Annotated in this window: 70 protein-coding genes, 2 tRNA genes and 1 other RNA gene; 18 read left to right on the forward strand and 55 right to left on the reverse strand. The window is 63.3% G+C overall.

Translation table 11 applies throughout. The features are described 5' to 3' along the window. Positions 1-1,366, reverse strand: a 1,366-nt coding sequence (locus IEW19_RS07370; RefSeq protein ID WP_373283573.1) for a GH25 family lysozyme, incomplete at its 3' end; no start/stop codon positions are given. A 330-nt stretch (positions 1,367-1,696) separates the two neighbouring features. Between IEW19_RS07370 and IEW19_RS07375 the strand changes: the two genes are divergently transcribed. The 14 genes from IEW19_RS07375 (at position 1,697) to IEW19_RS07440 (ending at position 13,301) form a co-directional block, all read left to right on the forward strand. After that, positions 1,697-2,920 (forward strand): TadA family conjugal transfer-associated ATPase, encoded by a 1,224-nt coding sequence (locus tag IEW19_RS07375; protein WP_188571007.1) that lies wholly within the window; start codon positions 1,697-1,699, stop codon positions 2,918-2,920. Next, positions 2,917-3,774, forward strand: a complete 858-nt coding sequence (locus IEW19_RS07380; protein ID WP_188571008.1) for a type II secretion system F family protein — start codon at positions 2,917-2,919, stop codon at positions 3,772-3,774. Before IEW19_RS07375 ends, IEW19_RS07380 begins: the two co-directional genes overlap by 4 nt. Next, positions 3,771-4,712: a type II secretion system F family protein gene (locus IEW19_RS07385; protein WP_188571009.1), complete on the forward strand. Its 942-nt coding sequence runs from the start codon at positions 3,771-3,773 to the stop codon at positions 4,710-4,712. Before IEW19_RS07380 ends, IEW19_RS07385 begins: the two co-directional genes overlap by 4 nt. Before the next feature lie 76 nt (positions 4,713-4,788). Beyond that, positions 4,789-5,088: a hypothetical protein gene (locus IEW19_RS07390; RefSeq protein WP_188571010.1), complete on the forward strand. Its 300-nt coding sequence runs from the start codon at positions 4,789-4,791 to the stop codon at positions 5,086-5,088. 3 nt (positions 5,089-5,091) lie between these two features. Continuing rightward, positions 5,092-5,508 carry a TadE/TadG family type IV pilus assembly protein gene (locus IEW19_RS07395; protein ID WP_188571011.1) on the forward strand — a complete coding sequence of 139 codons (417 nt, stop codon included), beginning with the start codon at positions 5,092-5,094 and terminating at the stop codon, positions 5,506-5,508. A gap of 145 nt (positions 5,509-5,653) precedes the next feature. After that, positions 5,654-6,040, forward strand: coding sequence for a hypothetical protein (locus tag IEW19_RS07400; protein WP_188571012.1), 387 nt, complete (start codon positions 5,654-5,656; stop codon positions 6,038-6,040). Beyond that, positions 6,037-6,483 (forward strand): pilus assembly protein TadG-related protein, encoded by a 447-nt coding sequence (locus tag IEW19_RS07405; protein ID WP_229748377.1) that lies wholly within the window; start codon positions 6,037-6,039, stop codon positions 6,481-6,483. The genes IEW19_RS07400 and IEW19_RS07405 overlap by 4 nt, the downstream gene beginning before the upstream one ends. Before the next feature lie 48 nt (positions 6,484-6,531). Beyond that, positions 6,532-7,647, forward strand: coding sequence for a peptide chain release factor 2 (gene prfB / locus IEW19_RS07410; protein WP_188571013.1), 1,116 nt, complete (start codon positions 6,532-6,534; stop codon positions 7,645-7,647). Between the two features lie 204 nt (positions 7,648-7,851). Then, positions 7,852-8,640 (forward strand): cell division ATP-binding protein FtsE, encoded by a 789-nt coding sequence (gene ftsE, locus IEW19_RS07415; RefSeq protein ID WP_188571014.1) that lies wholly within the window; start codon positions 7,852-7,854, stop codon positions 8,638-8,640. After that, positions 8,637-9,551 carry a permease-like cell division protein FtsX gene (ftsX, locus tag IEW19_RS07420; protein ID WP_188571015.1) on the forward strand — a complete coding sequence of 305 codons (915 nt, stop codon included), beginning with the start codon at positions 8,637-8,639 and terminating at the stop codon, positions 9,549-9,551. The genes ftsE and ftsX overlap by 4 nt, the downstream gene beginning before the upstream one ends. Before the next feature lie 27 nt (positions 9,552-9,578). Then, complete coding sequence (locus IEW19_RS07425) at positions 9,579-11,009, forward strand: M23 family metallopeptidase (RefSeq protein WP_188571016.1); 1,431 nt, start codon at positions 9,579-9,581, stop codon at positions 11,007-11,009. Between the two features lie 82 nt (positions 11,010-11,091). Next, the gene (smpB, locus tag IEW19_RS07430; protein WP_188571017.1) at positions 11,092-11,565 is read left to right on the forward strand and encodes an SsrA-binding protein SmpB; all 474 of its coding nucleotides are present in this window, start codon (positions 11,092-11,094) and stop codon (positions 11,563-11,565) included. Positions 11,566-11,638: 73 nt separating this feature from the next. Continuing rightward, positions 11,639-12,007: a transfer-messenger RNA gene (ssrA, locus tag IEW19_RS07435) on the forward strand. Positions 12,008-12,125: 118 nt separating this feature from the next. Further along, positions 12,126-13,301 (forward strand): tyrosine-type recombinase/integrase, encoded by a 1,176-nt coding sequence (locus IEW19_RS07440; protein ID WP_188571018.1) that lies wholly within the window; start codon positions 12,126-12,128, stop codon positions 13,299-13,301. Between the two features lie 68 nt (positions 13,302-13,369). On the opposite strand, the gene IEW19_RS07445 is transcribed toward IEW19_RS07440, so the two are convergent. The 4 genes from IEW19_RS07445 to IEW19_RS07460 are packed head-to-tail and all read right to left on the reverse strand — an operon-like array spanning position 13,370 to position 16,219. Beyond that, the gene (locus IEW19_RS07445) at positions 13,370-13,744 is read right to left on the reverse strand and encodes a hypothetical protein (RefSeq protein ID WP_188571019.1); all 375 of its coding nucleotides are present in this window, start codon (positions 13,742-13,744) and stop codon (positions 13,370-13,372) included. Between the two features lie 10 nt (positions 13,745-13,754). Further along, positions 13,755-14,801, reverse strand: coding sequence for a M23 family metallopeptidase (locus tag IEW19_RS07450; RefSeq protein WP_188571020.1), 1,047 nt, complete (start codon positions 14,799-14,801; stop codon positions 13,755-13,757). Continuing rightward, entirely contained in the window at positions 14,785-15,273 is a 489-nt protein-coding gene (locus IEW19_RS07455; protein WP_188571021.1) for a hypothetical protein, read from the reverse strand. Before IEW19_RS07455 ends, IEW19_RS07450 begins: the two co-directional genes overlap by 17 nt. Positions 15,274-15,277: 4 nt before the next feature. Beyond that, positions 15,278-16,219 (reverse strand): hypothetical protein, encoded by a 942-nt coding sequence (locus IEW19_RS07460; RefSeq protein ID WP_188571022.1) that lies wholly within the window; start codon positions 16,217-16,219, stop codon positions 15,278-15,280. Between the two features lie 105 nt (positions 16,220-16,324). Here IEW19_RS07460 and IEW19_RS07465 point away from each other — a divergent pair, with 105 nt between their 5' ends. Then, entirely contained in the window at positions 16,325-16,831 is a 507-nt protein-coding gene (locus IEW19_RS07465; protein ID WP_188571023.1) for a hypothetical protein, read from the forward strand. Here the strand turns inward: IEW19_RS07465 and IEW19_RS07470 are convergent. From IEW19_RS07470 to IEW19_RS07480, 3 genes are read right to left on the reverse strand one after another with little or no spacing between them, the layout of a single operon-like run. Continuing rightward, the gene (locus IEW19_RS07470) at positions 16,828-17,523 is read right to left on the reverse strand and encodes a hypothetical protein (RefSeq protein ID WP_188571024.1); all 696 of its coding nucleotides are present in this window, start codon (positions 17,521-17,523) and stop codon (positions 16,828-16,830) included. The two genes, IEW19_RS07465 and IEW19_RS07470, sit on opposite strands and share 4 nt — an antisense overlap. An 8-nt stretch (positions 17,524-17,531) precedes the next feature. Beyond that, positions 17,532-18,641, reverse strand: a complete 1,110-nt coding sequence (locus IEW19_RS07475; RefSeq protein WP_188571025.1) for a hypothetical protein — start codon at positions 18,639-18,641, stop codon at positions 17,532-17,534. A 12-nt stretch (positions 18,642-18,653) separates the two neighbouring features. Next, positions 18,654-19,604, reverse strand: a complete 951-nt coding sequence (locus IEW19_RS07480) for a phage distal tail protein (protein WP_188571026.1) — start codon at positions 19,602-19,604, stop codon at positions 18,654-18,656. 241 nt (positions 19,605-19,845) lie between these two features. Between IEW19_RS07480 and IEW19_RS07485 the strand changes: the two genes are divergently transcribed. Further along, entirely contained in the window at positions 19,846-20,526 is a 681-nt protein-coding gene (locus IEW19_RS07485; protein WP_188571027.1) for an SGNH/GDSL hydrolase family protein, read from the forward strand. Between the two features lie 120 nt (positions 20,527-20,646). Here IEW19_RS07485 and IEW19_RS07490 read toward each other — a convergent pair whose 3' ends face one another. From IEW19_RS07490 to IEW19_RS07500, 3 genes are all read right to left on the reverse strand, one after another. Further along, a complete protein-coding gene (locus tag IEW19_RS07490) occupies positions 20,647-21,486 on the reverse strand; it encodes a hypothetical protein (RefSeq protein WP_188571028.1) in 840 nt (279 codons plus the stop codon). A 203-nt stretch (positions 21,487-21,689) separates the two neighbouring features. Next, positions 21,690-22,691, reverse strand: a complete 1,002-nt coding sequence (locus IEW19_RS07495) for a hypothetical protein (RefSeq protein WP_188571029.1) — start codon at positions 22,689-22,691, stop codon at positions 21,690-21,692. After that, positions 22,692-23,063, reverse strand: a complete 372-nt coding sequence (locus tag IEW19_RS07500; protein ID WP_188571030.1) for a hypothetical protein — start codon at positions 23,061-23,063, stop codon at positions 22,692-22,694. It abuts the gene before it with no gap. A gap of 68 nt (positions 23,064-23,131) precedes the next feature. Here IEW19_RS07500 and IEW19_RS07505 point away from each other — a divergent pair, with 68 nt between their 5' ends. Next, complete coding sequence (locus IEW19_RS07505) at positions 23,132-23,473, forward strand: hypothetical protein (protein WP_188571031.1); 342 nt, start codon at positions 23,132-23,134, stop codon at positions 23,471-23,473. On the opposite strand, the gene IEW19_RS07510 is transcribed toward IEW19_RS07505, so the two are convergent. The 17 genes from IEW19_RS07510 to IEW19_RS07590 form a co-directional block, all read right to left on the reverse strand. Then, positions 23,470-26,751, reverse strand: coding sequence for a phage tail tape measure protein (locus IEW19_RS07510; RefSeq protein ID WP_188571032.1), 3,282 nt, complete (start codon positions 26,749-26,751; stop codon positions 23,470-23,472). The genes IEW19_RS07505 and IEW19_RS07510 overlap by 4 nt on opposite strands. A gap of 17 nt (positions 26,752-26,768) precedes the next feature. Beyond that, positions 26,769-27,194: an HK97 gp10 family phage protein gene (locus IEW19_RS07515; RefSeq protein WP_188571033.1), complete on the reverse strand. Its 426-nt coding sequence runs from the start codon at positions 27,192-27,194 to the stop codon at positions 26,769-26,771. Between the two features lie 8 nt (positions 27,195-27,202). Beyond that, a complete protein-coding gene (locus IEW19_RS07520; RefSeq protein ID WP_188571034.1) occupies positions 27,203-27,376 on the reverse strand; it encodes a hypothetical protein in 174 nt (57 codons plus the stop codon). Positions 27,377-27,408: 32 nt separating this feature from the next. Further along, a complete protein-coding gene (locus IEW19_RS07525; protein ID WP_188571035.1) occupies positions 27,409-27,873 on the reverse strand; it encodes a hypothetical protein in 465 nt (154 codons plus the stop codon). Between the two features lie 235 nt (positions 27,874-28,108). Further along, positions 28,109-29,395 (reverse strand): phage tail tube protein, encoded by a 1,287-nt coding sequence (locus tag IEW19_RS07530; RefSeq protein ID WP_188571036.1) that lies wholly within the window; start codon positions 29,393-29,395, stop codon positions 28,109-28,111. 12 nt (positions 29,396-29,407) lie between these two features. Then, the gene (locus tag IEW19_RS07535; protein WP_188571037.1) at positions 29,408-29,764 is read right to left on the reverse strand and encodes a hypothetical protein; all 357 of its coding nucleotides are present in this window, start codon (positions 29,762-29,764) and stop codon (positions 29,408-29,410) included. A gap of 11 nt (positions 29,765-29,775) precedes the next feature. Next, the gene (locus IEW19_RS07540) at positions 29,776-30,291 is read right to left on the reverse strand and encodes a hypothetical protein (protein WP_188571038.1); all 516 of its coding nucleotides are present in this window, start codon (positions 30,289-30,291) and stop codon (positions 29,776-29,778) included. A 20-nt stretch (positions 30,292-30,311) separates the two neighbouring features. Further along, positions 30,312-30,806, reverse strand: a complete 495-nt coding sequence (locus IEW19_RS07545) for a hypothetical protein (RefSeq protein ID WP_188571039.1) — start codon at positions 30,804-30,806, stop codon at positions 30,312-30,314. A gap of 72 nt (positions 30,807-30,878) precedes the next feature. After that, positions 30,879-31,805 carry a hypothetical protein gene (locus tag IEW19_RS07550; RefSeq protein ID WP_188571040.1) on the reverse strand — a complete coding sequence of 309 codons (927 nt, stop codon included), beginning with the start codon at positions 31,803-31,805 and terminating at the stop codon, positions 30,879-30,881. A 73-nt stretch (positions 31,806-31,878) separates the two neighbouring features. Then, positions 31,879-33,336, reverse strand: a complete 1,458-nt coding sequence (locus IEW19_RS07555) for a hypothetical protein (RefSeq protein ID WP_188571041.1) — start codon at positions 33,334-33,336, stop codon at positions 31,879-31,881. A 76-nt stretch (positions 33,337-33,412) separates the two neighbouring features. After that, positions 33,413-34,525 (reverse strand): hypothetical protein, encoded by a 1,113-nt coding sequence (locus IEW19_RS07560; RefSeq protein WP_188571042.1) that lies wholly within the window; start codon positions 34,523-34,525, stop codon positions 33,413-33,415. A gap of 6 nt (positions 34,526-34,531) precedes the next feature. Beyond that, positions 34,532-34,918: an XkdF-like putative serine protease domain-containing protein gene (locus IEW19_RS07565; RefSeq protein WP_188571043.1), complete on the reverse strand. Its 387-nt coding sequence runs from the start codon at positions 34,916-34,918 to the stop codon at positions 34,532-34,534. 4 nt (positions 34,919-34,922) lie between these two features. After that, on the reverse strand, positions 34,923-35,285 hold the full coding sequence (locus IEW19_RS07570) for a hypothetical protein (RefSeq protein WP_188571044.1): 363 nt from the start codon (positions 35,283-35,285) through the stop codon (positions 34,923-34,925). A gap of 3 nt (positions 35,286-35,288) precedes the next feature. After that, positions 35,289-37,925, reverse strand: a complete 2,637-nt coding sequence (locus IEW19_RS07575) for a phage portal protein (RefSeq protein WP_188571045.1) — start codon at positions 37,923-37,925, stop codon at positions 35,289-35,291. Positions 37,926-37,938: 13 nt separating this feature from the next. Next, on the reverse strand, positions 37,939-39,309 hold the full coding sequence (locus IEW19_RS07580; protein ID WP_188571046.1) for a DNA-packaging protein: 1,371 nt from the start codon (positions 39,307-39,309) through the stop codon (positions 37,939-37,941). A 165-nt stretch (positions 39,310-39,474) separates the two neighbouring features. Continuing rightward, positions 39,475-39,786, reverse strand: coding sequence for a hypothetical protein (locus tag IEW19_RS07585; RefSeq protein WP_188571047.1), 312 nt, complete (start codon positions 39,784-39,786; stop codon positions 39,475-39,477). Then, positions 39,779-40,072, reverse strand: a complete 294-nt coding sequence (locus IEW19_RS07590; protein WP_188571048.1) for a hypothetical protein — start codon at positions 40,070-40,072, stop codon at positions 39,779-39,781. Before IEW19_RS07590 ends, IEW19_RS07585 begins: the two co-directional genes overlap by 8 nt. Positions 40,073-40,108: 36 nt before the next feature. On the opposite strand from IEW19_RS07590, the gene IEW19_RS07595 reads away from it, so the two are divergent. Then, positions 40,109-40,181: transfer RNA gene (locus IEW19_RS07595), tRNA-Arg, on the forward strand. Here IEW19_RS07595 and IEW19_RS07600 read toward each other — a convergent pair. The 27 genes from IEW19_RS07600 to IEW19_RS07730 form a co-directional block, all read right to left on the reverse strand. Beyond that, complete coding sequence (locus IEW19_RS07600) at positions 40,182-40,658, reverse strand: hypothetical protein (protein WP_188571049.1); 477 nt, start codon at positions 40,656-40,658, stop codon at positions 40,182-40,184. Between the two features lie 638 nt (positions 40,659-41,296). Next, positions 41,297-41,369, reverse strand: a tRNA-Asn gene (locus IEW19_RS07605). A gap of 306 nt (positions 41,370-41,675) precedes the next feature. Next, positions 41,676-42,065, reverse strand: a complete 390-nt coding sequence (locus tag IEW19_RS07610) for a hypothetical protein (RefSeq protein ID WP_188571050.1) — start codon at positions 42,063-42,065, stop codon at positions 41,676-41,678. Between the two features lie 84 nt (positions 42,066-42,149). Beyond that, on the reverse strand, positions 42,150-43,499 hold the full coding sequence (locus IEW19_RS07615) for a hypothetical protein (RefSeq protein ID WP_188571051.1): 1,350 nt from the start codon (positions 43,497-43,499) through the stop codon (positions 42,150-42,152). A 301-nt stretch (positions 43,500-43,800) separates the two neighbouring features. Further along, the gene (locus IEW19_RS07620; protein WP_188571052.1) at positions 43,801-44,100 is read right to left on the reverse strand and encodes a DUF6221 family protein; all 300 of its coding nucleotides are present in this window, start codon (positions 44,098-44,100) and stop codon (positions 43,801-43,803) included. Further along, entirely contained in the window at positions 44,094-44,357 is a 264-nt protein-coding gene (locus IEW19_RS07625; RefSeq protein ID WP_188571053.1) for a hypothetical protein, read from the reverse strand. The genes IEW19_RS07620 and IEW19_RS07625 overlap by 7 nt, the downstream gene beginning before the upstream one ends. Positions 44,358-44,400: 43 nt before the next feature. Then, positions 44,401-44,568 (reverse strand): hypothetical protein, encoded by a 168-nt coding sequence (locus IEW19_RS07630; protein ID WP_188571054.1) that lies wholly within the window; start codon positions 44,566-44,568, stop codon positions 44,401-44,403. Next, positions 44,565-44,708 (reverse strand): hypothetical protein, encoded by a 144-nt coding sequence (locus tag IEW19_RS07635; protein WP_188571055.1) that lies wholly within the window; start codon positions 44,706-44,708, stop codon positions 44,565-44,567. Before IEW19_RS07635 ends, IEW19_RS07630 begins: the two co-directional genes overlap by 4 nt. Beyond that, positions 44,705-44,956: a hypothetical protein gene (locus IEW19_RS07640; RefSeq protein ID WP_188571056.1), complete on the reverse strand. Its 252-nt coding sequence runs from the start codon at positions 44,954-44,956 to the stop codon at positions 44,705-44,707. Before IEW19_RS07640 ends, IEW19_RS07635 begins: the two co-directional genes overlap by 4 nt. Continuing rightward, entirely contained in the window at positions 44,953-45,099 is a 147-nt protein-coding gene (locus IEW19_RS07645) for a hypothetical protein (RefSeq protein WP_188571057.1), read from the reverse strand. Before IEW19_RS07645 ends, IEW19_RS07640 begins: the two co-directional genes overlap by 4 nt. Then, positions 45,096-45,278: a hypothetical protein gene (locus tag IEW19_RS07650; RefSeq protein ID WP_188571058.1), complete on the reverse strand. Its 183-nt coding sequence runs from the start codon at positions 45,276-45,278 to the stop codon at positions 45,096-45,098. The genes IEW19_RS07645 and IEW19_RS07650 overlap by 4 nt, the downstream gene beginning before the upstream one ends. Positions 45,279-45,404: 126 nt before the next feature. After that, a complete protein-coding gene (locus IEW19_RS07655) occupies positions 45,405-45,638 on the reverse strand; it encodes a hypothetical protein (protein ID WP_188571059.1) in 234 nt (77 codons plus the stop codon). Further along, complete coding sequence (locus IEW19_RS07660; protein WP_188571060.1) at positions 45,628-46,233, reverse strand: hypothetical protein; 606 nt, start codon at positions 46,231-46,233, stop codon at positions 45,628-45,630. Before IEW19_RS07660 ends, IEW19_RS07655 begins: the two co-directional genes overlap by 11 nt. Then, entirely contained in the window at positions 46,230-46,463 is a 234-nt protein-coding gene (locus IEW19_RS07665) for a hypothetical protein (RefSeq protein WP_188571061.1), read from the reverse strand. Before IEW19_RS07665 ends, IEW19_RS07660 begins: the two co-directional genes overlap by 4 nt. Continuing rightward, on the reverse strand, positions 46,460-46,717 hold the full coding sequence (locus tag IEW19_RS07670; protein WP_188571062.1) for a hypothetical protein: 258 nt from the start codon (positions 46,715-46,717) through the stop codon (positions 46,460-46,462). Before IEW19_RS07670 ends, IEW19_RS07665 begins: the two co-directional genes overlap by 4 nt. After that, positions 46,714-47,526 carry a dATP/dGTP diphosphohydrolase domain-containing protein gene (locus IEW19_RS07675; protein ID WP_188571063.1) on the reverse strand — a complete coding sequence of 271 codons (813 nt, stop codon included), beginning with the start codon at positions 47,524-47,526 and terminating at the stop codon, positions 46,714-46,716. The genes IEW19_RS07670 and IEW19_RS07675 overlap by 4 nt, the downstream gene beginning before the upstream one ends. Continuing rightward, entirely contained in the window at positions 47,523-47,837 is a 315-nt protein-coding gene (locus tag IEW19_RS07680) for a hypothetical protein (protein ID WP_188571064.1), read from the reverse strand. The genes IEW19_RS07675 and IEW19_RS07680 overlap by 4 nt, the downstream gene beginning before the upstream one ends. Positions 47,838-47,839: 2 nt before the next feature. Next, positions 47,840-48,124 (reverse strand): hypothetical protein, encoded by a 285-nt coding sequence (locus IEW19_RS07685; protein ID WP_188571065.1) that lies wholly within the window; start codon positions 48,122-48,124, stop codon positions 47,840-47,842. After that, entirely contained in the window at positions 48,124-48,288 is a 165-nt protein-coding gene (locus IEW19_RS07690; protein WP_229748378.1) for a hypothetical protein, read from the reverse strand. The genes IEW19_RS07685 and IEW19_RS07690 overlap by 1 nt, the downstream gene beginning before the upstream one ends. Then, positions 48,288-48,482 (reverse strand): hypothetical protein, encoded by a 195-nt coding sequence (locus IEW19_RS07695; RefSeq protein ID WP_188571067.1) that lies wholly within the window; start codon positions 48,480-48,482, stop codon positions 48,288-48,290. The genes IEW19_RS07690 and IEW19_RS07695 overlap by 1 nt, the downstream gene beginning before the upstream one ends. Before the next feature lie 211 nt (positions 48,483-48,693). Continuing rightward, positions 48,694-49,257: a hypothetical protein gene (locus tag IEW19_RS07700; protein WP_188571068.1), complete on the reverse strand. Its 564-nt coding sequence runs from the start codon at positions 49,255-49,257 to the stop codon at positions 48,694-48,696. Beyond that, entirely contained in the window at positions 49,254-50,069 is an 816-nt protein-coding gene (locus IEW19_RS07705) for a hypothetical protein (RefSeq protein ID WP_188571069.1), read from the reverse strand. Before IEW19_RS07705 ends, IEW19_RS07700 begins: the two co-directional genes overlap by 4 nt. A 419-nt stretch (positions 50,070-50,488) precedes the next feature. Beyond that, the gene (locus IEW19_RS07710) at positions 50,489-50,779 is read right to left on the reverse strand and encodes a hypothetical protein (RefSeq protein WP_188571070.1); all 291 of its coding nucleotides are present in this window, start codon (positions 50,777-50,779) and stop codon (positions 50,489-50,491) included. A gap of 160 nt (positions 50,780-50,939) precedes the next feature. Continuing rightward, positions 50,940-51,476: a DNA N-6-adenine-methyltransferase gene (locus tag IEW19_RS07715; RefSeq protein WP_188571071.1), complete on the reverse strand. Its 537-nt coding sequence runs from the start codon at positions 51,474-51,476 to the stop codon at positions 50,940-50,942. 178 nt (positions 51,477-51,654) lie between these two features. After that, the gene (locus IEW19_RS07720) at positions 51,655-51,948 is read right to left on the reverse strand and encodes a hypothetical protein (protein ID WP_188571072.1); all 294 of its coding nucleotides are present in this window, start codon (positions 51,946-51,948) and stop codon (positions 51,655-51,657) included. A gap of 52 nt (positions 51,949-52,000) precedes the next feature. Continuing rightward, positions 52,001-52,198, reverse strand: a complete 198-nt coding sequence (locus tag IEW19_RS07725; protein ID WP_188571073.1) for a hypothetical protein — start codon at positions 52,196-52,198, stop codon at positions 52,001-52,003. After that, a complete protein-coding gene (locus IEW19_RS07730; RefSeq protein WP_188571074.1) occupies positions 52,195-52,380 on the reverse strand; it encodes a hypothetical protein in 186 nt (61 codons plus the stop codon). The genes IEW19_RS07725 and IEW19_RS07730 overlap by 4 nt, the downstream gene beginning before the upstream one ends.

The following is a 52,380-nucleotide window of genomic DNA, read 5'->3' on the forward strand; positions in this document are numbered from 1 at the left end:
TGATGGCCCCGTTTTGGAAGTTCTGGTAGCAGCCGCCGTTGGTGAGGCCGCAGGTTTGTGCTGAGGTGGGGTAGCCCAGGGTTCCTTGTTCGAAGCCGGTGTTGGCCCAAACGGAGCGGATGGGGCCAGCTGGTGAGGCGTAGGCGCCGGTGGTGGGGGACCAGATGATGGCCCCGTTTTGGAAGTTCTGGTAGCAGCCGCCGTCGGTGAGGCCGCACACTATCGGCGATGTCTGCGCGCCGAGTTCCGGGGTGCGCCCTTGTACGTTGCCAATGGCTTGGCTTGCATCGAGCGGAACCGCGCTTCCAGCGAAAGCCTGAAGCCCCGCGTAGTCCCCGTTCCAAACGTTCGAATCGCCGGCGAACGGCCCTGTGCTGCTGTACTGCCAAACGCTGTAGGTGCCCCAACTTCCCGTGGGAACCGCGCCGGCATCGTTGGTGGCCGAGTACGGGTAAGCAGCAACCCACAGTGGATAGTCCCCAAAACCGGCGGGGTTTCCGAGGCACTGATTCCACCAGCTGGTATTGGTATAAATCATGGGCAACCTGCCGGTCAGCGACCTCATGGTGTTTCCAAAGTCCTGGACCCAAGAGGAAAGCTGAGTGGGGGACATGTTGTAGCAGGTGTTGCCGAAGTAGAACCCGTTGATGGTCCTGCCTTCGTAGGGATTGAATTCGAAGTCAAGCACTGGTGGCATCGTGTAACCGTCAGCGGACCAGCCGCCGCCATTCGCTACGAAATAACGGGCCTGGTCGGCTCCTGACGACCAGTTCGGGATCGCAAAGTGGTAGGCGCCGCGAATCATTCCGACATTCCGGGAGCCCTGGTACTGGGCGCTGAACTGGTCATTTGTCATGTAATTGCCTTCGCTGGCCTTTACATATGCAAATCTCGCGCCCATGTTCCACTGCTGCTGCCAGTCGACATTGGGCTGGTAGCCACTGACGTCGAGTCCTTGGACCCCGAACGTGGGCATCCAGGTGCCCTGGGTCGAGAGGGATTCCGCACTTAGGCGTTTGACGGAAGATGTGCTGGAGGAAGCTGTTACTCGGGCTGAACGCTGGCCCATTTCAGCGCCCTGGCCGACGGCTTCGGCCATTGTTTGAGAAGCTGAGGGAGATGGTGTTGGGGTCACGCTAGCCGACGGTGAAGGTGTCGCTGTAGCCGTTGCAGCAGGGACCGACGGTGACGGCGAAGGCGCGGTCTGCGTCGACTGTGTCGACGCGGAAGGTGAGGGCGCCGGGCTGGAGTCCGCCGCAGAGGCGACTCCACTTAGGCCCGGCCCTGCCAACATGGAGCAGGTAAGGACGAGCAGCCCGAACGATTTCAGGACTGGGCGACGGGACTGAGACAGGTTCCGCTTCATATTAGCTCCGGAGACAATGTGGCACTTCCCCAAGCGCCCCTTTGGATACTGCTCAGATGCTTCCCCAGGAAGTCACCTGATAGTGCTATTTCGATAAATAACGCGCCTACCATAGCACTGCTGTTACTGGCGCAACCAGTGATTCCAGTGTTGCTTATGTGAATCCTGTCGTCTTCTTTGGCGAATCCTGAGGTGTCCCACGCTGATTCTTGAGAGATCTCCGTTATCCACAAGGCGCGCCCGTATGACTTGGCAGCGTAGTGTACGCTCCCTAGGCTGTAACCCAGTCGCACTGCCTCCGCCGGGGGCGGCAGTTGTATGGGGGAACATATGGACGCGCTGGGAATTGTCGAGGACGAAGTCCGCGAGCTCATCCGTCGCCGCGGGCTGGATCCGCTCCGGCAGGCAGGCGAGGTCCGGCGGCTGGTGGAGGCAGCGGTCACGGACTACGACGAGCGGGCTCTCATGGGGCCTCTTCCGCCCCTTGGTCCTCTTGATGCAGCGCGCCGGTTCCTTTTCGACGCAGTCGCAGGTTTCGGAGTGCTGCAGCCGCTTCTGGACGATCCAACTATCGAAGAGGTCTGGATCAACGCGCCCAGCGAAATTTACGTCGCCAGGAACGGGGAGTCGGAACTGACTTCGCTGAGTCTGACTGAACAACAGGTGCGGGACCTGGTGGAGCGGATGCTCAAGAGCTCCGGCCGACGTCTGGACATGTCCTCACCGTTTGTCGATGCAGCCTTGCCCGACGGGTCCCGACTGCACGTGGTCATTCCAGATGTGACGCGGCGGCACTGGGCAGTCAACATCAGGAAGTTCGTGGTGAAGGCCAGCCGTCTGGAGCATCTGGTGGAGCTGGGAACACTGACACCGCAATCTGCGCGGTTTCTCGGCGCGGCAGTGTCCAGCGGTCTTAACATCCTCGTGTCCGGGGCAACGCAGGCAGGCAAGACCACCATGCTGAACTGCTTGGCGGCCAGCATCGGAAGCCGGGAGCGCGTGATCACGGTTGAAGAAATTTTTGAACTCCAATTTCCGCCGCGGGATGTCGTTGGCCTCCAGTGCCGGCAACCCAATCTGGAGGGCGAAGGCGAGATCCCGCTTCGACGCCTGGTGAAGGAGGCGTTGCGAATGCGTCCGGACAGGCTGGTGGTGGGAGAGGTGCGGGAAGCCGAAAGCCTGGACATGCTGATCGCACTTAATAGCGGGCTTCCTGGAATGTGCACGGTCCACGCAAATTCGGCCCACGACGCTGTGACCAAGATCTGCACACTCCCGCTGCTGGCGGGGGAAAATATTTCCAGCGCCTTCGTGGTCCCCACTGTGGCGTCCTGCATAGACCTCGTCGTCCACTGCAGCAGGCACACCGATGGACGGCGGCAGGTGACTCAAATCCTGTCGTTGGGCCGACGCGTGGAAAACGGCATCATAGAGTCGTCCTTGGTCTTTGCCTTGGATAACGGAGTGCTGCAACCACGGGCCAACGCCATGCCGGCGGCGGAGAAGTTTTCGCGGGCAGGATATGACGTCGCCGCGCTGCTGGATCCGCGATGATCTCCGCGCTGGTAGGAGCAACCGCAGGGGTGGGACTCTTCCTCATCTGGTGGTCCTGCTGGGAAACCTCCGACCGCGGAAACCGAAAGCGCCAACCCGGCCGCCTGGCTGAGCTGCTCGCGGCCGCTGGAGTCGACAAAGTCACGGGACGTGGCTTGGCGGGCACCTGCCTGGGACTCGGAGTGTTCGTGGCACTGGTCTTCTACGCCGTGAGCCATTCATGGCCCATTGCCGCCTGCTTCGGGCTCTTCGGCGCGTGGCTGCCCGTCACAATCCTGCGGTGGCGTGCCAAAAAGAGGACGGCCATGCTTCGCCAACTTTGGCCTGACGTCGTCGATCACCTCAGATCGGCGATCAGGGCAGGCTTGCCTCTCCCCGAGGCCCTCATTCAGCTCGGAGATAAGGGGCCCGAGGAACTGCGGCCGCTTTTTCGCGAGTTCGGCGCGGACTACCGCGCAGGAGGCCAATTTGATGGCTCTCTGAACAAACTGAAACAGCGACTGGCTGACCCGGTGGCCGACCGCATCATTGAAGCACTCCGGCTGACCCGGGAAGTGGGCGGATCAGACCTTGGGAAGCTCCTAGGCACGTTGGCGGAATTTCTGCGGGAGAATGCCAGGACCCGCAGTGAGCTCGAGGCACGCCAGTCCTGGACCATCAATGCCGCCCGGCTTGCCGTCGCAGCACCCTGGATCGTTATGGTCCTCCTTGCGACCAGACCTGAAGCAATCCAGGCCTACAACACGCCCCTGGGTGCAGCCGTCCTGCTCGGTGGCCTGATTGTCTCGCTGGTCTGCTACACGGTCATGTTGAAGATCGGGGCCCTGCCGCAGGACGAAAGGGTGCTCCGATGATCATCGTCTCGCCCGCGGCAGCCATCTGCGGAATCGGCATCGGCTTCGGACTCTGGTTAGTGATTTTCCGGTCACCTCCAATGCGCGCAATGACGCTCTCTGAACGGATTGAGCCCCAACTGAAGTCGCAGAATCTTGAGTCCCGACTCCTGCGCGCCGGGGAGCAGAACCTGACGCCGTTCGGCCCCCTCGAACGGATTCTCCGTCCCGTCTTCCGGGACTGGCTGTCCGCACTGGGAAAGCTGAATCCCTCTCCCGGCGCCACGGAGCGGCGGTTGAAGCAGGCAGGGGTCAACAAATCGCCAATCGACTTCCGCGCGGAACAGCTGCTGTGGGCGGCGGCCGGTTTTGTTCTCTCATTAACCGTCATCCTTATTGGAGCAGCAGCGGGCCGGTTCAGTCCTATCCTCGCGGCCGCGGTGATCATCGGCAGTGCTGCTGTGGGTTTTGTGTTGAGGGACTACTGGCTGGGTGCCCAAGTTCGCCGACGGGAAACAAAAATGATGGCAGAGTTTCCCAGCCTTGCCGAACTGATGGCTCTGGCAGTCGGGGCAGGGGAGAGCGCAACAGGTGCTTTGGACCGGGTCTGCAGGAGTGCAAACGGTGAGCTGTCCAAGGAGTTCTCGACGATCCTGGCGGAGACAAGGGCCGGCAAACCCCTGGTTGTGGCCTTGGAGGAGTTCTCTGCGCGCACCGATCTTGCGCCTCTGGTCAGGTTCGTTGACGGCATCATCGTTGCGGTGGAAAGAGGGACACCCCTTGCAGACGTGCTCCGCGCGCAGGCGCAAGACGTGCGCGACTCAGCCAAGCGAGACCTCATGGAAGCTGCGGGAAAGAAGGAAATCGCGATGATGGTGCCGCTGGTTTTCGGGGTGCTTCCCCTGACCGTCGTGTTTGCAGTTTTCCCAGGCCTCGCCGCAATCAACTTGGGCTTCTAATGTGGGGCCCAACCCGAAGCCGAACCTTCAGCAATTACTGAAAAGTCCCCTCAAGGAACCAGGAATAGGACGCAAGATGAAAACAATGGGAACCCGCTGCACGATGCTGCTTCTTGGCTTTGCCACTTTGCTGCAGCTAACGATGCCCCGGGTGGCCGCACCCCGCCAGCTTGACGGCGGGCAGCGGGCCGATGGACGGGAGAACAGCCAGGCGCCCGCGACGGCAAGCGTAGGCGATAACCCTGAGCGCGGGGATGTTCCTGGCTGGGTGATGATAACCCTGATGTCTGCAGTTCTGGTGGCAGCCCTGCTGGCGCTTGCAGGCCCCGCCCTGGAGACCATGTTCAACCAGGCAATGGACAAGGTGGGGAATTGAAGGATGAAGAGGTCCGTTCCCGGGCCCGTAACAGAGCCGGGGCTGTCCCGGCCGGGTGAGCGGGGCTCAGCCGTCGTGGACTTCGTCTTGGTTGGCGGCTTGCTAACGATGTTCTTCCTGGCGATCATCCAGCTGACCCTGGTTCTGCACGTTCGGAATACGCTCATCGATGCTGCCGCATCCGGCGCCAGGTACGGAACACTCGCCGACCGCAACGCCTCGGACGCCGAAGCGCGAACCCGCAGCCTCATCGGTATGGCCCTGAATGAAGGCTTCGCTGGCCAGGTCAGTGCCCAGGAAGTCAATGTCCAGGGGGCGCGCACCCTGGAAGTGACGGTCCGGTCCCCAATGCCCGTTATCGGTCTTATTGGGCCGCGGGACATGCTGGAGGTGAAAGGGCATGCTGCTGTTCAGCCCTAATCCGCTCGGCTCCAATCCTTTACCTTGCTTTAAATCACCGTCCCGCTACAACGCGCTGCCCCCCTTCCGGACGCGTCTGGCAGAAGCGCTCTGCCGGGAGCCTCGGAAGATGCAGCCGTGCCTCGGACATGAGCAGGGAAGTGCGGTGGTCGAGTTTACGTTCCTTGCACTCCTGCTGATGGTCCCACTGGTCTACTTCGTTATCACCGTCGGACAGATCCAAGGCGGCTCCTTCGCCGTGGTGGGCGCTGCGGACCAGGCAGCGAAGGTCTATGTGGCCCAGGCGGATGCCTCTACCGCAGAGGCAGCTGCCGAGCAGGCGGTTGCCCTCGGCCTCTCCGATTTTGGACTCCAGGCAGACCGGGCCAGAATGTCCACTATCTGTAACCCCGCTGACTGCCAGGCCGCCGGCAGCACGGTAACGGTGACCGTTAGCCTGAACGTGCCGCTGCCTTTCATACCGTTTGCTGAGGGGTTGTCCGCAACAGAAGTTGAAGCGTCCTCGACCCAGCTGGTGGGGCGGTACCGGTGAAGCGCAGGGAGTCGGACGAGAGCGGCCAGCTCATGGTATTCATCCTCGGCTACGTAGTCCTGGCGCTTCTGGTCGCGACGGTCGTCATCGGGATATCCGCTGTTTATTTGGAACACAAACGCCTGCTGTCCCTGGCGGACGGGGCATCGCTCGCTGCCGCCGACAGTTACACGCTGGGCGAAGTCGCATCCCAAGGCGGAAGCCCCTCGGCGGTCCTCAACCCTGCCCGTGTCCGAAACGTGGCTGCGGACTTCGTCGCCAGGAGCCCCGCGTCGCAACGTTTCTCCGGCCTTGCGGTCGCGGGGGCAACGGGAACGCCGGACGGCTCCACCGCGGTCGTGGTCCTCACGGCCGCCGTGCACCCCCCTGTGGTGAACTTCCTTATTCCCGATGGGATCCGCATCGAGGCGACGTCCACCGCGCGGTCGCGTCTCACCCGCTGACCGGCCGCTCCCGGGCCGTATGCCCAGATAGCGTAGGCTTAAACCACCATGGCCAATATTGATTTTTCCGCTGAAATCCGCGCGCTCCGCGCCACCTACGAGTCCATCGAACGCGTCACCGACGTTGAGGCACTCAAGGAAGACATCGCCGAACTCAGCGAGCGGGCAGGGGAACCGGACCTTTGGGACGACCCCGCGGCCGCGCAGAAAATCACCTCCAGGCTCTCCCACCGCCAGTCCGAACTGGAACGCCTCACTAACCTGGTCGCCCGGATCGATGACCTCGAGGTCTTGGTGGAACTCGGCCAGGACGAGGATGATGCCGCCTCGATGGGGGAGGCCGCCGCCGAACTCGAATCCATCAAGAAAGCTCTTAAGGACCTCGAAGTCGTCACGCTCCTGTCCGGCGAGTACGACGAACGCGAAGCCGTGGTCTCCATCCGGGCCGGCGCGGGCGGCGTCGACGCGGCGGACTTCGCCGAAATGCTGCTGCGCATGTACCTGCGCTGGGCTGAACGGCACGGCTACCCCACAACCGTCATGGACACCTCCTACGCGGAAGAGGCCGGACTCAAGTCGGCAACTTTCGAGGTGAAGGCTCCCTACGCCTTCGGCACCCTGAGCGTGGAAGCCGGAACGCACCGCCTTGTCAGGATCAGCCCGTTCGACAACCAGGGCCGCCGCCAGACGTCGTTCGCTGCCGTTGAAGTCATCCCGCTCATCGAGCAGACAGACTCCATCGAGATCCCGGACAACGAAATCCGGGTGGACGTCTTCCGTTCCTCCGGCCCCGGCGGCCAGTCGGTCAACACGACCGACTCCGCGGTGCGCCTCACCCACATTCCCACCGGCACCGTGGTCTCCATGCAAAACGAGAAGTCACAGCTCCAAAACCGGGCGGCAGCCATGCGCGTGCTGCAGTCCCGGCTCCTCCTCCTCAAAAAGGAACAGGAAGATGCGGAGAAGAAGGCACTGGCCGGCGACGTCAAAGCCTCCTGGGGCGACCAGATGCGCTCGTATGTCCTGAACCCGTACCAAATGGTGAAGGACCTGCGCACCGAACACGAAGTGGGCAACACCTCCGCAGTGTTCGACGGCGAGATCGACGACTTCATCGACGCGGGCATCCGCTGGCGCACTGACAACCGCAACGCCGAAAAGTAGGCGGTCCACCCGGCGCGCCGCCAGCAGCCAGCCAATAAGCGGCTGATCCGGCGACACGCCCCGGAAAGCCCGCCCAACCATCAGGCATCCTGCGTATAGTCGAGGGGCCGGGGCCCTACTTTCCCCAAACGAAAACCCGTGCGCCGGCTGCAGAACTGGGCTGCATCACACGGATCAGCCATGCCCTGCAGGGTACTTAGGGCCATGATCCGATTCGAAAATGTCACCAAGGTCTACGACCAGAAGGCCCGTCCGGCGCTGGACTCGGTCAACCTTGAGATCGACCGCGGCGAATTCGCCTTCCTCGTTGGCGCCTCCGGCTCCGGAAAGTCCACCTTCCTCCGGCTGGTGCTGAAGGAAGACCGTGCAACCTCCGGCGCTGTTTACGTCGCCGGCCAGAATGTCGCCAAGATCTCCAGCTGGCGCGTTCCGCGCCTTCGCCGCGGCATCGGCGTCGTCTTTCAAGACTTCCGCCTCCTGCCCCAAAAGAATGTCTTCGCCAACGTGGCGTTCGCCATGCAGGTCATTGGCAAGAGCCGCAGCGTGATCCGCGACACCGTTCCCGAGGTCCTCAAAACTGTAGGACTAGAGGGGAAGGAACACCGCATGCCGCACGAGCTGTCCGGCGGCGAGCAGCAGCGCGTCGCCATCGCACGCGCCGTGGTCAACCGCCCCGGGATCCTCCTCGCGGACGAACCCACCGGAAATCTGGACCCCACCACCTCCATGGGAATCATGGGCGTACTGGACAAGATCAACCAGAACGGAACCACCGTGGTGATGGCCACTCACGACGACGACATCGTCAACGAGATGCGCAAGCGGGTGGTGGAGCTCAAAAACGGCGTGGTGATCCGCGACGAAGCCAGGGCGCTGTACACCTCGATGATTCCCGTCGTCGGCCAGTCCAGGCGCTTGAAGGACGCCAGCGGCAGGGAATCGCCCGACGGCGGCCTGCCGGGCAAAGGTGCGGAAGGGGAGGCCCAGCGGTGAGACTGGCGTTCATCCTCTCTGAAATCGGCAGCGGCCTGCGCCGCAACCTTTCCATGGTGGTCTCGGTCATCCTGGTGACGTTCGTGTCGCTCACCTTTGTGGGGGCGGCCGGCATGCTGCAGATGCAGATCAACCAAATGAAGGGGTACTGGTACGACAAGGTCCAGGTGGCGATCTTCCTGTGCAGTGAAGGTTCGACGGCGCCTGGTTGCGCATCCGGGCCGGTCACCCCTGAGCAGCAGCAGGGCCTGAATGCCCTCCTGGAGTCCCCGGCCGTGTCGCAGTACATCAACGACTTCCAGTTCGAGTCCAAAGATGAGGCCTACAAGCACTTCAAGGACCAGTTCTCCAACTCGCCCATCGTCGATTCCGTGACGCCGGACCAGCTGCCGGCATCGTTCCGGATCAACATGAAGGACCCGGAAAAGTACCAGATCATCAGCGAGACGTTCTCGTCCCAACCCGGTGTGGAAACCGTGATCGACCAGCGCCAGCTGCTGGAACGCCTCTTCTCCGTAATGAACGGCGCCTCTTTGGTGGCGGTGGGCATCGCAGGTGTCATGATCGTCTGCGCGATCCTGCTGATCGCAACTACCATCAGGCTCTCCGCGTTCAGCAGGCGCCGGGAAACCGGAATCATGCGGCTTGTCGGCGCGTCGAAAACCGTCATCCAGCTGCCCTTCATCCTGGAAGGCGTCATAGCGGCAGTCATCGGAGCCGCTCTGGCCTCAGGCACCCTGTGGGCGGTAGCGCAGTTCTTCCTGGGCGACTACATGTCCCGCCAGTACCCGGATACGGCCTTCATCTCGTCCGGCCAGACCCTGATCCTCGCTCCGGCGCTGCTAATCCTTGGCGGATCCTTGGCCGGAATTTCGTCTCTCTTGACCTTACGTAGATATTTGCGCGTTTAGGCTGTGCACACCGACCAAGGAATGCCCATGAACGTAACTGATCAAACCTTGCCCCGCCCCCGGCGCAGCCGAGGGCGGTCCGCTGCCCGTCGTCTGGGGATCGTCAGCGGCTTGCTCACCCTCATCCTTTCCGCGGGCATGGCCGTCGCCACGCCCATCGCCTTCGCGGACGACCTCGAGGACCGAAAAGCAGCCCTTGAGGCCGAAGCCGCCAGGGTCCAGGCGTCCCTGGAATTTGTTGATTCCCGGATCGCGAAGGCTGCCGGTGACCTGGTGATCTACCAGGGGCAGCTGCCGGGTGCGCAGCAGGCCCTGCTTGACGCCCAAGGCCGGGTGGCGAGTGCGGTGAAGGAGTCGGAGGCGCTGGCCGCGCGCGTGGACATGGCGCAGCAAAACAAAGCCAAGATCACCCAGCAGCTGGAAACGGACAAGCAGAAGATCGCCGACACCAAGAAGCTGATCGGCCAGATCGCAACCCAGGCCTACAAGTCCGGCGGCGTTCCGTCCAACCTTTCGCTCTTCTTCGGGTCCAACGGCGGCGGGAGCCTGACCGACACCATGGACCTCGCTGACCAGGCCATGCGCAGCCAGAACGCCGCCATGGACAAGCTCAACCAGCAGAACGCCACCAACGTCAACTCCGAAGCACGGCTGCAGGCCGTGGAGGGGGAGATCAAGGATCTCAAGGCCAAGGCTGACGCCGCCCTTGAACGGGAGAAGGCCGCCCGCGACGAGGCCGCCACCAAGAAAGCCCAGGTTGACCAGCTGATCGCCGACACTACCCGCCTTGATGCGGAGCTGCAGGCGGCCAAACCAGGCATCCAGGCCCAGCTCGCCGGCGTCCAGGCCAACCAGAACCAGGTGGCCAACGAAATCGCCGAACGCGACCGCAAGGCCCGCGAGGCGTGGGAAGCCGAGCAGCGCAGGCAGGCCGAAGCCGCTGCTGCCGCAGCTGCAGCGGCGGCAGCAGCCGCAAACCGCCCGGCCCCGCCCGCCCAGCCGTACGTGCCGCCCGCCGCAGGATCGCCGTCGGCCTTTGGCCTCCGCCATCCCTTCGACGGCAGCATCCCAATCACCTCCGGCTTTGGCTACCGCACAACTCCGCCGGGAACTATCGACTTCTACGGCACCGGCGGATACATGCACACCGGAATCGACTTCGGCGCCGCCTGCGGCACGCCCGTGTACGCGGCAGCTGCCGGTGAGGTCTTCAGCTCGGGCTGGAACTCCGCCGACGGTGGCGGCTGGCGCGTCAAGATTGACCATGGGGTGGTGCAGGGCAACACCCTGACCACGATCTATTACCACAACTCCAGCATCGTGGTCTCGAACGGGCAGAGGGTTTCGCAGGGCCAGCTGATCGCCTACTCAGGCAGCACCGGCAACTCCACGGGCTGCCACGCCCACTTCGAAACCTGGCTGAACGGCGCGGCCGTGGACCCCATGGGGCTGCTGTAGGGGAGAAGCGCTGCTGCCGTAGAATGGTATGACTCCGCGCCGTTGGCCCGGATGCACCCAACCTGAACCGAGGAGTTTCCGCGTGCCTAAAGAAAGTGGCCGTAAGGTGGTGGCCACCAACCGCAAGGCCCGGCACGACTATCACGTGCTGGACACTTACGAGGCCGGCATCGCGCTGATGGGCACCGAAGTGAAGTCCCTGCGCGAGGGCCATGCCTCCATGGTGGATGGATTCTGCACGTTCTATAACGACGAGTTGTGGATGGAAGCCATCCACATTCCCGAGTACAACCAGGGCAGCTGGACCAACCACGCAGCACGCCGGCGCCGCAAACTGCTGCTCCACCGCGAAGAACTCATCAAAATCTCCCACAAGGTGCGGGAATCCGGCTACACCATCGTTCCGCTCCAGCTGTACTTCGTGGATGGGCGTGCCAAGGTGGAGATTGCCGTCGCCCGCGGCAAGCGCGAGTACGACAAGCGCCAGACCCTCCGCGAGCAGCAGGACACCCGGGAAGCCCAGCGGGAGATGCGTGAACGGAACCGGCGCCGATAGGAATTATTTCGGCGAGGCATGCGTTAGCATAGATAGTCCGGTGGGTTAGCCTGCCGGTTTGATAACAAAATACGGGGATGATCGGTTTCGACGATGTTAGTCGCGACAGGTGAAGCGGGCCGAGGATGCAGAATTATCTCGTAAACGCTGTCTGCAAACCAATAAGTGCCAATTCTAAGCGCACTGACTTCGCTCTTGCTGCCTAAGCAGTAAGACAGTCCGTCAGCCCGAGGTTGCTATTGCCCCGGAACCTGGCGTCATTTAGATAGCCACTGCTGCTTACCTCCGTCACCGGGGTGAGCGGGACTTTTAGGTGACTGGGCCCGGATCAGCCAGCTGTTTGCAGCATGGCTGGGGCCGAGAAAATCCGACGCAAACTGCGCCCGGAGAAGCCCTGACAACACGACATCGGACGGGGGTTCAATTCCCCCCATCTCCACAAAAAGGAGGCCCCTAGATCCGCGTGATCTAGGGGTTTTCTTTTGGGTTACATCGGTGTTGTCATCAGGGAAGCCGGAAGTGTCATCAGAGAATCGGCCTGATTCCGCTAGAATTAGTCCATGGCATCCATCCAGAAGCGCGGTCCACGCAAAGACGGCACCTACAGCTATCAGGTGCAGTGGCGTGACCGGGACACAAAACAGCCCGAGCGCTGGACCTTTGATGACGAGTCGGAGGCCGAGTCCTGGAAACGGCTACTGAATGCCAATGGCCAGTCGTTGCGGCAGGCCGAGAAGGTCGCTGACGATGGCAAGAGAACAGGCCCCACCGTCGCCGAGCTTATGGCCATCCATATCTCAGAGCTCACGGACGTAGGCCCGTACCAGTCGGGGCGCTACGAGGCTGACATCCGGAACCACTTCAGTGAGCAGTTGGGGTCCCGCAAGGTTGTCGCCGTCGAGTACGAGGACATCGTGACGTGGATCAAGTACATGCAGGGTAAGGGCCTGTCTGCGAAGTCCATTGCCAACCAGCATGGGCTGCTGTCGGCCACGATGACGACGGCGGTGCGGAAGCGGCTGCGCCCGGACAATCCCTGCAAGGGCGTGAAGCTTCCGAAGTCGACCGCTACCGAAGAGGTCATGCGGTTCATCACGCAGGACGAGTGGCGGCGCATCATCGGCAACATGGACCCGCATTTCGTCCCATTCTTCCAACTGCTCATCGGGACCGGGTTGCGGTTCGGTGAGGCGACGGCGCTCAAGGCGTCTGACTTTGACCTGGATGCCGCCACTCCCACTGTGCGCGTCATCAGGGCGTGGAAGTATGACAAGAAGGGCGGCTACTATATCGGCCCCCCGAAGACCAAGAAGAGCAAGCGGACGGTATCCCTCGCCCCGTCCACGGTGGCCGCGATCCGTGAGAAGGTGGAGGGCGCTGGCAAGGGGTACGTCTTCACGCTCAAGCGCGGCGGCGTGATGAGATCCAACTCGACATTCAACCGGGCATGGCGGCCTGCGCTGCTCGCTGCCGGGTACAAGCCGTGGATGTCCGTGAAGGACCCCGGCAATATGCCCCGCATACACGACACTAGACACAGCCATGCCAGTTGGATGCTCCAGGCGGGGATGGAGATTTTTGCCCTCTCCCGGCGGCTCGGGCATGAGTCGATCACGACAACCTCCGATAGGTACAGCCACCTCATGCCGCAAGCCCACTTCACCGGCGCGGCGGTGGCCGAGCGGGCGCTGGAGTCCCTTGATGCCATGGATGCGGCAGGGGAGTTGGCGAGCTAGGAGCCCCGGAAACGACAAATAGCCCCGCCATCCCGGGAAAGGGATGACGGGGCTTTCGTTTTGTGCGACTACGCCACAGGTGCTGCGGGTGCCTCGAATACGGGCGTCACGGCGACGGGTTCCACGGCTGCGGCTTCGACTTTGGCGGCGGGGAACACCGTGGCGGGGGCGTGTACCTCAACCGGTGCTGCGGGGGCCGTCACGGGGGCTTCTGCGGCCGTTGCCGTCTCGTCCTGCGCGGCGGTGCTGCCTTCGGACTTCAGCCAGCCGGCAGCGAACATCACGAGGGTGATGGTGAGGCCGTAGACGAGGCTGGAGAACTTACCGAGCCCGTCGAACAGGTCCGGGGTGATGAGGGTGATGTTGGCGAGCAGGGCGGAGGCGATAATGCCGCCGATGGCTGCCGCTGCGACTTTTGGGGTGGGTGCAAGCTTGCTTGACATGGCGGGTTCCTTACTTGGTGATCTGAGTCTTGAAGTATTCGAACTGGGCGGCGGGCAGTTCGGCCTTGAGCCGGGCGACGAGAGCGTCAACATCCACGGCGGGCGCGTTGGTGACGTTGGTGACCGCTGCGGGTTTCGCGTTGATCTGGGCGAGGAGCCCGGCAAGGTTGGTGGTGGTCCCGTCGGGCAGGGTGAACTGCTGGTTCAGGACGTTCGCGGGGACGCTGTTGAGGAGTCGGGCGAGGGACGTGCTGGTGGCGTCTGCCCAGCCGAGCGCGAGGGCCTGGCTGGTGGTGTGCCGCTGCCCTGCGGGTTGGGTCTGTCCGTCGAAGCCGTACCATTCGACTTCGGTGTTGAGCGCTTCGGTGTGGAATGAGGCGCGGGCGCCGCGTTCGATGTCGGAGGCGCCGGCGAAGATGTCGGCCTTGAACTGGGGGCCTGCGATGTAGGCGAGCTGGGCTGCTTGTTCGGGGGTCAAGTCATCCTCCTGAATGGGTGTGACGGTCGCTGATTGCGGGCTGATGGTGCCGTAGTAGGGGCTGGGGTCCACGCAGCCGTAGATGTAGCCGTTGGCGCACGAGTAGGTGAGATCTACGAGGGCGCCGACGTGGAGGTGCGCGCCGAGGGTGACGCCGGGGGCTTTGGTGTTCCCGGAGAGGCCGATGAGTTGGCCTTCGGTGACGACGGTCCCCACTGGTGCGGCGTCGTTGCTGGAGAGGTGTCCGTACATGGAGATCCAGCCGTCGTGCTGGATGAGGGTGACGATGCCGGGGAAGTTCTTGTACAGGTACCAGCGTTGCCGGTAGCCCGCGTCGGTGGCGTCGCCGGGTAGGTTGGTGCCCCAGTCCGCCCAGATGACGGTGCCGTCGGCGATGGCGTGGACAGGGGTGCCGATGGGGCAGGCGATGTCTTGCCCGGCGTGCCCGTAGGGCTGGTAGTTCCCGTAGGCGGCGACGAGCTGCTGCACTTCGCTGCCGTTCGGATCGCCCGTGACGCCTGCTGTGGCGTCGGAGCCGAACTCCTGGGAGACGGGGAACTCGTTACTGACTGGCCTCATGGGGCGCCTCCTGGGTGTGAATGGTCACGTTCGTGACGGGCGCTGCAGGGACGGGCTTGAGGTGTTCTTCGAGCTTGGCGGCGAGTTCGACCAGTTTGGCGACGTGCTCGGTTTGGCCTTTTTCGAGGCGGAGGGTGGCGTCTTTCACGGATGAGCCGTTGTTGAACTCGACCTCATGGCGGATGGTTTCGAGGACGCCGTCCTGGTTGGCGAGGACTTCGTCCTGCTGGTCGAGGCGTTCTTCGAGCCGGTCTTCGAGTCGGCCGGCGAGGGCTTTGAGGTCGCGGATGACTTCGAACAGGCCGGGGATGCGTTCCTGCCCAGTGATGACGTTCGCTTCGACGCCGACGAGGTGCGCCCAGAATTGGGCGGCGGCCCTGACTTTTGGCTTCAGTTGGCTGGTGACGAACGTGGCGAGGGCGACCGTGGCTGCGACGGCGCCGCTGACGATCCCGATGATTTGCCAGTCCATGGCGTTACCCGACCTTTGTGACGCGGAGCCGGTGGTTGATCGCGGCGTTGTAGGTGGCCCCGGAGGTTTGCACGTAGACGAGCTTGATCTGCGCGTTGGCGGGGAGGCTGAGGGTGACTGAGATGTCGTGCTCGAATGCGGACGGCCACTGGTGTGAGGTGTAGGTGGACCCGGAGTTGTTGTTGCGGATTGACATGTAGACGGGTGCGCCGGCGCTGCCGCCGAGGACCGCGTACCAGTGGAAGGTGTACCGTCCGGCCGTGCTGACCTGGAAGATGTCGTTCGCGGGGGTGGAGCCGAAGCCGGGGTAGATGGAGTTGGCGGCGTCGAGGGTGCCGAGGCCGGGTCCCCATCCGGTGGCGTTGGGGACGGTGTTGGCGGGGTTGGAGTACGTCCATTCCTCGTGCGGTGTTGCGCCGCGCCATGGGGCCATGGTTCCGAGTTGGGTGATGTTGGCGCTGGTGATCGATGAGGCGTTCGCGGCGACGTTGATCCATGCGAGCGGGATGGCGTTGGCGGGGATGGTTGGCGCGTTCGCGGGGTAGGAGGCACCGGAGGTGGGGACGCCTGCGACGACGGCGAGGACGCCCGCGTTGGTGGTGCCCGCGTATTGGGAGTCCTGGACGGCGGCGTAGACGACGTCGATGCGGGGGTTGATGGAGTCGGCGGTTGCGACGGAGGCGGTGTAGGCGGATTCGTTCTGGCCGTAGTACATGGCCTGGCTGCTGAAGTTGCCGCCGGTGACGTTGCCGACGTTGGTGCCGGGTATCCAGCAGCGGCCGACGCCGACGCTGACGTTCATGGAGGGGGTGCCGGTTGCGCTGACGGTGAGGTCGCCGGCGTTGACGAGTCCGCCGCCGGGGGGCACGAGGGATGAGACGGCCTGCCGGAACAGGGCCGCGGAGTGGGCGGAATTTTGCAGCGCAAAGGGTGTCGCTGAGAACACGGGGGCTCCTTGGTGGGCATGGAAAAAGCCCCACCGTGGCAGGGCTTCGTAAATTCGTTGGACGAAAGGCTTTTAATTTGTGGACAGGTCGGTTAGGGTGGGGGCATGGACACGAAATCAGCTATTGGCGGCGGCGCCGCGGTACTTCTGGCACTCGCGGCGTTCGGCGGCTTGGTTGCTACGGCGAACGCGGATATAGCGCCCGCCCCGGCAGTGTCCGTGACCACTTCGGCGCCTGCTGTTACGGCGGCGCCTTCGCCTACCCCGGAGCCTGTCGTGACCACCGCAACGCCTGAACCTGTAGCCCCCGCGCCCGTAGCGCCTGCGCCTGCCCCCGCGCCTGTCGTGGCGGCGCCCGCTCCCGTGGCGCCTGCGCCTGCTCCCGTGGTTGCCGATCCAGCTCCCGCGCCGGTGTATGTTGCGCCGGCGCCTGCACCTGCACCCGCTGTAGCCCCGGCTCCGGCAGTTGCCCCCGCGCCGGCTCCGGGTGAGTACAACATGGTTCAGCTTCCGCCGGTGAACGGCATGCCGGGTGGTACGGCGTATTCCACGGACCCGAATGCGCCCGTCAACGCGCCCGCCATGTCAACCGGTAACGGCAAGCGCGGTTAGCGGAGGAATAGGACCGTAGCGTTCAGGTTCATCACTGACGAGGTCCCTGCCGCCGCCCATGTGCCGGTGTTGCTTGACGCCTTCCCGGAGAGTGGGAAGGTGCTGCCGCCGGTGAGCCCGGTTATTTGCGCTACCACCGTGTTGTTGAGCGACACTTCTGCGCCTGCTGCGGCTGTTGCGTTTGATGACCAGCCGGGGGATGTGCCGTTGATGTTGGCGCCCAGGAAGGCGCTGTCGGCGGCCCCGGAGTTGTTGAGCATGTTCATGGTCACGGTGAGGTTGACGAGCGCCTGCGTGTAGCCCGCGGGTACGGGGACGTCGTAGTGGAGTTTTTCGACGTTCGAACCGGATGTGATGGAGATGTTCTGAATGTCGGCGTGGTAGGCGGCCGGGACGACGGGGGCGCTGAGTGCTGAGTTGCTGATGGACCCGTTGGGCACGGACAGGTTCCCGGTGATGGTGGTGTTGCCGAGTGTCGCGGACCCGTCGAGGGTGGAGAGGGTGACGACTTCGGCGCCGGAGGGGTTGAACAGGTGCAGCCCGGCCTTGTCCGTGGAGAGCCCCTGCCCGCCGTCCTGCCCTGTTGAGGCGTGCAGGAGGACGGGTTGGGTGGACATGGCCGCGAGTTGGTTCTGGATGCGCTGGAGGGTCTGGGAGAGCTCGTAGTTCATCCCGAGTTGTGCGTTGACCATGCGGGCTCCTAGAACACTGGCGGGCGGTTGAGGGTGAGCTGGTAGGTGGCTACGCCTTCGTCCGGGTAGGTGACGGTGTAGGCGGCGATCCGCCACCATTCGGAGAGGCCGCGGGGGAACCATGGGGAGGTGGGCGAGTAGACGCGGACGTCGTCACCGATCTGGAAGGACCCGAGGGGTAGGGGCGCGTAGTCGACGGGCAGCGTGATGACGGGCACGGACACTGGCCGGCCGAACATTTGGATGTTGCCGTTGGCGATGGCGTCGAGTTGGGTCTGTGAACTGACCTGGTTGTACTGGTAGACCATTTGCAGGAGCGGGGGTTGCCCGAGGCCGCCGCGGGGCAGTGGTGAGTCTTTGATGGATTTGGGCTGGACGCCACCGGACCCTGCGCCGACGACGATGGCTTGGTTCCCTGATGCTGCGGCGTTTTTCGGCCAGTCCCAGCGGATGGCTTGGGTGAGGTTGACGGTCGCCCCGGAACTGGTGGAGTCGCGTCCGCAACGGGGGGCGGCGATGTTGAAAGTGTGCGCTGGTGCGCCGTTAATGAACGCGTCGGTGACGTAGTAGTCGACGCCGCCGGAGCCGGGGGTGATCGCGGCGGTGCAGTCGGCGATGATTTGCGCGGCGGTGACGTACTGGTTGGCCGTGTAGGACGGCGTGATGTTGGGTGGGGGTGAGTTGAGCGCGAGCCGTGGGGTGAGTCGGATGTTGGCGCCGGGCTGGTTCTGCGTGTCGGTGACGACGTTGGAGAGCAGTTGCGCGGGGCTGATGGAGGCGTTGTAGGACTTGGTCGCTGTTACCTGCGTGAAGTAGCTGGTGAGGCCCTTGCCTGCGATGGTGAGGACGGGCTCGTTGGAGTTCATGGTGGTGTTCCATGCGATGCCGGAGTATTGGATGGATTCGGCTTTGTTGGAGAACACGACTTTGAAGGGGATGCCGTCGAGGGCGAGGATGACGGCTGCCTGTTGCGCGGCGAGGGCGTCGGTGAGGTCGATTTTGAGGGTGAACTCGCCCGCGTCGTTCAAGCGCACCGAGTAGGAGGGTGCCATGGCTTGCAGGTGCGTGATGAGGGTGTTGGTGTTCAGGTCCCAGGCGGTGATGGTGGGCGGTGCCATGCTGGGGCCTTTCTAGGCGACGGAGTAGGCGGGCAGCGCGTACCCGGTGAGTTGGGAGGCGACGGCGGTGGAGTCCGCGGAGCCGTAGCCGATGCTGTTGTTCCCGGGCGCGAGTTGGAAGAAGCTGGTGGTGATGTCGACGGTGTTGTTGCGGTTGGCGCCGTTGAGGGTGACGGTCCCTGATTGGCAGTCGACGGTGAGGGTGTCGCCTTGCCCGATGACGATGTTGAGTTTGATCTGCTGCCCGGTGGTCTGGTTGGTGATGATCGGGTAGGAGACGGGCCCGGTGATGGTGAAGTAGGGGGCGGTCTGGTAGGAGCCGGTGTTGTTGAGCTGGATATTTCCGCCCGCTGATGCGCCGAATTTGAGGTCGAATGTGGCGGGGAACGTCATGCCACTGGTGGGGTTGGGGAGCCCGCAGGAGGCGCTGATGACGGTGTTGTCGTAGAGGAGCCCGTCGGGGCAGTTCCATTCGGTGGCGATGTCGACGCGCCCGTACTGGTAGTCGGGGGTGATGGGTGCGTTGAAGCGGACGGGGCGGCCGAAGAAGATGAGCGGGTTCGCCCGGGTGGGGAGTTGGACCATGGCGCCGTAGACGGGCTTGGCGGTGCCGATCCCGGCCTTTTGGCGGAGGTAGTCGCCTGCGGTCATGCAGATGGTGGCGGGGTCGGTGACGTTTTGGTGCGCGGCCGTGACGGACGCGAGGGCGGCCTCTGTGCTGGTGGATGCGCGGGTGATCTGGTAGTTGATCCCGACGGTGCGTTCGCCGACGAAGTTGAGCCCGGGAAGGGCCCCGTCTTTTTGGCCGCGGTTGACGTTGCCTTGGCGGATGCCGGGCAGGTCACGCAACCCCGTGATGCCGATCAGTCCAATGTCGGTTCCGGCGCCGAACGTGCTGGACGTGGACGAGACGAACACTTGGAACTGGGTGAGTGTGGCGGCTGCGAATACGACGGCGGGCAATGCAGCCTCCTATGGTGTTGTGGGTATGACAAAGGCCCCCGCCGTGTGGCGAGGGCCTTGCTGGTGGTGCTAATTCAGTTGGTGACCAATTCCGGTCTTATTGACCCCAATGCGGGCCGTAGAATGGTGCCATTCCGTATCTGCTCTTTGGGGGGACCTCTTGCGTCGTATTTTTGCCGCCGCTGCTCTGGCTGGATCTCTGGTTTTTGTTGCTGGTTGCGCTCTGCAGGCACCGCCGCCTGTGTCAGAGAAGGTGCAGAAGTACTATGACGAGCATGTGAAGAATGTCAAGGTGGATGACACGGCCGCGAGCACGCCACCAGTCGATAAGCCCTTGGCGGTGCAGCGGATTCCGGGCAAGTCGCTGCGGGTACTGTTCTCGGGCGACTCACTCACGGGCGGCCTTTATGCGTCCAGCCAGGCCACGGCATTTCAGTGGCTGATGGTGGATGCGCTCAAAAAGAGCGGCCCTATTGAGCAAATGAGCAGCGCGCTTTCTGGCGGGACGACAGTCGAGGTTTCCCAGAAATATACGGTCCCGGGCGGCCTTGATCTTGCTGTGGTCGAGTTGGGAACAAACGATAAAGCAAAGGCAACCCCGATATCCGATTTCCGGGCGGCCTACGTGGACCTACTGAACAAAATCACCGCAGGCTCGCCGGGGGTTGCGCTGGTCTGCGCCGGGGTATGGGAGGACGTGAACGGCGGCCCGGACGCCCTCCCATACAACAACGTCATCAGCAGCGAATGCACTGCGCGTGGTGGGCGGTTCGTGAACCTCACGCCCATCTACAAGAACCCGGCCACGATTGGCCCGGTGGGCGTGCCGTCATTTGGTGGGGTTAGTGACAACTTCCACCCGAACGACACTGGCCACCGGGCTATCGCTGACGCCCTGCTCGCTCAGATCAAGGTTGGCTAGGTCCCGCCTTCTGCGTTTGGTCTACGAGTGCCCGTAGCTGGGTGTTTTCGGCTTCGAGGGCGGCTATGCGGGATGCTTGTTCGCTGATGACTGCGAGGACTGCTGCGGGGTCGATTCCCATTAGAGTGTGATTCCTATCCCGGTGAGGGCGGCGCGGATCGCGTCAATCGCTGCTTTGGTGCCAACCGTGTCTGACGTGGGGGTTGCGATGGCGGCGGCACGCGGCACGGGCGCGGCCCCGTAGAGACCGATCTGTGTCGCTCCGGAGACGTTTTTGACTTCGACGCCGGTTGTGTATGTTGGTGCCGCGTCAACGCCTCCCGCGAGGGTGTCGGCGGTTTCGATTTTGATCGACTGCCCGCCGTGACTGATCCGCTTGTGCCAATACTGGTCCGTTGAGCCGGCGTAGCTGGAGAGCTGCACCTCAGTGTTTTTGACCTTGACCTGGTTGCTATTGGTTTCAGTGTTCAGGCCGCGGGCGCGGAACATGCCGCCGTCGTGGATTTCGATAGGCGCTTTCCATGAAATAACGCCCGTGTCGGCTTTGAATGCGCCCTTCTCTTCACCTGCGGCGACGAAGGACAGGAAACTCTGCCCCGCCGAAGCCGAAGAGGCGAACAACTGAATAGCTGTCGTGGCTCCGGACACCGTTTGGACCTGCATGGCCGGGGCGACGGATGACATCTGGTTGATCTGCAACCCGAACGCCGTTGAGGACGTGATGGTGTTGTTCTGATCGATCTTGATGCCGAGCCCGGTTTGCTTGTTGTTCACGAACAAACCGACGCCGCCGTTATCAATACCCATACCGATCAGGGCCTGGCCGGAGCCCATTCCGGAGCCGCACATCAGGTGGAAGATGTACCCGGCGGTGTCGTTGTGGATCAGTTCCCACACGCCGGGGCGGCCGTCTCCGGTCGGCTTGATCGTCGTTATCGTCTGCGTGCCCGCGTAGGGCATGTACCCGAGTGGGGTGCTGAACTTGGTTGAGTCGTAGGTGGTGGATGTGTGCGCGGTGGTTACAGTGACGGGCTGCCCGGACGGGTTACGGATAACCTGCCCAACCGTGTAGGCGGTGGATGCAGCCCATGCGGGAATACCTGCCGCCTGGGCGGCATAAGTGGCAGAAAGTGAACCTTGGAGCGTGGGTTCGTCTTTCAGGCTCATGCGTGGACCGTCCCTGTGATGATGGCGGTGACAGCGCCGCCGTATTGGGCGTATCCGGCGATGAGGTCGCCGGGGCCGAGGGATGCGTTGGCGATGTAGTTGGCCAGGGAGAGCGTGTCGTTGGCGGCAAGGTTGTAGGCGTTGATGACGCGGTGCGTGTTGCCGCCGAGGGTCTGCCCGGACGCGAGGACTGACAGGTACACGAGGACCGAAGTTGCCGTGGTCTGGGTGGTGACGGGGGACTGTGACGTGCCGACGTTCCCGAGGTCGCTGTAACTGGTGCCGGTGACGTTAGCTACGAGGATGTTTTCATTGCCTGCGCTGGTGCCGCGGAACACGTTGTAGGACACTGCGCCGGTAACTGCTCCCCATGACAGGGGGGCGGACTGGTTGCCCGCTACGGTGGCCGTGACCTCAGATGATGGCAGGGTTTCCCCGGCAGTGTTCTTCGCGGAGACTTTCCAGAAGACCGCCGAGGATGTTGCCGCGGTTGGGGGCGTTGCCGTGGTGCCTGCGGCGCCGGTGTCCGTCCATGACGTGCCGGTCACTGTGGCAACCAATACGTTCTCGGCGCCTGCTGCGGTGCCGCGGTAGATCTTCGTGCCAGTGGAGCCGGTGATCGCAGCCCATGACAGGGTGACGGTGGAGGTCGTGCCGGTCGTTACCTGGGAGACTTCGGCGGACTTTGCCGTCTCGCCGAACGCGGTCGTGGTGGTGGCGACGTAGTAGTAGGTTGCTGCGGCGAGCGTACCGCCCGTGGTGGACGTGGTCGGGGCGGCGAGGGTGGGGGCGACGATGTTGGACTGCGTGGCGAGCGCCCCAAGCGTCAGGGCGGGTGCGGGCATGGTGCCGGTGACGTTGCACAGCACGCCATGGCTGATCTTCGCGGAGGACCCGGCGGGGACCGTGTACAGCGCCGCTTCCGTGGTGCCGAGCTGCTGGGAGACGAGGACCTGCGGGCTGATCGAGGATGCGGTGATAACGTTCGTGCCGGTCATTTAGTTGGCTCCTAGGGCAAGGGTGATGGCTGCCGCGTGCGCGTACACGGCGGCGGAGGTTGCGGTGGTGGGGGTGTTGATAAAGTTCGCGGTCGCGGCGTCTGTTGGCACGCAGTTCCACGTCCATGCGTAGGTGTGCGTCGGGTCCGTCACCACGACGGACGCGTTGGTTGCTTGGTTGAACTGGGGGAAGACGCCCTGCGAACCACTGTTGAGGATGTTGCCCACAATGGGGTTGCCGAACGTGTCGGTGATGGCCAGCGGGGTCGTGAAGCCGGTGTCGGAGGTCGCGTAGGCCTGGAAGCTGACGTTCTTGACCGGCTTGTTCCCTTGGGGGTCCCACGCGACGGCCGCGGCGAATGTGAAGGTCACGTAGGACCCCTTTCGGTTAGATTGCCAAAACGATGGCGTAAATAATGGGGGTGGCTTAGGATTTGCACATGCAAATGAATCCGCAGACCAAGGTCGAACTATTCGTCCCCGCTCACCCGGAGGCCGTCTATGCCGCGCTGATGCGCGTAGCGACGGAGGATTTCAAGCGCGCCAAAGGTTCGGACTTCACTCGGGCAGTGACATTCCGCAGTGGCGCGAGCATGCTCACTTGGGGGCAGGACTTCCATGCCCAAGTGACACCCGCGGAAGGCGGTTCGAAGATTAGCGTGTCAGCAGTCGGCCGCAATGGCGGTAACTACCAGCACGGCACCCGCTCGCATAGGCTCATTGCCGGAATTATGGAGCGGGTGACCGAATTGGTGCAGGAAGATCAGATCCGGACCGCTTAGGCGGTGCGGAGTGCCCATCCGATTTCGTTTGCAATATGCTGGGCCGACGCGCTGGTTTGTGCATTCACCGTGATTTGCGGCGCGGCGATCTGCGGGGTATCCGCGGCTCGGGACTGCGACACTGGACTTACGGATGAAGCGGACGGCCCCAATCCATAATCACTGGCCCCGCGCAGCTTCACGGTGCTGCTCAACTGAGCGGAGGCGAACTCTACGAGGTGAGCATTGTTGGTGATGCCCTTGGCGAAGTCTCGGGTGAGCGCCTCACCCGAATAGAGCGTGTAACCCTTGCCTGAGAGGGCGCCGCGCTTTGCGGGCGAGTGAGGCATGTGATCCGCTATGACCTGGGTTACATTGCCAATAGCGTCGGTCACGGCACCGATGGCGCCGTTGATGCCATTGACGAACCCGTCGATGACATTCCGGCCGGCAGAAACAAGCCAACTGCCAGCGTCCCCAAGAGCGCCGACTACTTGGTCCCTGATCCCGCCGACGAACCCGACTACCTCGCCAACCTTGCTGCTGACAGTGTTCACGACAGTGTCGAATGCTTCCGTGACGCCGTTGACGACGTTGTTCCATGTGTCGCGGAAGAGCCCGCCAATGGTGCCGAGAATGTCCCCCACGGTGCCACTGGTTGATTCGAGGGGCCCGGATATTGAATCGGACACGTTACTCACCGCTCCGGTTACGAACGCGACGATCCCATTCCACACGTCGGTGAAGAATCCGCTGATAGCGGACCATGCCGCATTCCACGTTGAGGATATTCCGTCAACGGTTGAGCTGATAATGTCCCGCAAAGACTGGATGATAGGGCTGAGGAAGCCAACGATCCCGCTCCACACTTCGGCGAAGAATGATGAGACTGCATTCCAGCCCGCAGTCCACACGTCGCGGATGAAGTTGACTCCAACTTCGATGCCCTTGGCGATCCATGCCAGCGCAAATTCTGTGGCAGTGATGACCAGTTTCCATGCCGCTTGGATGAGTTTCCCGAATGGCCCGTTCCAGAAGCCTTCCCATATGGTGCGGATGAACCCGAGCGCGGCGGATATGACGGACATGACTGCGTTGAAGCCCGCTGCGACGGCGGCGCCGATGGTGGACCATATGCTATTCCACCAGCCGACAATGCCGGTCACCATGCCTTTGAGCCAGCCCGTGAAGCCGGTCCATACGTCCATGATCCAGTTGATGAACCCGTCCCAGACTTCTTTGATCCAGTTCCCGAATCCGCCCCAGACCTGGTTCCACCAGTTCATGAACCCGCCGGTAATTTCGGTGCACCAGTTGATGAAGCCGCCCCATATTTCGGTGAGCCACTTCACTACCTGATCCCAGTTCGCCACGAGTAAGACAATCCCGGAGATAAGCAGCGCGACGGCGGCGACAACCAATCCGATGGTGATTGCGACCGGGGTGAGGGATAAGATCCATGCAGCGGCTGCGGCGCCAAGCAAGCCGACCGTGAGTACGCCCAGCGCGATGGACAGGGCGACTACCGCGGCCTGGTTTTCAGCGAAGAACTGGAACACGTTCTGCATGACATCCATGACAACCTTCGCTGCCGGCGCCAACGTGGTGCCGATGGTGATTGCCATGTTCTCGAACGCTTGCTTGGTTTTATCGATCTGCACTGAGAGTGTCGCCTGGGTTTGCGCCCATGTGGTCAGGTCGCTGCCGCTCTGATTCCCGGCCGCGCCGATCTCTTCGACGCGGGACTTGAACCCGGCCATGTTCGCATCCCCAAGCATGAGCGCCGTGTTCATGCCAGTCGCTCCACCCATGATTGCCTTCAGGGCTGCGGTGGCGGTTTCGGCTGCTGGACCCCCTGCTTTGATCTTGTCGTTGAACCCGGACACCTGCTGGGCGAGTGTCATGAACTGCTTGCCCATGGCCGAGCCTTCTGCGCCGGAGTCCTTGAAGGTCTTTTGCAGTTCTTTTTGGGATACGCTCCCATCAAGGAATCCCTTGGCTGCGCCCTGCAGTGATTCCGGCATTTTGCCGAGCATCGCCTGAAGGTCGGCGGTTCCCGTGGCGGACTTCTTCATGGCGTCAACCACGACAGTCCCGGCGGGGCCGAGCTTGGATTGGATGGCATTGGTGATTAGTTCTATGGTGCCGGTCAGGCCGCGCTGCCCAAGGTGCGTGGTGACATCTTGGACGTTGATGCCGAGTTGCTGCATGGCGTTCACGGCGACGTTATTGGGGGCTTGCAGGTTGCGGATCGTGTTGGAGAGTTCCTGCGTTGATTCCGCCGCGGATGTGCCGTGCTGGGTGAGTGTGGCGATGGCGCCGCCGACCTGATCGAACTGGATACCAGCAGCGGATGCGACGGGCAGGACCGTGGAAAGCGCGGAGGCGTAGTTCTGCATGGTTTCTTTGGCCGCGCCGGCGCCTGCGACCAGCATGTTTGTGGTGCGGGTTGCGTCCTCGGATTTGAGGTTGTAGGAGGTCATGATCGAGGTCAGCGCCTGCGTCATGGTGCCCATATCCACATTTTCGGCCTTGGCGCCTTCGGCGGCCATTTTGAGGACGTTCAAACCGTCGGCTCCGCGATACCCAGCCTTTTCCACAAGGTACATGCCCTCGGAGAGCTGCTCAGTGGAGGTGCCTGTGGCTTTAGCGACGGCGAGTATGCCGTCACGTACCGTTCCCATATTGGATGCGAGTTCTCCGCCCGCGGTCTGCAGGAGGGTGGTGGCCTTCTCGTATTTGGCCGCCTGGTCCACGGCGTAGGTTGCTGCTGCCCCCAGTCCTGCGGCGAGGATGCCTCCGGCGAGTGCTGCACCGGCGCCGACCTTTCCGCCCTTACCGGCGCCTCGGGCTGCTGTGGCCTCTGAGGCGGCTGCGGTTTTCTCGTCCGCTATCCGGATAGCTTCCTGCGCTGCGACCTGCTTGTCGGCGGCGAGCTGCACCGCTACGGCAGCTTTGTTAGCGGCTTCAGACTCTTTGGCCGCAGCGAGTTCAGCGGCTGCCGTGGCGCGGATTTGCGCGTCACCTGTCGCGGTTGCTGCTTTCGCTTGCGCCGCTGCGGTGCGGGCCGCGGCAACCTCAACCGCCTTCGCTGCGGTTTCGGCGGCGAGGACCTGCTGGTCCGCTGCTATCTTCGCAGCGGAAGCTGCTGCCCTCGCGGACTGAGCTTCCTTCTCGGCCGTTAGCACGGCGTTGGCGGCGGCAGCATCCATGGCGGCGCTGATTTTGCCTTGCTCGGTAATGAACTGGCTTCCGTCCGCTATGACCTTCATTACTACCGGGGGAAGGAAACCGGACATGTGGATACTCCTGTTGATTAGGGGGTGATGTACCGTGCCCAGTTCGCGGTGGCGATAGCCGACATGACGGTGCGCGTTTTGGCTGCGGCGGGGCCGAAGTAGGGGTAGGCGCCGGTGGGGGCGAGGCCGAGTTCGACGCGGCGGCCGTATTTCATGGTTGGGCCGACCGTTGCTTCGTAAGCACCCATGCTCGTATGGTGCATGCCGTCCGCCATGATCGAGCGGCGCAGGTTGCCGGTGACGACGTTGGGCTTGTCGCCGCCGACGTGTGGTTGCCCTTTTTTGTGGGCGCCCTCAAAGTTCGCCATCGCCTCCTTGATCAGGAACGCGGAGGCTTCGGTCATGTTCGCTTTCGCGGCCTGATCAACACCTGCCCCGATCCGGACGAACGCGGCGGCTACATCCCCGAACCCGGACCATGAAACACTGGTGAACCCGGCCATAGATGTCCTCAGCTAATCGTTGGTTCGGGCGCTGATTTTGCTTGCTGCCGGTTTTCGGCGGCAGTGTAGGCGTCCTGGATGCGGATCATCGCCTCGATGGTTTCGAGGTCCGTGTCAAGGTAGTCGGCGTGGGAACCACCAACGGCTTTCCGGTATTTGTATTCGCGGAGCCAGCCCGTCATTTTCGGGCCGAGCTCCACGGTTCCGCTTCCGGCTAGGGCGTCGGTGAGGCGCCGGATTCCCCAAAAGGGCTGCCCTTGTCCTCCAGTGTCGTTTCGGACGGTTCGAACTGTGCCTGTACCGGGGCCTGGGTGTTGATGGCTGTGGACAGGGCGTCGTATACGGGGGATGGGATGTCCTGCACTGCGTCGATGGTCTCGGGGCGTGGGATGTCGAGGGTCCATGACTTCAGGTGTGTGTAAATGGATGCGTCCTGGATGCGGAAGAACAGGTTTGCTTCGTCCTCGGTGAGGTTCACGTCGGGCATCCCTGCGGTGGCGTCCGGGTTGGGTTTCACGGACCCGTCTGGGAGGTTGAGGGTACCTGCTGACTGCATTTTCTTGATCAATGGCGCGGCTTGGAGTGCGACTACCTGCACGGCGCGCTGCCTGCGGGGGGTGAGCTCGTCGGGGGTGAGGATTTCGGCGGTGCCGCCGGGGATGGTGACAGTGATCGACATGGGGGGATACTCCAGGGGATTGGGGGTTGTGTCCGGCGTGGCGCAGACGGTAGACTCTTCGCATAAGGGAGGTGGCTTCAGTCTGCAAACTGGAGCCACCGGGGTTTAGCTAAGCCATTCCTTTACTAGTAACTTCGCAAGAGCTACTGCTACAGCCGCGACGACTCCACAGAGGCGCGGCTTCCAGAAAGACCCGCCGCGTAATGTGGCGGGTCTTTCTGTTTGCGGGTTTTGCTTAGTAGGCGGTCGAGCTCGTTGTGGAGAGGATCGCCTGGATGGGCGAGAGGTTGCCGTCCAGGGCGTCGGTGGCGTTGGCGATGGCCTCGAAGTTGGATGAAATGGTCATCCAGCCGCTGCTCGCGGGTGCCGGGTCGGCGGTTTCGTAGGCGATCTTGGAACACTGCAGGGTCAGCGGGTGAGCGCCGTCATTCTGTGGGTTGATGGACACGGCAAGCGTCGGCTGCCCGTTGGTAAGCAGGTTCGTCAGGTCGTTGTCTGCGGTTCCTTGGAAAATTGCCCCGAGCGTACCGGTGACAGTGACTTCGCCCGCATAGATTGCAAGCGGTGACTGAGTGCCATTGAGGACCGGGATGGCCTTGCTGCCGCGCTTGATCGTGATCGAAGCGTCCGAGTACTTGCCCAGTGACGCGCCGCCGACCTTGATGTTCGCCGTGAACGGGGGCATTGGCGGGACGACGGAGGGAGTATTCGCGGGAGCGTTGATCGTTGTTGACGGCATGCCCAGCCATGAGATGTCCATGGAGGGGAGTTCGTTGGCTTTGATGCCGATCTTCAATGAGGCGATGACAAGGCCGGGGATCTGCTTGACCTTAGTGTCGGCCATGTAAAGGAATCCGGTGTATGACGGGGGTGTGCCGACGTTCAGTACGGACGTTTTGTGGAGGCTGGCGGCAGTCGTGGGCGGGGTTCCTGCGGTGCCTGCGGCGCCGGTGTCGGTGTAGGTGGTGACGGTTCCCACCGATGCTACGAGGATGTTTTCGGCGCCTGCTGCGGTGCCGCGGTAGATGTTGTAACCAGAGGCTCCGGTTACTGCGGTCCATGAGAGCGGCTGGGATGACGTGGAACCAGTGAGTGTGGCGGTGACTTCGTTGGAGCCGACGCCTTCGCCGCCAGTGGCCGTTGCGGTGATCTTCCAGTAGGTCGCGCCGGCGGGGAGCGTGCCGCCCGTGGTTGCCGTCGCGCCGAGGGTCAGGGTGGGTGCGGTGAGTGTCACTACGGTGTCCGCGACGCCCAAGGTGGCGAGCATGTGGGGGAACAGTGAGTCGGGGTACAGCATGGTCTTGTAGCTGAAGTCCGTGTAGGCCATACCCTGAGCCTGGTTGAACGTGGTGGACATCATGCCGCGGAGGGCTTTGTCCTTGAGTGGGGTTACCTTGTGCGCCCACTTGGGGGAGTCCACGGGAATCCACATGGTGGGGGCTGCGGCGGGGGTTCCGTAGGTCGTTTCTTTAGCGAGCCCGAGCCACTGAAGGTTGCCCGGCAGGTACGTTGTAGGTGCCATTGGCGGCTACTCCTAGTTGGTTGTGGCCGGGGCGGGTGCGCCTTCGGCGGTCGTGGTGTCGGGGGCGGGTTCAGCGGCGGGTGCCGGGTCAACCGGGGCGGGGATCGGGGTGGCTTCGGTCGGAGCGGGGGCGGGATTTGCCTGCGCCCATGCCTCGTCCTCCGGAGAAAGCCCGCGGGAATCAGACGTCTCTTCGAGTTCCGGGTGGAGGTAGGGTTCGTCCGTGTGCACGTGGTCGCCGTGGGCGGCCTCAACCGTGGACCCGTAGGGCGGGGCGTCCCCGTCGGCGGGGGTCAGGAGGGCGTTCACGCCCTGGGAAAGACCGGCCAGTACCCGCGGGTAAGCTCCGGTGAAGAGGTAGTCAGACATGGGCGGTTCTCCTAGAACATGGACAGGTAGGACGCGGACGAAATGGGGGCGGCCTTGGGTTTGGGTGGGCGGACGTGGCCGCGGTGGTGCGTTGTTTTCCGGCCGTGGAAGCGGCGGTGCTGGCCGGGTTTGACGTGGCGGCCGTGGAACTTGCGGCCGTGGAACTTGCGGTGCAGGCCCGCCCTCATGTGCCGCTTGTGCAGGCTGTGGCGTTTGTGCTTGAGGTGCCGGTGGAGGCCCTTGCGGACGTGGCTTTTATGGATGGCGTGGCGGTGGTGGAAGGCGCGGTGCCCGTGGCGTCCCTTGCGGATGCGGTGGGCGGCGTGGCCGCGTGCGGAGCGTCCCCGGAAGGTGCGGTGCCTGCCCGTCTTTGAGGCGTGGCGGACGCCGGGGCGGCGGTGATGCAAGGGCTTGGCGGTGCCGCCTCTGACGCCTGCGTAGCGGCGGTGGTGGTGTTTGTGGACCTGCACCCGGCGGCGTGCCTTGAGGTGGGTTACTGCCCGCCCGGTGCGGCCGCGTCGGGCCATTCGGGAGCGGATCGTGGCCATTAGGCGGGGACGATCTCGGTGACCTTGAACTCGACCCGGACCCAGTTGCGGACCTTGCCGCCGCCGTGGTCCCAGTGGGGCAGGTCCTGGCTGATCTGGATGCCCTGGTCCTGATTGCCTGCCTCGAAGACGATGGTGCCGTCGGTGTTCGCGGCCCGGTTGGAGCGGATGCGGGTGACGACGGCGTCGAGCAGGGAGTCGAGCCCGTCCACCCACACGTCTTTACTGGCGACGGTGGAGGGGATGACGTACTGGTAGAGCAGGACGAGGGAGGCAGTGTAGTCGATCTGCTTGAGGCCGCCATGCTCACCGCCCAAAGCGATGCGCGACTCAGACGAGTGGTCGAGGTGGAGGAAACCCGGGGTGCCGGGCAGGCTGTTCGTCTGCCAGTTGTCCCCGGTCATCTCCCACGGCGCGTCCTTGTATAGGGTGGTGATGCCGGGGGTTCCGGTGAGGAAGGTCTGCAGCGCGGCGCGGACTGTGGCGCGTCCCATGGTGATCCTTCGGTTGTGGAGGGTGCCCCGTCACGTATCCCCACATGAGGGGGCACCCGGAATGGGGGGCCGCTAGGCGGAGCGGACGTAATCGGAGAGCAGGTACTCGGCCATCTCCATGTCGGAGGTGACGCCCGATTCGACGCCCTGGACGTGGTCGGGCTGGGAGGTGGTGGAGGCGATCACGATGGACTCGGAGCCGCGGGTCTTGATTAGCGACTTGGCGATGAGGATGACGGCCTGCTTGATTTCCTGCGGCATGTTCGTCACGGTGTCCCCGGCGGCGTAGGTGCCGATGATGGGGGAGACGGGTACGAGGGCGTTGGTCGCCGTGTTCGAGGGGGTGTAGGACGGGTCGACGGTGACAACCTCAGAGTTGTTCGTGTTCACGAGGTTGACCTGCTGGCCGGGCATGATCCCGAGGGTGCTGGTGACGGTGATCGAGGTCTGGCCGGGGGACGCGCCCGCGTAGAGGGTGGTATTGACCCAGCCGTTGACGTACTGGACCGACGCGAACCGTTGACCCGAGAAGCGGGACCCGAACGGGCTGTTGCCGCCGAGGGGGATGGTCGCGGACTTCTTGCTGATCCACACGTTGGACAGGTCAGTGACGGTGGCCATGGTCGAGGGGGTGGCGCCGATACTGGCACCGGCGACGGCGACGAGGGGGGTGAAGTCCAGCGGGACGCGGAGGACGGGCCCAAGGTTCGGGTCGTTCCGGACCCGGTAGAATCCGGCCTGCGTGTCGAGGGTCGCGCCGAGGATCTTGCGGCAGATCTTGTCCGCCACGCCACTGGCGCGCTGGAGCTGCATCACGAGCGCCGCGGCCTGATGCGCCTGGTTGCTGTCTCCCGGGATGAGCTGGGAGACGTCCATGCCGGTCGGGGCGGCCTTGAACTCTGCGGGGGTCACGTAAATGGACCGGGTCGCGTAGGTCGTCACGTTGGGCGCCGGGATGACGGTGCTGGGCGGCACGTTCTGGGTGTAGACGACAGCCAACGGGGCTCCTCAAAAAGTTAGGGGGCGGTGCCGCCAGCATCCAAAGCGGACACTGGCGGCACCAATTCAGGGCCTAGTTGGCGCTGATGTTGGAAAGGATCGCGCAGCCGACCGGAGCCTTATTGATGAGGGCGGAGGTCGAGAAGACTTCACCGTCCTCACGGGGGCCGCCACCGGCGACGTTCGCGTTACGGCTCGTCGCGTAGCGGTAGTCGGCGACGTCGTCAAGCTGACGCATCTCGAACACGTTGGAGATGTTCGCACCAGCGAACGGTGCGCCCGAGTCGGACACGGCGATCAGCGTGCCCGGGGTCAGGTGCGGCATCACAACGAGGGGAACCGGGATACCACCGGCAGCCTTGTTGATGTAGTGGCCGATGAAGCCACCGGCGGTGATGTTGTTCCGGCCGGTGTCGCCCGGGGCGAGGAACGTCGTTCCGCCGCCAGCGGTGGAGAGCAGCAGCTTGGAGATGCTGTTCGCTTCCTGCGAGGAGATCAGGTAGCGCGTCGGGGATGCCTGGATGTTGTTGAACAGGGCCGAGTTCAGGGCGTCGAGCTCGTTGATGGACTGGCCCGAGGACGTGAACGCTGCACCGTCGAGGGACTGGATGGTCGCGCCCGAGGAGGAGCCGTTACCCTTGGTGACGAGGCCCGTGGCGCCGCCGGTGGCGTAGTCGCCGGCGAGGGTGGCGAGCAGACCGTTGAAGTCCGTGGCCTTCGCCGAGGAGTCCGAGGTCGGCACGGCGGTCGGGGCGACACCGTAGATACCGGGGATGTTCGGGACGGGCTGGTTCGCGGTCGGGATCGCGGTGATGCTGACCTTGTTCACGGTCGTGGTGGTGTAGTAGAAGCCGCCGACGTACCAGTCGTAGGCGACAGCACCGGCGACGGCGGTCACGGAAGCGGAGGCGGAGTTCGTGGCGCCGGTACCCGTGGTCACGGTGCCCTGCGCCGAAGCAATGGTCGAGCCGCCGTAGTTGAAGTTGGAGCCGGTGCGGGCTGCGACCTTGACGTTCACGGCCGTGGTGGCGGCGATGGTGCCGCCCGTGGTGGACGTGGTCACGGTCGGGGTGCCCGGGGTCTGCAGCGCGAAGACCTGGCCGCCGAGGAGCTTACGCTCGGCACCGATCTTGTACTGGTTCATCGCGTTCATCACGGCGATGGCGTGAGCGTCGGCGTAACCCTTGGCGAAGTTGATCGCGTCGCGGGTCACGGTGTAGCCGTAACCGATCTTGCCGTAGGGTGCGGACACGTCGAACTCGTTCAGCAGTGCCAGCGGGGCGCTGTAGTCGAACGCGGTGCCCGGGTCGGCCTGCAGGTTGTTGATGTTCGTCAGCACACGCCACTGGGCGTACTTGGCGCCTTCGGGGGCGGCTTTCTTCGCAACGGAGTCGAAGAACGGGGTGTTGACGGGGATGTTCGATACGAGGTCGGACAGGTCAACACCGACGATGCCGGTACCGGAGGTGACGCCGGCGGTCTGCGCCTTGATCAGGTTGAGGGTTTCGAGAGACTTCTCGTCGTAGTTCACAGGGGAACCTTTCGGATGTTTTGGGGTCGCCAAAGGAGCCCCGTGTCAGGCGGGGCTTGGCGGTTGGGGCGTGGGGTTAGTTCTGGAAGCGGTTCTTGATGGACTCGAACGCGTATGCCTGCTGGGCGTTGGCGATAGCGGTCGGGTCGCCCGATTCCTTGGCGATTTCGACGGACTTTGCCAGGGTGGCGAGTTCGTCGGTGTCGGCGCTGCGCTTGGCAACTCCGGCGGTTCCGGTGGCCCCGTTGAGCTTGGGGCTGTTCCGGTCGTCAGGTTCACGCCCGATTGTTTCGACGCGCTCCTTCAGCAGTTCGTAGCTCTTGGCAAGGTCGTCGTAGGCGGCGACCTTCTCCGCCAGGGGCGCGAAATACTCTTTGAGCAGTGCGGCAACATCAGGTGCCTGTGTGACGGGTTCCGCAGATTTCTCCACGGGGGTTTGGATGGTTTCGGTGCCGGGGATGAGGGCTTCGTCGTCGGCGAGGGATTCGGTGGGTGCGCCGTCGTCGGGCTGCACCTCGTCCGTGGGCTCTTCGGCGGCGGCTTCGAGTTCACCGGCTTCTTCGGCGTCCGCTTCGGAGGTTTCCTCTTCGGCGGCGGCGGACGCGACGGGGGTGAGGGAGTTGGGCTTGACGAATCCGACGAGCTGGCCCGTGTTGTCGTAGACGGGCATGACAGCGTCAGCCTTTTCGACCGACTCGGCGGCGGCTTCGCGGAGAACGTCGATGCCTTCGGCTCCAGCCTCTCCAGCCTTTGCTACAGCATCAAGCTTGGCGACGACGTCATTAATGGACGCGCCTTCGTTGATTTCGGCGTCGTTCTTCTCGACGGGGGTTTCTGTGGTTTCTTCGGCCACGGGGGTTTCCTTTTCTACGGGGGCCTTTTCCGGGGCCGGGAGGGATGCAAGGACTTTCTGGATCGCGTCGGCTGCGTTGCGCAGCGCGGCCTCATTCGCGGAGGACAGGGCGCGCCCGGCTTTCAGGACTTCGGCGAGTTCACTGAAGGGCTCCGGGGCGGTGTCCGCGTCGGCTTCCTTGATGAGTTCGCGGACCATGTCCGCGGGGATCAGCGCGGAAGACTCGGCGGAGGATTTGGCGAGGATGAACCGGTGGCCGTTTGCTGCTTTTCCAACAAGGTCGACGCGGTCGATGTTCACGTCCACCAGTTCGGACATGTCGTCAGGGATGGGCATGAGGGATCAACTTTCGGTCAGGATTGAGGGTTTGCGGCGTTTGGCGGTCCCCTGCGGGGAGTAGCCGGTGAACTCGCCTTTCTCGTACCGCTCCCATGTGGGCTCATCGAGAACGGAGCCGATCAGCCAGTCGCCGGACTTGACGATGACGCCGTCGCCGAGGTCCCAGTCGGGTCCCCGATAGATGTATGACTCGACGGTGTCGGCGTGGCCTTCGGTGCCGTCGGCGTGGTGCAGGCCGATGGAGCGGGAGGACTTGTTGAACGCCCACGCGGCCTTCTCAAGCTCTTCGGGGGTGAAGTAGTCCCGGGAACCGTCCGCGCCAGTAGCGATCCGGGGGTCCGGGCCCGCCTGATACGCGATGCCGAGGACGTAGCGTTGGGGTCGTTCCATGGCGTTAGGCGGTGGTCTGGTCGAGGATCGGCACACCGGCGGCGATGAGCGCCTGGATCAGGTTCTCCACCACAGTGGCCGTGGCGGTGCCGCGGGAACCGGTCACGGCGACAGGGTCGGCGGTGGACAGGGCCGGGGCGAGCGTCGACACGGAACCGTCCGGGGCTTCGGTGTACAGCGTGGGGGCGGTGCACTGGAACAGGGGCCATTGGCCGTCCGCGCCGACCGTGACGCGGCCGCCCGGGAGTGGGTTGCCGTTCGTGTCGGTGAGCGTGGCGGGCGTGGTGAGCCCCGGGTCCACGAACACGATCAGGGCGGACAGTTCACCGGCGGGGGTACGGTTCTGCGGGTAAGTGAAATTCGTCAAGGGTCAGTGTCCTTCGATGTATGGTGAGGCGGCACAGCGGCAGTAGGGGTGGGCTGGGATGAGGTTTTCGCCGACGGGGAAGTGCTTGCCGTCCTTCGCTGAGCAGTTCGCGCCGGTGCTGCAGGCTCCGGCGGAGGTGACCCACACCCATTCGGTGACGCCGAACTCGGCGTACTGTGCGGTCGCTGCGTTGTTCAGCATCCGGGCAGTTTCGGTTTGGGCGATCTTCTCCGCCCTTGCCGGGTCGTCAAGGACGTCGTTGAGGGACCGTGCGATCACGTCGGACGGGTCGCCCGCGTTCACGCCGTCAGCGATCCGGTACGCCAGCTTGTTCACCGTCGTGTCGGTGATGCCCTTGAGCGTGATCCCGGCGTTGTTGAGGGTTTCTTTCCAGCCGAGCGCGGTGATCTGGTTGGCGTCCGTCATCCCGGGTTTCCAGTCGTCCCAGCCGGTGGGGATCTTGCCCATCTGCACCTTCGCGGCCATGGAACCGGCGTTATAGGCGTCGGCCCATGCGTTGGCGAGGACCTGCTCCAGCGTGGAGGGCTGGATGGAGCCGTTGAGCAGGCCGCGGGCGGTGTCGCGGAAGATCTTCATCCCCACGTCCCCGATGCCTTGGGTGGCCGTGATGGCGTTCTCCAGGTCCGCGGCGCGCCACAGGTCCATCAGTGAGGCTTGGACCTGCGGGGCCCAGTAGTCGGTCAGGGACAGGTCCACGGCGTGCTGTGGCGCCATCACCGGCGGGTCATCCCGCCAGCTAGGCGTACCAGCTTTTGGGCTGGCATCAGCCCCGTCGAACGGCTCGTCCTTGGTGACCTGGTCGCGGGTGAACTGCTCGCGGGCCTGATCATTGAGGACCTTCGCTACAGGCGCGGCGATAGCCTCAAACTCGAAGTCCCGCCACTTGCCCGTCTTGGCGCGGGCTTTGGTGAAGGCGCGGAACTTCGCGAGTTCCTTGGTGACGTCCTGTGCGGGGGCCGACTCGTCAAGGACGCCGTCCTCATCCTCATCGTCATCCGCCGGTACCCTGTCAACACCGGTGATCCCAGTGCCCGAGGTGACGCCTGCGGTGAGTTCCTTCGCCACGGGCGCGTCCGGTTTGGCGACGGTTCCGGTGTCCGGGCGCTCGTGCTCCAGGTCGGGGAAGCGCGGCTCGTCCGGGTTGATCGGGGCGCGGTGGAACTCCGGGGAGCCGGGCAGCTTGTCGGGCATCAGCCCGGGGGTGCCGGCGAACGGGGTTTCCGGGAGCGGCACGTCGTCGGCCGGGGCTTTCGTTTCCGGGTCCACCTTGCCGGAAATGGCAAGCAGTGAAACCAGCGGGACGAAGCCCTGGCGCGGCAGGATCAGCCCACGCGGGACCGGGCGCTCGTTGTCCACCGGCAGGCCGAGGATCTGCTCGCGGCCCTCATCGGCGGACGCCATGCCCGATTCGATGTACAGCTTCCACGCCTGCGCCTCCTGAAGGCGGTCTTCCTTGTCGCGGCCGGTGTTAAGTTTGAACTGGACCGGCAGGCCAAGGTCGTGCTGCAGGTAGCGGGTGAGGACACCCTCAACGAACAGCACCCACGGGAGGGTGTTGACGCGGAACTGGGTGTCGGTCTGCGTCTCACCGGTTGCCCGGTTCACGTCGTCGGTCAGGCCAATGTCCTGCGGGACGACACCGAACGCGCCCGCCACCTTGATCGCCAGGTACTTCGGGAACTCGGGGTCGAACGCTGCCGGGGCGGTCCCGGTGAACTTGGCACCATTCGGTACGGCGATGAGCTTGTGGACGATGGACGAGTCGCCCATGAACGTCGCGTCCCAGTAGTCCTGCCATTCGGCGATCTGGTCCGGGGACGACAGGTCCGGGGGAACCTCCATGAAGCCGCCCGGGATGGACCCTTCGGTGAACATCTGCAGCAGGTGCCACTGGAAGCGCATGTCCGTGTTCGTCGCCATGACGACGGTTTCCAGCGGCGCCATGCCGTAGGGGGAGTCTTCCTGCGGCCGGTAGCGCGGGTAGATGATGTCTTCGGCGGTAAAGTCGATGGACGACTGGCCCTTGATGATCTGCTGGTACGCGGGCGCGGGCGCTTTGGGGCGGCGGCCGTTCTCGTCCACAAGCGGCTCAATCGTGGACCCATCGATGACTTCGAGGCCGATGATCTGCCCGGCCTTGTTCCGGCGCCGGTACAGGGGCCCGGAGTCGAACGTGAGGACGCTGTTGAGCCAGAGGGACAGCCACTCGTCATAGGGGTGCTCCCGGTCAGGGAACGCCACCGCGGCGCGTGCGGCAGCGACAGCGGCTTCCCCGTCGCCACGGAAACCGTCCATTGGGGTGATCAGCGGCTCCATGGAACGGAGCTCGTCAATCTTGTGGTTCTTGCACATCTGCGCCACGTCGTAGGCGCGCATGAGTTCGCGGAGAACTTCATACCCGGTGCGGCCCCAGGCGTGGCGGGTCGCCGTGGTGATGTTGACCCCGGCGGGGTAGTCCATAGCGCGGGGCCGGACACTGTACCCGCGGGACGGGGTAATGGGGGTGCCGGGGCCCATGGTGCCGTTGTTCGACATCCCCTGAACGACCATGGCGTCACTGATCGGGGTGGGGGTTGTGGCGCGGCCAAGCAGTCCGCCGTCGCGGAAGAGATCCAGCATGCCCAAGAGAGGGTTACCTTCCGGTCGGTGGTCTGGTGGTGTGTTTCGGTGCGTGGTCCCGCCAGTTGCGGGCGCTGGTGGGGATGGTGGTGCCGTTCGCTTCGGCGCGTGCTTTCATCGCGGTCAGGAACGCGGAGCCTTGCCCGCCGCCGTTTGATAGGTCGGTGAGCGCCCATACGAGGGCGTCCATCCGGTCGGGGGAGCCGCCGGCGAGTGGCGTCCATGTCGTCATCTGGTCTTCGAGTTCGGCCATGGTGCCGTGATGTTTGACGCGGCTTTGTTCGTAGAGTGCGGCGATGGGTTCGGCGCGCTGGATCTTGCCGCGGGAGGCAGTGACGGTTTTGACGGGGACGTTGGGGTTGACCGTCTTGATGATCTGCTCGACCATGTCGCCGCCGTAGTTCCGTTCGGCGACGATCCGGTCGGCGTCGAAGTCCTTGTACGCCTCTACGGCGCGGGATGCCCAGCCTTGCGGGGAGAGCTTGCAGGACCGGTCAGCGAGGATGTAGAACAGCCCGTCTACGCCCTTGCCAGCCACGACAATGCCCTGCTCGTCACTGTTGGGTCCGTCGCCGCCGGAGGGGTCGATGGACACGACGACGCGCTCCATGTCGGGAACGTCGCGCACCTTCGCCTCATCAAGCATTTGCACGGTCCACAGGGCGCCGAGGACGTCATCGAGCATTTCGCCCATGAGTTCCTGCCGCCCAATGCGGGTTCCCTCATAGGTGGCGAGGACCTGCTCCCGGAATGACGGGGCCATGTTGCCGAGGTTGTCGTACGTCGATCCGCGGCTGATCCTGGTTGATTCGCGGGCCATGATTTCGCGGGTGAGCTTGTTTGGCTTCGGCGTGGTGGTGACCATGCAGCGGACGTCCTGCCCGAGCCTGAGCCCGAGCATGAGGTTGTTCCATGCGGTGTCAACGACGTCGCCCTTGCGCGCGTCGGTCCAGGATGAGGCTTCGTCAGCCCATGCGAAGTGGTGCTGGGGGCCGCGGAGCTGGGACGGGACTTCGGCAGAGTAGGCGATGCCGATGGAGCCGTTTGGCCATGTCAGGCGGCGCTTGGACGGCTCGTAGATGGGCTTTTCGCCATCAAGGGCGCACGACATGATGCCGGAGTCGCCTTCGATCATGACGTCTCGCACGTCGGCGGGCGTACGTCCGATTAGGGCGATGCGGCAGCCGGGGTTTTGGGTGGCCTTCTCGATGACCCATTCGGCCGCGGAGCGGGTCTTGCCCGCGCCACGGCCTGCGATGAATGCCCAGATCAGCCAGTCGTCACCTTCGGGCTCAAGCTGTTCGGGGCGGGCAATGTCACGCCACTTCGGGGGACGCTTCTTCTCGAATTCCTTGGCGGCGAGTTCTGCCCAGGAGACGGCCATGGCAGCCTCCTAAGCTCCTTCGCGGGGTGTTGTCGGTTATTCGTCTTCCAGCGGGCAGTTACAGCAGTACTCGTCGTACTCCAGCCCGTCCCAGTACTCGCAAGACCGGCAATGCTCGCCGGGCTCGCGCTCGTCGCAGCAATCCATGGCCTTGCCGCCTTTCATCTATTCGGTGACTTCTTTGTGGATCGCGTCCGCGTAGGCGCGGACGATGGCGAGTTCTTCGAGGACGGCGTCGTGGGTTTCCTGTATGAGCGCTTCGGTGCGGGCCCCGGTGAGGCGCTGACCGACCATGATGACGGACAGGAGGACCAACTGGAGGAACGCCTGAGCGGTCCACTGCGCTATCGCGGTGACGGTCGGGTCGAACAGGCCCGGCGTGGCGACGACGGCGATCCCGGCGAACACGATGGCGCACCACATGGTGCCGACCGCGGACGTGATCCGCACCGCTACGGCGTCGAGGTACTTACCCATTGGGCGGGGTCCATCCGAGGCTTTCGAGGAGCTGCGCGGTCTGCTCGTCAACCGACACGGCGGCTTTGCCCTCGTAGGCAAATGCGCTTGGGAGGAACCTGATCTCTGCTAATGCCCAGTTTTCTGCCGTGACTTCGAACTTGATGGCCTGTGCGTTTCTGTAGGGTTCGCCGTCGATTTCGACTGTGGTGGTACTCGGGTTGCCGGGGGATGTGATCTTGATGTCACGCAGCACGGCATTCCGCGCTACCTTGATGGGAATAACGACGGGCGGAAGAAATGACATGGGGATATGCCTTTGCGCTAGTGTGTTGATGGTGTTGCCCCGGTAGCTCAGTGGATAGAGCGACCGCCTTCTAAGCGGTTGGCCGCAGGTTCGATCCCTGCCCGGGGTGCTAGAGCCAGCCGTGGGACTGGAAGTAGCGCTCAAAATCCCCTGGCGTAACTAGTTCGGGGATGTCAGGGAACAGGTGGAACCCTGCCTTGGTGTATATATCATCGGATAATTGCGAACAATTCTCATTAGGCCGTTTGGATAGCCATTCCGCTAACCAGCCGTCAACTTTCCGGCCGCTGATTCGCTCCCACAGCAGGGGCGGGTAGATGGCGTAGTTATAGGGTCGACGCTCGTATTCGGCGGCGGCGTCCCGGATGAGGGTCCGCTGATCGTCGGTCAGGTCGAAGCGGGACCAGTCAAGGCTGGGGTAGTCGCTGATCGCCCGGAACCGGACGCCGCCCGGCTCGGCACTGATGCACGCCGTCTCACTGATCGCCACAACAACATGGTGCGTGTGGGAGTACGTCGCCCATTCGATAGCCTTGCCGATCCACCCGCCCGAGTGCCGGCGCAAACCGATCTGGCCGGTGATCACTTGCGTTTCTCCCGGTCGTGTTCGGTGGTGACGCGCTGGTTCACGGTGAGGCTGTAGTGGCGGCAGCGGGGGCAGCGCGGGGAGTCCAGGCATGGCCTATCGCAGTGTGGGCACTGGGCGACGGTGCCGACCATGGCCTTGGCGAGGCCGCACGCACACAGGACAGTCACACGGGCCTCCCAAGGGTGTTGTAAGAGTGGTGCCCCGTTTGTGCTTCCGGTTTCTGGGCGTGCTCCGGTTTTGGTCACTCTCCGCTTCGGTCCCTGTTCTCATGGAAGGGCTCACTGTGGGGAGGACGTGATCGTGGGCGCAGGTGGACACGGATGAAGTGCCACGGCTACCTGTCATTCAATGCCACGCCACCACAGCGGGCACCCTCGCAAATCGGGCGGCCTCTTGTTTCGCAGGTTTGCCAACTGCGCCCCCACCTTCGCGGGAGAGTGTCCAAACACTGCCCGCTGTTTGACCGAATGGTCCATGCGGGGGTGTTTGAACGCGCGATAACGGGCGCACCCGCCCCGGCAACATTCAGGCTCGGGGAATCATGTGCTATTTCGGGCGCGCTTTCCCGTCGTTGCGGCCAATAGCTTGACCGCCCCATTTCGTTGTTTGCATCGTAGAGAGGCCATAGGGGTGAGCTGACATGGGTGGGCTCGAACCACCGACAACCCGATTAACAGTCGGGCGCTCTGCCATCTGAGCTACACGTCATGGCAAAGGCGGCAGGACTCGAACCTGCAACCTGCGGTTTTGGAGACCGCTGCTCTACCAGTTGAGCTACGCCAATACGCGCCATTTACCGCACGTCTGCGGCTCTCAGGGATGGCTCTCCTGCCCCGTCAACTTGAGCCCGTGGTGGCATCAGCGGTCTACCGGGGAACAAAAGCAGGCGCCGGAAATCTGCGCCGCTGCCAGCCGCCGAAGCGGGCTGGGGGGTGCGTGGTGCCAGGCCCCGCCTTAGTGCACTCGGCGGGGTCCGGCGGTGCCAATCTCTCGCCCCGGATTGGCGCGGGGATACTACTCTTCCCGCTGGAATGTCAGCAGGTAGCGGCCGCCTTGCTCGAATCGCTCCGCAACTGCGTCAGTGACGTGCATCTGGGCGGACAGGCCGGGCGTGTACTTCGCCCACGCCTTATTGCGCTCGTCGCTGTAGTCAGCGATGAAGTTCAGAGCCTTCTGGCCGGCGCTGCTTTCGCCCTTGGTGTGCAGTGTGACGACGGCGGTGGTCTTCGGCGCGGACTCTGCGCTCCGCTCGACGGCCGCCCATGCGCCGGGATGGAAACTTGCAACGTTGCCGCTGCCCGTCTTGGTGATGTGAAGCTGGCCGGTGTCATCGACGTGCCAGCCGGTCGCGTCGGGGAATGCCCGGTGGCCGTAGTCGGCTGATGCTGTGACGTGAATTGTCATGGTGGTACTCCTGCTTGGTGGTGGTGGTGTTATTTGGTGGTTTTAGCGCCATAGCCGGAGCCAGCGGCGCGGGCGGTGGATTCGTTACAAAAATGCGGGGTCTGACCAGCCGAGCGGGTCATGCTCTCCGATCAGGAGAGCGAGGATGCCGGAGCGGGAGAACTTGCCCGTCATGTCACGGAGCCACTTTGAGCCGCCGTCGGCGCTGGGGCATTGGAATACCGTGGCGCTGCCGAGGTCGAAGCACTGGAAGTTATGCCGGTGGGCGGTGATCCAGATGCGTGCGCGGTGCGCCTGCGCGTCTCCGCGGACCTGACCGTTCAGCCACTTCTCGAAGCCCGTGGCGTCACTGCCCGGGATCTTATGCCCATGGTTGAATCCGACTGGCACGCCGGCGATGTCCGCGTAGACGTTCATCTCGTCGTGCGGGATGGTGAACTTCACATGGTCGAAGTCAGCACGTCCGGCCAGGATTCGCTGGAGGGATTCCGCAAGGAACGCGCCGCCGCTATCCGAGTCAGATGTCTGGTTCTTTCGTCCGCCGAACCTGCCCATTTCCGTGTGGTTGCAGAGGACGGAGACGAACTGGGCCCGGTCGAACTGGGGGAACAGTTCGCGTGCGTAGGTTTCCCAGATGTCGAGGACGAAGTTCATTTGGCCGCGGTGATTGAGTTCCACAGTGAAGAGTTGCGAGTCGTAGTTGCCCGCGCATCCTTCGTAGGGGTCGCCGTTGTTGACCAGGACGATTTCGTCAATGTTGCGACCGACGCTGCGGTGCCGGTCGATGGCCGCTTGGAAGTTCTCCAGCCCGTCGAGGAGGCGCTGTTCGGTGGCTTTGACTCCGCCGCCTTCGCCTTTGCCGCCTTGGATGTCGGCAAGGTTCAGGGTCGCTGCGATTGCGGGGCCTAGGCCAGTTCCGGGTATACGGCGGGGGAGTCTGTATGACTGGAGGCGCTTGCGGGCTTCGGCGATGTCCGAGTCACTCAGTCCGGCTTGTGCGCGCCGTTTGAACCGTGCCCGGTACGAGTAGAGCTGCACGACGTCCCGGGTGCCGTCGTCAAGGGCTTTGGACTGCTGCCAGGTGGAGCAGCGCACTGTGTCGTCAACGATGTCAAACGATGCCGGGTCAAGGTTGAACCGTTCAAAGATCTGGGTCCAGTCGGTGACGGGCTCTTCGGTTTGCACGTCGATGAACTCGCCGCCGTCGCTGGTGACGTCAGCTTTCCCGGTGAGGGTGGGGGCCTGCTGCTTCGGTGCCGCCGGCGCCTTGACTGCATCCCCCGCATCCCCGCAGGTGCATTGCCCGGCCCGGTGCCGGTTGATGGTGGACTTCCCGATCCCGGCGAGCAGGCCGGCTTCGCGGGAGGTCAGTTCTTCCCATGCGGTGAGGGATGACCCGGCGGCGGCAACATACTTGCAGGCTGGCACGGGCACCGCCTCTCCTTTTGGGCAGCAAAAAGGGCCGAAGCATCACCGCTCCGGCCCTTTCGCCACTTCTACGTATGAACCAAGTTAGTCGCCAGTTTCGGATTTGTCAACACCGGGAGTGTGCGGGTTTCGTGCTGCGGGCATCAAGCCTTATGAACCGACGCTTTGACATCCCGATCTGGATGCGCGCTGACCGCTCGCAGCGCCGCGTCATAAGCACCGCGCCACGTTGCCGACTCACCGCCACCTACGGGCGCCCACCATGTTCCGTCCGGCGCTACATGCCATAACCCAAACCGCCACATACTTATACCCCCCACTCCGGCCGATAATCCGGGTGCGAGGCGTATACGGCGGCGAGGTGGCCGAGTGCGATCTCCAAGCCAATCTCACGGGCGACGGACAGGTCGGCATCTTGAGCGGTGAATACGACCGCATCGCACTCAGCCTGATACTCCCGGACAATCGCCCGTTTCGCGGCGCACTCGTCAAGGATGCGGGCGTTCATCCTGGTCAGCGTTGGGGTTGTGCCCCACAGCAGTTCCCGGTTAGCGTCGAACTCATCCTCTTCGATCCGCGCTTCCAGAAACTCGGTGATGGTCACCATGGCAGCCACTCTCCAAGGCGGTTGGTGTACCTGGGGGCGGCGCCGTGTCCGTTGTAGCGGCGTTCGTGGAGTGCCGTTAGTATGCCCTGTGGCTTGCCGCCGACTTCGGCCTCGTAGATACTGAGGCAGTCCGCATAGAAGTCCTCGTTCGGGATCACTTCTAGCGCTCCGGCTTTCGCTGCCTCTATTGTCTCGGCGACTAGGAGCAGTTCCGATTCTTCGTGAGACGTCTCGCCAACCAGCAGATAAACCTTCATGCGTCGAGTTCTTCCAGTCGTTCGGGTGTGATGGTCGTTGTTCTCACTTCAGCACCGCCCGCAGCAGCGCCCCGAGTATCCCGCCAGTGCGCCGGTAGACCTGCTTCCGGATGATGCGCTTCCCCACGGCTTCGGGGCCCTTGCGGAGCGCCCTGCCGTCAGCGGAGAGCCTGGCCGCATGGAACAGGATGGACGTTAGGGAGCGAGTCACGGTGTCTCTTCTTTCACGTAGCCGGCGAGTCGTTCCCGGATGATGTCGGACAGGGTTTCCCCGCGCTCGGCGGCGACGGCCAGGGCCGCGTGCCACAGCTCGTCGGGGATGCGGACCGTGCGGCGGGTTGTCGCCGTCATCGGGTCAGCCTGTAGGGGTTGGTTGGCGGGTCCATGTTTTCGTCATCCCATGTCCACGCCTTGTACGCCTCGATAGCCTCGTCCCACACTCCCGCAAGCATGTGCGGGGCTGCGGCTTCGAGGATTGTGCGAACTCGTGCCATGGCTTCGGCGCGGTCGTCTTCGGATGCGTCCTCCCATGGAACCCCGTATCGCCCGTCTTCGATGAGGACCCGTGCGCCGCTCTCTACCGCTTCGTAGCTGGTCACTTTGTGTCCTCCAACAGTTCGATGGTGCGTTGCGCGGAATCAAGCCGCGCCCGCGTGGCCTGGTTTGGTACCCGCTCCCACTGTTCCTGGTAGTAGGGGAGTGCGGCCCTCGCTAGTGCGAGGGCTTCCGCCCTTGTCGTCATGCGGCGAGCGTGACGGTTGAGCCGGCGGGGAGGGCGGTGACGTTGAAGCCTTTGCCCATGTGCCCGATCTTGTAGAGGTCCGGGTTGCCGAAGTTGTCAACGGTGAGTACCTCTACGGCCTTCTTGCGGCCTTCGATGAGGATCATCATTCCGGCTTCGAGTTTTTCTACCTTGATCATTTTCTTGCCTTCCCTAGCGGCTTGTTCCGTTGTACTAAGCCTAGGCTGTCATGACAGCAAAGTCAACACTTCCAGCACGAAAAATAACCACTGCCACTATTCCCCGGCAATGGCTATTTGACAGCCTCAACTATTCAGCTCCGGCCACTCCTGCGGCTGCTTCAGATAGCCGATGGTGGACGCCATGCGCATAAGGTCCTCGAATTGCCATGTCATGAAGCGGGCCGCTGGTTCGCCGTCGACGTAGTAGGTGACGATGTCGCTGGTGTGGTGGACTTCGAGGGCGTGCGTGTGGTGCTCCTCGGCTCCCCAGAACCCCTCAGTGGTGAAGGGCCTGCCCTCCCTGCTTTCAGTTCCCACCGAGCTCTCTAAGCGTCTCCGGCACAACTACCCCCACGAGCGCGGTCTGTTCCGGCGTCAGGTCCAGCCGGCCAAGGACGCGCTGCATGGCGGTGACGAAGAGCTGGGCTGTCTGCTCGTCCAGCTTGAGCTTTCGTTCTTCAAATCCGGATTTGATCAAAATTTCGAGGAACTTCCCGGTTTGCGCCATGGCGGCCATGTAAAGCTTTACCTCACCACGAATCTGCTCGCCGCCCTTATCGTTCTCATAGCGGATCTCACTTAGTGCGTTGACCCGCTGCCCGAGAGCTTCCATAGTGTGCTCCGCAGAAGCCGCCAGCCTGGATAGGGTCTCCAGTGGGTCGGCAACGCCTTCGACACCATACGCGGCGATGACTGCCTGCGGGTCAGCTTCGTACAGTTCGGCGACGATGCGGCGGTTCTCCCGTTCCTGCGCGGCACGCTTGGTGCGTTCTGCCGCGCCGCCGTGCCGGTAACACACTGTTGCGCCCGGGTCGATCCTCGTGTGCATGCACGGCTCACCAGCGCGGGTATGCGCCGAGCACCACGGATGCTCCTTACCGCACTTCGGGCAGGGTTCTTCGGTGTCGCTCACTGCGTGCACCGGCCATTCGGATGCAGGGTTTCCTTGAACTTTTCGAAGTCGAGCCGTAGTTGCGCGTCGGCCAGGAGTCGGCGCGCCTTGCGCCGTGCGCCACGATGGGTCCATGCCTTGCCCCACATCATTTGCCGCGGGAGCCAGCCGCCACCACGATCCTGGGATACTTCGATCTCGTAGGTCCCGTACTCGTTCCTTGTGATCTCGGCTTTCAGTTCCCCTCTCACTGCTCCACCACGTCCCGTGCCTGCCTGTCGTGCACGTCGAGTTCCGCCAGTGTCGCCGCGTCAATCGTGCCGACGTGGGCGGCTCGGCGTCTCAGCCAGGACTCGTTGCGCTCATGGGCGGCCTCGACAAGCCCCCGCTCAATGGCCACCTGATGCTGAGCATCCTCAAGTTTCTTGAGCGCGTGATGGTAGTTGACGAGCGCGTTGATGTAGGCCTGGCCGGACTCTTCGACGCTGCGGGTCAGGTCGCTCACTTCGCGCCCGCCTTGTACCGGTCATCGAATCCGCGCTGTTCCTCCATGAAGGTCAGCAGGGCGAGGGCGTGGAACGCGACAGAGGCCATGTGCGGCAGGTCCATCTCGGCGTCATTGTCTTCGCCGTTCCAGAACTGGGTGGCGTGCCGCTGTAGGGCGGCGTAGGACTTGGACCATTCGTAGCCCTTGCGCCAGTTGTGCGCGGCGTACTTGGCCGCTCCCCGGCCATACAGGGCAGCCACCTTCGACAGCGCACCTACCGGGATCAGGTCGTATCGTTCCGGCTTGGTGCCCTTCTCCCCACCCGTGGTGGACGTGGTGCGTACTTCGCCGAAGATCTTTGCGCGTGCCTGATTTGGGGAGAGTTCACCACGAGTGACCTTCTCGATAATGTCAGCATGGGTCGGCTTGATTGTCCCGGAGGGCTTGTGTGGTGGTACGAGCGTCACGGTAGGGCCGCCCTTGCTGAAGTCCGCAAGCTCACCAACAGGCAGGCCCAGTGCGTGGGCGAGAGCTATCTCGGCGGCGACGCCGGAGGACTTCTTCCACCCGGGCAGGAGCGCCACGGCTTCGGCGTAGAGGCTGATGTACTCAGTGTCAGCGCGGAGCGCTTCCCGTAGGCTGAATCCCTCGTTGGCGAGGTCCTCATGCCCGGTCATGCCATGCGTGCTGAATCCTGCGGAGCGGTCACGGTCGGCGGGATTGAACACGTCATGCCCTAGCGCTTCCAGTGTCGCCGCGCCAGCGTCAAACGCGGGGAAGTTGAATTCTTTGATGCCGCGCATAGGGCCGGCGAGGTAGATTCTCATTTGGTGCCTGCTTTCACTGTGGGTTTGTGGAGGTGTCGTAGCGGGTTTTCCCCGTCGAATCCGTACTCCATGACGTGTTGCCACCAGAACTGGAAGCGGGGCCGTTCGACCGGGTCAAGGCGGGGCGTGTAGTCGTGCAGCAGGTGCGCGCCGAGTTCGGCGGGGGCGTCGTCGTGGTGCAGGGTCGCGTTGATGACCCGCTCCACCGTGCGCGCCACAATCCACTCCCGGTACGTCGGGTCAATCACATACCCGTACCGGTCCCGCTCCCACAGCATCCAGACGTGGCGGCGGAGTTCCACGTACCTCAAGGCTAGTCATCTCCGTCGTGGACAAGCTCACCGTCGGTGCCCGGGCTGGCTGCTAGCCCGGCCGTGTAGCGGACGCGTGCATCTTCGACTATTTCCGCCGTCTGTGCTGGCGTGCTTGGATACGGTCCAAGTAGATCGATTCGGCTAGCGAGCCACCAGATCATGCCGTACATTTCCTCGATGGTCTCGTAGGCGTCGCCCAGGTTCTCCACCATCCGGGGCAGGTCGTCCGGGTTGAGTAGCTTGCCGGTGCGCTCGTCTACCGCATGGTTGTAGCTGCCCGCCATTACCCCGCCCTCCCGTGCGGGTTGTCCTTGGCCATCACGTCGCCGAACTGCTTGAGTCCCAGCCATGCCAGGGCGTGACGCAGGCCAGCCTCCCACGCGGCTGCCTCCGCTTCCTTGAGTTCATTGGGACTCAGCACCTTGACCGCGATAGTAACCGGTGCCATCATCGCCACGTCTTGCCCCCAATCGCCATACCAATGAGCGCGGCGACGAAAAACAGGAGCGCCACGCAAGCGGGTATCCACAACGGCGCGGTCACCCACCACCACGACCAGTCGATGACGTGCGTGAGCTTCAGGACTAAGAACACGAGGAACAGTAACCCCGCGAAACCAAAACCACCACTTGATTCGTTCACTTCTGACCTGCCCAGTCGCACGTTACTCCGCCGTTGCCGAATGCAACGCACATGACTTTATGCCCATCGGGAAGCTGGACCCAGCCGCCAGCGTTGGAGTAGGCGCCACCGAGGGTGCCATTGGGTTTCGTCTCCGCGCTATTGCAGGCAGATAGCCCCAGTGTTGCGGCTATGCCAATGGTGATGATGCCTACTGTTTTACGTCGCTTACTCATGCGCAGTCCCGTTCTTCGAGCGTGGTTTCGAGCCGGTAGATTTCCTTGACGGCGGCGGCCTTGTTGGGGCCAAGGTCGGCGTAGGAGTCTTCGCCGAACCATTCGTCGGCGAGCTCATCGAGACGACGCGTCCGGGCCGCTTCGGCGGCCTTCGCGGCCGCGTCCGCTTCCGCCTTGGCCTTGGCTTCCTCGTAGGCTTTCGCTTTCTCTTCCCGCTCCAGGAACTGCGCGATGGCGAGCCATGCGGTGGCGCGTTTGCGGGCCTCACTAGAAGTGTCTTCACCTGGCAGTGCGAGACCATTAGGAACGCCGTCCACCCGGTAGATTCGGGCAAAGCCTTCCATGCGCGAGGTCACCTTCGGCAGGTCCTCCTTGGCGGTAAGGATGTACGCGGACTCGACGGCGTTGGAGACGTCCCTGAGCGTGGCGGTGATCTCAATGCCGTTATAGCCGGCGTAGTTGACGTAGCCCGCTTGGACGCGCTCAAGGATCGTCCGCTGCAGGTGGGGCAGGCTCTTGGCTATGTCGCACCGTGGCGAGTATACGTAGGGGAGTGTCATGCGGGGGTGTCCTGTTCTGTGTTCCATGGGGTGAGTTTCTGTCCGGCGTTGTAGAGGGTGACGAGTCGGGCGACGTGGGCGACGATGTAGGTGGGTCTGTTGCGGTCCCCGGTCCCGTGCGGGTGGAGGTAGCCGCGGGACACCCATTTACCGAGCCGCCTGGTGTCCAGGGCGATGCCTTTGACGGCGAACGATCTGGTCATGACGGTGATGGTTTGCGCTACCTTGTCGGCGTGGGTGAGGGCTTCGAGCGTTCTGGCTTTGGCGTCCCACACGGTCCCGCAGGTCCGGCACGTTGCCGCGTCCGTCCCTTCGATGCCCCAGAGTGTTTCGGTGCATTCGACGCCCTCAACCACGGCGTAGCAGGGCCCGATGTAGGTAGTGTCGGGGGCGATGTCGATGGTCCGGCGGATGTTGTTGACCGCCCCGACAATCTCGGAGTAGGCGTCCGGGGCGGCGTCATGGCGGGAGAGCCAGTGGACGTGGTGCATGAGCCATGCGCTGATCGACTGCGACGTGTCCCGGCAGGTGAGTGGCACGCCGCGTTCTTCGGAGACGAGCCGCGCCCAGCCGACAAGGACCGCCTTCAACTCGGATGCGGCCCTCGACGCGCCAAGGTCGTAGGGGAGGGGTTTGTCGTCGCGGGGGTGGTTGCCGCGGGCGGGGCGTTTCTTCGACTGCCGGGCGAGGGCCGTGTCCAGGTCCTCCAGCAGCGCATCAATGTCCCCGAGCGCCCGATCCAGCGTTTCAGTGCAGCCGGGGCAGATGGTGGCGTTGTTGCTCAGGGGCCGGCCGTCGACGGGGCAGGTCACAGGCGCACCTCTTCGCGATACTCCCCGGATAAGCGGTCCCTCTCGGCGCGCTTTAGTGCACGCTGCGCAGCGAACCTCGCGCCCCATAGTGTGCATCGGACCATGCCATACATGCGCTTACCGTCCTCATAGAGCACGATGTCGTACATGTATCCGGGCTTGTGTGTGATGACTACGTGCACGCTATTCGTCCCCCGACCCATACCCGGCCGCGATTAGTATTTTGGCTACATGCATAGCGTGCACTTCGTAGTAATCCGTTGACCCATTGACGTGCCACCTCACCGCCCCGCAGAGGCAGGTGTAGTAGTCACAGTCCTCCGGGCCGATGTTCTCGCCCCAAGTTGTCCAATCTGCGGTGTGTTCTTCGATGACTTTGGCCAGCCTGTTGGATTTTTGTGCGCCGGGTGCGGAGGTTTTCACTTGGTGGCCTCTGGTTCCCATAGGACCGTCGCGGGGAGGAAGTCGGCGGGGCCCTTGTCTATGTATCCTCCAGCCGCTAGGTACCACATGTGTCCCGACTTTTGCCATGCCTCACCTTCACGGTCAAGGATCACGGTTCCGTCCGAGAATGCATCAGCATCCTCTATGGTTGCCGTGGTGACCTGCCTAGGCTTCCGGTATCCGGCGGCGAGAATCCGCTCTACGGCCTTCGTCGTAGTCCGTCCCAGAATCAACTGGAATAGTTCGTCGCGTTCGGCGTTGCTCATTCGTCCCCCAAAGCATCTAAAAAGTCCTCGAGCCTGATGCGTGCGCTCAGGTTCCCGATGGGTTGTGCGTGGCAGCGGCACCCGTACTGGCGTGCGCACACCTGCAAGGCTGATGTGTAGCAGCAGCCCCGTTTGCAGCGGCGCGACTCAGGGACCGTCCTCATTTGATCAGCCCCGGAGCGACGTGCCCTAGTATGCGCATTGGCTCCATGCTCATCAGGTTCCAACACAAAAGGGCCGACGGGTGAGACGCTGCAACCTGACGACGGTTAGGGCGTAGAACGCCAAATTTCACTCGACCCTGGATGAATACAATGTCGCACCCAGTAGCTGCTGCCTTCTGGAATATCCGAGTGTCGGTGTGCGCCGGAATTAATAACACGACCCGGCTTCCCGCATCTGCTGCTTGCATACAGCGCTCGACCCAGCGTTCCCTCGCTTTACCGTAGGGAGGATTGACGAATATGGTCTGGGCATCCCAAGGCATTTCAGCGCCATCAAGGGGGGGCGCGTAAAACCTTTCAGCGCGCACGGGGTTGTCTGGGTCAGTACAGGGGTCTAGTTCTATGGACCCCCCAAGTGCCTCTTTTATCGGGTCGAGGACGTAGGCAGGCGTGAATTGCGTTTGATTTGGATGCGCCTCGGAACGATAACGAAGTTCATTGTTGAACCTGTGTGCCGCTACAGACCTACTCATGGGTTCTCCCTTAGTCGATACGCAATCCGTTTAAATAAGCCGGCGTGGTGCCACACCCGAAAGCCGGTGCCTTCTTCCTCCTTGGCCCATATCTGCCGGCATTCTGGGCATCGCCACGTAGAGTTCTGCCCGGCATTGGAACCGACCATGCATCTGCATTGGGACTCAGGGACCGTCCTCACGACGCGGGAATGCTGACTGTTCCTGAGATGGAACCGTCGGCCGCCATGTCCTCATAGGTCACGTCGTAATAGGTCACGTCGTATGGTCCGGAGGCGTCTGTGGCTTTGTGTAGCTGCTGCCCGGCGATGGTGCTGGCGATGTCCAGTGCCGCGTCGCGTCCTACCAGTGCGATGGTTTCGGCGGTAGCGCGGAAACCATAGGAGCGTGCTTCATGGATGGGTGTTGTGGAGGTGGTCATGACGGTGTCGCTGCCGAACATTTTGAATTGGTGCTGCGTGGGGTTGCTCATACCACATATTCTATCAGTGCCGACACGCGTTATTGGTGTTACGGGCACTTTTTTAGTGCCCGCCCGTATCATCCAAACCGAGCAGATCGGACGCCTGGGTGTTGGGTCTTTTCACGGTGCGCGGCGGGACTGGTTTCGGGAGCCCTTCGCGGAGTGTGTGGACGAGCTCGGCTTTGTCAAACCTCCCGTTCCCCCATTGCACGTCGATGAGTTGGATCGCTTTCAGGATCGCCATCTCAGCCTCAGTCATCGCGCTCTCCTCACAGCATCAGCTATCGGCCTTGCCCTGCTTACCCACCAGTCGCGGGTTTCCTGATCCACAAGCGGCCACACGGACGCATCAACGCCGGGGTGCTCGATCAGGTACAGGGCGCGGCCGGCGTCCACGTACGGGTCACGGCGGTAGTTCGTGGGCTGCACGCTGCGGCTCAT

It is taken from the genome of Arthrobacter liuii (assembly GCF_014639275.1).
GTDB classification, from domain to species: domain Bacteria; phylum Actinomycetota; class Actinomycetes; order Actinomycetales; family Micrococcaceae; genus Arthrobacter; species Arthrobacter liuii.

What these genes read in the sequence shown, in the direction of transcription:
- IEW19_RS07545 (WP_188571039.1), bottom strand. Translation starts at nt 30,806, where the DNA reads ATGGGACGCGCCACAGTCCGCGCCGCGCTGCAGACCTTCCTCACCGGA.
- IEW19_RS07530 (WP_188571036.1), bottom strand. Translation starts at nt 29,395, where the DNA reads ATGGCACCTACAACGTACCTGCCGGGCAACCTTCAGTGGCTCGGGCTC.
- IEW19_RS07650 (WP_188571058.1), bottom strand. Translation starts at nt 45,278, where the DNA reads ATGATCAAGGTAGAAAAACTCGAAGCCGGAATGATGATCCTCATCGAA.
- IEW19_RS07685 (WP_188571065.1), bottom strand. Translation starts at nt 48,124, where the DNA reads ATGGCGGGCAGCTACAACCATGCGGTAGACGAGCGCACCGGCAAGCTA.
- IEW19_RS07575 (WP_188571045.1), bottom strand. Translation starts at nt 37,925, where the DNA reads ATGCTGGATCTCTTCCGCGACGGCGGACTGCTTGGCCGCGCCACAACC.
- IEW19_RS07505 (WP_188571031.1), top strand. Translation starts at nt 23,132, where the DNA reads ATGCAAATGAATCCGCAGACCAAGGTCGAACTATTCGTCCCCGCTCAC.
- IEW19_RS07590 (WP_188571048.1), bottom strand. Translation starts at nt 40,072, where the DNA reads ATGTCATTTCTTCCGCCCGTCGTTATTCCCATCAAGGTAGCGCGGAAT.
- IEW19_RS07475 (WP_188571025.1), bottom strand. Translation starts at nt 18,641, where the DNA reads ATGGCACCGCCCACCATCACCGCCTGGGACCTGAACACCAACACCCTC.
- IEW19_RS07510 (WP_188571032.1), bottom strand. Translation starts at nt 26,751, where the DNA reads ATGTCCGGTTTCCTTCCCCCGGTAGTAATGAAGGTCATAGCGGACGGA.
- IEW19_RS07385 (WP_188571009.1), top strand. Translation starts at nt 3,771, where the DNA reads ATGATCATCGTCTCGCCCGCGGCAGCCATCTGCGGAATCGGCATCGGC.
- IEW19_RS07535 (WP_188571037.1), bottom strand. Translation starts at nt 29,764, where the DNA reads ATGTCTGACTACCTCTTCACCGGAGCTTACCCGCGGGTACTGGCCGGT.
- IEW19_RS07490 (WP_188571028.1), bottom strand. Translation starts at nt 21,486, where the DNA reads ATGCCCTACGCGGGCACGCAGACGATAACGACGATCAAGCCGACCGGA.
- IEW19_RS07445 (WP_188571019.1), bottom strand. Translation starts at nt 13,744, where the DNA reads ATGTCAAGCAAGCTTGCACCCACCCCAAAAGTCGCAGCGGCAGCCATC.
- IEW19_RS07470 (WP_188571024.1), bottom strand. Translation starts at nt 17,523, where the DNA reads ATGGTCAACGCACAACTCGGGATGAACTACGAGCTCTCCCAGACCCTC.
- IEW19_RS07725 (WP_188571073.1), bottom strand. Translation starts at nt 52,198, where the DNA reads ATGACTGAGGCTGAGATGGCGATCCTGAAAGCGATCCAACTCATCGAC.
- IEW19_RS07715 (WP_188571071.1), bottom strand. Translation starts at nt 51,476, where the DNA reads ATGAGTAGGTCTGTAGCGGCACACAGGTTCAACAATGAACTTCGTTAT.
- IEW19_RS07440 (WP_188571018.1), top strand. Translation starts at nt 12,126, where the DNA reads ATGGCATCCATCCAGAAGCGCGGTCCACGCAAAGACGGCACCTACAGC.
- IEW19_RS07690 (WP_229748378.1), bottom strand. Translation starts at nt 48,288, where the DNA reads ATGGCACCGGTTACTATCGCGGTCAAGGTGCTGAGTCCCAATGAACTC.
- IEW19_RS07580 (WP_188571046.1), bottom strand. Translation starts at nt 39,309, where the DNA reads ATGGCCGTCTCCTGGGCAGAACTCGCCGCCAAGGAATTCGAGAAGAAG.
- IEW19_RS07730 (WP_188571074.1), bottom strand. Translation starts at nt 52,380, where the DNA reads ATGAGCCGCAGCGTGCAGCCCACGAACTACCGCCGTGACCCGTACGTG.
- IEW19_RS07620 (WP_188571052.1), bottom strand. Translation starts at nt 44,100, where the DNA reads ATGGTGACCATCACCGAGTTTCTGGAAGCGCGGATCGAAGAGGATGAG.
- IEW19_RS07635 (WP_188571055.1), bottom strand. Translation starts at nt 44,708, where the DNA reads ATGACGGCGACAACCCGCCGCACGGTCCGCATCCCCGACGAGCTGTGG.
- IEW19_RS07515 (WP_188571033.1), bottom strand. Translation starts at nt 27,194, where the DNA reads ATGGCCGGGTTCACCAGTGTTTCATGGTCCGGGTTCGGGGATGTAGCC.
- IEW19_RS07390 (WP_188571010.1), top strand. Translation starts at nt 4,789, where the DNA reads ATGAAAACAATGGGAACCCGCTGCACGATGCTGCTTCTTGGCTTTGCC.
- prfB (WP_188571013.1), top strand. Translation starts at nt 6,532, where the DNA reads ATGGCCAATATTGATTTTTCCGCTGAAATCCGCGCGCTCCGCGCCACC.
- IEW19_RS07625 (WP_188571053.1), bottom strand. Translation starts at nt 44,357, where the DNA reads ATGAAGGTTTATCTGCTGGTTGGCGAGACGTCTCACGAAGAATCGGAA.
- IEW19_RS07560 (WP_188571042.1), bottom strand. Translation starts at nt 34,525, where the DNA reads ATGCCCATCCCTGACGACATGTCCGAACTGGTGGACGTGAACATCGAC.
- IEW19_RS07720 (WP_188571072.1), bottom strand. Translation starts at nt 51,948, where the DNA reads ATGAGCAACCCCACGCAGCACCAATTCAAAATGTTCGGCAGCGACACC.
- ftsE (WP_188571014.1), top strand. Translation starts at nt 7,852, where the DNA reads ATGATCCGATTCGAAAATGTCACCAAGGTCTACGACCAGAAGGCCCGT.
- IEW19_RS07495 (WP_188571029.1), bottom strand. Translation starts at nt 22,691, where the DNA reads ATGACCGGCACGAACGTTATCACCGCATCCTCGATCAGCCCGCAGGTC.
- IEW19_RS07565 (WP_188571043.1), bottom strand. Translation starts at nt 34,918, where the DNA reads ATGGAACGACCCCAACGCTACGTCCTCGGCATCGCGTATCAGGCGGGC.
- IEW19_RS07450 (WP_188571020.1), bottom strand. Translation starts at nt 14,801, where the DNA reads ATGAGGCCAGTCAGTAACGAGTTCCCCGTCTCCCAGGAGTTCGGCTCC.
- IEW19_RS07710 (WP_188571070.1), bottom strand. Translation starts at nt 50,779, where the DNA reads ATGAGCAACGCCGAACGCGACGAACTATTCCAGTTGATTCTGGGACGG.
- IEW19_RS07395 (WP_188571011.1), top strand. Translation starts at nt 5,092, where the DNA reads ATGAAGAGGTCCGTTCCCGGGCCCGTAACAGAGCCGGGGCTGTCCCGG.
- IEW19_RS07380 (WP_188571008.1), top strand. Translation starts at nt 2,917, where the DNA reads ATGATCTCCGCGCTGGTAGGAGCAACCGCAGGGGTGGGACTCTTCCTC.
- IEW19_RS07425 (WP_188571016.1), top strand. Translation starts at nt 9,579, where the DNA reads ATGAACGTAACTGATCAAACCTTGCCCCGCCCCCGGCGCAGCCGAGGG.
- IEW19_RS07675 (WP_188571063.1), bottom strand. Translation starts at nt 47,526, where the DNA reads ATGAGAATCTACCTCGCCGGCCCTATGCGCGGCATCAAAGAATTCAAC.
- IEW19_RS07645 (WP_188571057.1), bottom strand. Translation starts at nt 45,099, where the DNA reads ATGACGACAAGGGCGGAAGCCCTCGCACTAGCGAGGGCCGCACTCCCC.
- IEW19_RS07610 (WP_188571050.1), bottom strand. Translation starts at nt 42,065, where the DNA reads ATGACAATTCACGTCACAGCATCAGCCGACTACGGCCACCGGGCATTC.
- IEW19_RS07375 (WP_188571007.1), top strand. Translation starts at nt 1,697, where the DNA reads ATGGACGCGCTGGGAATTGTCGAGGACGAAGTCCGCGAGCTCATCCGT.
- IEW19_RS07540 (WP_188571038.1), bottom strand. Translation starts at nt 30,291, where the DNA reads ATGGCCCGACGCGGCCGCACCGGGCGGGCAGTAACCCACCTCAAGGCA.
- IEW19_RS07700 (WP_188571068.1), bottom strand. Translation starts at nt 49,257, where the DNA reads ATGACACTCCCCTACGTATACTCGCCACGGTGCGACATAGCCAAGAGC.
- IEW19_RS07455 (WP_188571021.1), bottom strand. Translation starts at nt 15,273, where the DNA reads ATGGACTGGCAAATCATCGGGATCGTCAGCGGCGCCGTCGCAGCCACG.
- IEW19_RS07585 (WP_188571047.1), bottom strand. Translation starts at nt 39,786, where the DNA reads ATGGGTAAGTACCTCGACGCCGTAGCGGTGCGGATCACGTCCGCGGTC.
- IEW19_RS07525 (WP_188571035.1), bottom strand. Translation starts at nt 27,873, where the DNA reads ATGTCGATCACTGTCACCATCCCCGGCGGCACCGCCGAAATCCTCACC.
- IEW19_RS07465 (WP_188571023.1), top strand. Translation starts at nt 16,325, where the DNA reads ATGGACACGAAATCAGCTATTGGCGGCGGCGCCGCGGTACTTCTGGCA.
- IEW19_RS07520 (WP_188571034.1), bottom strand. Translation starts at nt 27,376, where the DNA reads ATGACGGGCTGGCTCCGCGAATACAAATACCGGAAAGCCGTTGGTGGT.